Origin of the sequence: Providencia sp. PROV141 (assembly GCF_028481645.1) — a bacterium.
GTDB classification, from domain to species: domain Bacteria; phylum Pseudomonadota; class Gammaproteobacteria; order Enterobacterales; family Enterobacteriaceae; genus Providencia; species Providencia rettgeri.
Map to the genome: position 1 here is coordinate 173,014 of NZ_JAMPPR010000025.1, position 55,699 is coordinate 228,712.

Genomic DNA, 55,699 nt, shown 5'->3' on the forward strand with positions numbered 1-55,699 from the left:
TCACAAACCAAAGAAAAATTGGTCTCTTCCGAAGTGAAAACTGCGGTTGAAACGATGATGAACGAAAAACTAGTTGAATATTTACTGGAAAACCCGAACGACGCAAAAATCGTTGTGGGTAAAATCATTGATGCCGCGCGCGCACGTGAAGCGGCACGTAAAGCTCGCGAAATGACTCGTCGTAAAGGCGCATTAGATTTAGCTGGCTTGCCAGGTAAACTGGCTGACTGCCAAGAACGTGACCCTGCGCTATCTGAACTGTACCTTGTGGAAGGGGACTCCGCGGGCGGCTCTGCAAAACAAGGCCGTAACCGTAAGAACCAAGCCATTTTGCCACTAAAAGGTAAAATTCTAAACGTAGAAAAAGCGCGTTTCGATAAAATGCTGTCTTCACAAGAAGTAGCAACCCTGATTACGGCTTTAGGCTGTGGTATTGGTCGAGATGAATACAACCCTGACAAACTGCGTTATCACAGTATCATTATCATGACGGATGCTGACGTCGATGGTTCGCACATTCGTACGTTACTATTGACCTTCTTCTATCGCCAAATGCCTGAAATCGTTGAACGTGGTCATATCTTTATTGCTCAACCACCACTGTATAAAGTGAAACGTGGTAAACAAGAGCAGTACATTAAAGATGACGATGCGATGGACGATTACCTGATTTCTATCGCCCTTGATGGCGCGGAACTGCATTTAAGTGCCGAAGCCCCAGCCATGAAAGGTGAAGAACTCGAAAAACTGGTTGTCGAATATAATGCCGCACATCGTATTATTCGTCGCCTTGAGCGCCTTTACCCTCAAGCCCTACTTAATAGCCTGGTTTATCAGTCAACCTTGACTGAAGATGATTTAAAAACCAGTGAAAAAGTAGAGGAATGGGCTAAAACGCTGGTTAAGCGCTTAGAAGATAACGAACAATTCGGTAGCACTTATAGCTATACGATTAACGAAAACCGTGAACGTCAGTTATTCGAGCCAACGATCCGCATTCGCACCCATGGTGTTGATACCGACTATAACCTCGATTTTGACTTTGTTCATGGCAGCGAATACCGCCGTATCACTCATTTAGGCGACTTAATCAGCGGCTTAATTGAAGAAGGTGCTTATATCAAGCGCGGTGAACGTCGCCAAGATATCAGTAATTTTGAAGAAGCTCTGGCTTGGTTAACACGTGAGTCTCGTCGTGGCCTATACGTACAGCGTTATAAAGGTCTTGGTGAAATGAACCCAGAACAACTTTGGGAAACCACCATGAACCCAGAAACGCGTCGTATGATGCGTGTAACGGTGAAAGATGCGATTGCGACAGACTTACTATTCACCACGTTAATGGGTGATGCTGTTGAGCCACGTCGCGCATTTATCGAAGAAAATGCCTTAAAAGCAGCGAATATTGATATCTAATTATTCAGCTAACTAAATAGTGTTTAATAACCCCATCCGAAAGTTTGGGGTTATTTTTTTGATTTTTTCTATAATTATTATCTTATTTTCACGATTTAATTAAACCAATAATAAAAAAACAAAAAAACTAAACCAATCAATACAAAATCACTTTACAAAGAATAAAACAATTAAAAATAACCCTTAACGCTTTAATTAATAATGATTTTTTATTTTCATAACTGTCATAAAAAATAAATATATTATAAATAAACTCCGCAAAATGAAATTTTTACCAATAGCATCGGCGGAATTATAATGAGAAAAACTTTTATTTCAGCATCAATGACTTTATTGCCATTCATATTCATGAATACTCTAACAGCAAAAACTAATATTTTAGAATTAGAGAAAAATATTATTGATACAAGAGGTGCGTGGCTTGAAGATATTAAAAATAATATTATTAATAATACACCTAAAGAAGGCAGCGAAGTTGCTGAGCAAGATAGGCTTATTAGTAACGAATACATCAATATCACTGGTGAGCGGGAAAGTTTAGCACTCGCAGATAAGTCCCAGAACTCAGGTTATTTATTTAACAGTTATCAAACAATACTGTTTGGCGAACATGATATTAATCTAAGAGACCATAACCAATATAAAGAAATCAGCTTATTACATGATACAAGTACTCGTGCCTATGATGAAAAAAAACAGCGTACTAGATCAATTGATTTTATTCTAAAAGACCATTTTAAACGCGGTCGTCCTTACCAAGTATTGGATGACGAAGGTCACTATATTGCAGGCTATTCACAAATACAGGGCTCATCTTACCCTAGCGGTCATACGTGGAATGGTTTTAAGCAAGCTGCGGTATTGGCGATGATTTTTCCTGAAAAGGGCAGTGAAACGTTCAATCGAGCTATTGAATATGGTGAAAGCCGCGTGATTGTTGGCGCACACTTTGCCACTGATACAATCGCTTCTCGTGTAGGTAATTATTATTTATTGTCACAACTCCTATCCGATGAGAAAAATACCAAATTCATTGTTGATTCAGCAAAAAATATTCGTAATGATATTTCATCATCATGTTCAGATAATATACTAAATTGCCTAACAGCTTCTACTCCTATAACCAATGACCACATGGGTTATTATGGAAAAAAAGAAATACAAAATACATCAATGATCGAGCCTAAAAATATACCTAAAACAGCAGGTTATTTACTTCGATTACGTTTCCCTTACTTGAATAATACACAATGGAATCATATTTTAGCCAGTACCGCATACCCAAGCCAATCAATTGCAGGTTGGAATATCAAAGAAAATGATCCGAACTCCTATTGGGGATTAATTAACTTACCTGCGGCTTATCAGGGTCCCTCTTATTTATATGAAAACTTTATCATTAATCAAGATACTAATGACTTTGATATTGCCAATTTTGGAAAGTTAGATGAATGGAAAAATAATATTCAAGGGACTGGAAAGTTAACGAAACAAGGCCAAGGGACATTAGTATTGTCAGGTAATAATACCTTTGCTGGCTTCACAGTAAATCAAGGCCATTTAGTCTTAACCGGTGAAAATAAATATTCGCAAAAATCCGATATTAATGGCGGAACAGTTACCCTTAAAAAGCACTTAAACTCCGCAGTTGATATCCAAAAAGGGATATTGGTTCTAGATGGCGGAAAAATCGGTGCTTCTGTTAATATTAACCACCACGGCTTACTAACGGGTAATGGAAGCATTCGACAATTAACCGCCAACCAAGGTGCCGTCGTTGCACCCGGCCACTCAATTGGCACAATTAACATTGTTGATTCTGTGACTTTTACTCCAGGCAGCCATTATGTGGTTGAAATCAATCCAGCAGGTCAAAACGATAAGGTCATCAGCCAAGGCTCAGCCTCATTAAAAGGCGGTACCGTCAGTGTCACTCTTGAAAATCAAAATAACCCGCTCTCTAAGCAAGATATCAACCGCTTATTTAATACACAATATACAATATTAAGTGCTCAAAAAGGGGTTGATGGCCAATTTGATGCCGTTGTGCCTAATTACCAGTTTATTGGAACGACACTAAATTACGCCCCCAAAGAGGTCACTCTTAAAATAGGGCGTAATAACACGGCATTTTCTAGTGCAGCAGCAACGCAAAACCAAATCGCCGTGGCTAAGGCGATTGAAACGCTTCCTACGTACCATACGCTTTATGACCGTACATTGAAAAGCCAAACAAAACAACAAGCCCGAGCAATATTTCATGATGTCACTGGGCAAATATATGCAGACGTATTATCCAACCAAATAAATAATAGCCGTCAGATTAAAGAATCACTCCTTGAACAAGCTCGCTTGTCTGAGTCATGGAGTAGCGAAAACAAAGGCAATGTGTGGGTCAAAATGCTCTATGATTGGGATAAAACAACTGGCGATAACAATGCCACTGGGTATCAATCATCAAATTATGGTCTATTGCTTGGGGCAAATCGACGTTTTATTAACGACAAAATGACTTTCGGTATCGCCGCAGGCTTTAGCCAAAGTGACTTATCTAGCCATCTTGGCCATGGCAATAGTAATAACTACCATGCAGCCATTTATGGTAGCGCTTTATGGCAGCCGCTTGCGGTTCGTGCAGGGCTTAGTCACACTTCACACCTCATTCATACTGAACGTTCGATCAGTAATGGTACGAGTCACTCTGCAAGCTATTACACCAATACCCATCAGGCATTTATGGAGCTGGCCTATCCAATCAACTCAAATTGGATGAATATTGAGCCATTTACCAATCTCACTTATATCAGCGCGATGAACCATGCAATTAATGAAAATATCAGCAGCACATCACTGCAGGCGCGTAAACAACGCATCAATACAACGCTTTCAACTGTTGGATTACGTCTTGATAATCAATGGAAACTAGGTAAAACATCAAATATTGGTTTGCATGGTGAGCTTAACTGGCAATATCAATATGGGAATTTGAATAGAGGTATAAAAATGAATTTTTCCGATACCACGAGCTCATTTATGACACAAAGTGTTCCTACATCACGCCATGGAATGGCATTAAAAGTCGGTACCGATGTCAATATAAAAGAAAATGCTAAGCTATCAATTAATTATAATAAATTTTTATCAAAAAATTATAGTGATAACAATATTGATGCCAAAATTGCGGTAACTTTCTAAATCAATATCTCACCTCCCCTCGCAAGTTGTGAGGGGCAGGTCATGACTAAACATCACGAGATTTTACAGTTTTTTACGCCATTATTTTGATTACCTTACCTTTTTTTATGTTATAAACGAATAACATCTTAAGTTAATTAGATGTTAACTTATTATTTTTAATTGCCTCTATAACCTCAGGTAAGGTCAAAAATACGTAAAATAACACTATGATACGCCAAATTATTATTTTAATTTATGCATTATTGATATCTATCACCCCTGTATTTTTCAGTGGAGATGTTAGCATTATTGCTGATATTGCCATCGTAATTTCAGGAGCGCTGATAATACTGTTATGTGCGGGCATTTATCGTTTTTTGCTTGGCAAAATTTTCACGGTGTTTGTTTCACTCCTATGGGCTCTCAATTTATCTGTTTCATTTTTCTTTTATCAAAAACACGATATCCGCTTTTCTTCTTCGATTGCAGAAACTTTTATCAATACCAATAGCAGTGAAACGGTAGGAATGCTTTCCTATAACATTGGTTATGTTATATTTTATCTGTTTGTTTTTTCAGCTTATTTAGTCTGTATTCATCAATGCGCAAAATACATGAATCGCCGTATCACAGCGATAAGCATGGCGCTACTTTGTGGCTATCTATTAGCCATTCCAGCCTATTATGCATCATTACTTAGCAAGCCAGATAGCGTGTTATTGATCACAGAAAAATACTTCTTAAATACCCCCTTCTACAATGCTGCGGCTTTAGTAAAAAATTTATATGAAAACCGGGGAATAAAAAAAATATCATCACAAAAGGTTGCTTTTAATTACCAGAAAAAAACCTCTGATACTGAAATCTATGTACTTGTCATCGGTGAATCATTACGCCGTGACCATATGAGCTTTTACGGCTATCAATATGATACAACGCCTAATTTAAATCAGCGAAAATCACAAATATTGGCGTTTCAACAAGCGTATTCTCCGGCACCGGTGACTATCTTGTCGGTTCCTATTTCACTGTCTAATATTCGCTTTGAGCAAATGCAGGATAAATCACACTATTCAGACAATATCATTTCATTAGCCAATCATGCGGGCTTTAAAACCTACTGGATCAGCAACCAAGGCAAAACCAATAAACGTACCAGTATTATTTCTGCTATTGCCTCTATGTCGCAAAAGAAAGCGTGGAACGAATTTGTCGGCTATGATGAAGAGCTGCAAGATGACTTCAATAACGCTATCAATGACCCCACTGATAAGAAAAAACTCATTGTTTTACATACATATGGTAGCCATGAACCTGCCTGTAACCGCTTTCCTGAAGCTGAACTAAAAACATTTAGTGGCCAAGAAGATGACGATTGCTACGACAGTTCAATTGCTTATACCGATAAATTTATCGAAAACCTTATGCAGCAACTCGAAAGTAAGCCTGCGACTTTGATGTACTATTCAGATCACGCATTGCAACGCTTAGACAGTGATAACAATATTCACTACCATCATGGTGTTAACAACCCAAGAAAAGAAGCCTATGAAATCCCCTTGCTGATTTGGTACAGCCAAAGTGCGAGTAAACCAAGTATCAACCCAGAAAATTTGCAGTCCCCCTATTCTACAGCGAATAATTATTGGCTAATCAGTGATTGGCTTAATATACAACAAGGCGCACAGCAAGCTTGCTTATCGCCTTTACGTAAATGTTATCAATCCAATAAAAACATTCAGGTAATTGATGGCAATCGAAACATTTTATCTATTAGTCAATTACCTTCAGAAACCATAGACCCACAATAAAACTCGATATTTTGCCAATATTTGCTCATAGTTAATCAATATGAATCCAGCTTACTTATCGAGTCGAGGTCTTAATGTTTGATTTAGTTTTTTTACGTGAATTACTGGTGTCTAGTGTTCACGTACTCCAGTTACTTTTAGAAGCTATTTCAGTCATCTGCGTGGTAATTGGGCTAGTAAAAACCCTGATCGTCTGGGTGCACACCCAGAAATCACGTAAGGCTCGTTATTGTTTTGGTGATTGGTTAGCAACTGCATTAGAGTTCCAGCTCGCTGCTGATATTTTAGCAACGACCGTCGACCCAGATTTAGATAGCCTTATCAAATTAGGTATCATTGCCGTGATCCGTACCTTCTTAAACTACTTCTTAGCAAAAGAGTTAGAACATCAGCCTCCGCAGAATGACCCCGCTCGTCATTAATTTAGGCACAAAAAAACCTGTACATTTTAGTGTGCAGGTTAATATAAAATTACTGATTACAGTTCAGAAACTATAGCAAAATACGTAACATACGACGAAGCGGCTCAGCGGCGCCCCACAGTAATTGGTCACCAACAGTAAAGGCAGATAAATATTCAGGGCCCATATTCAGTTTACGTAAGCGACCAACAGGGGTGCTAAGCGTACCTGTGACTGCCGCAGGTGTTAACTCACGCATAGTGATTTCACGGTCATTAGGAACCACTTTCACCCAATCATTATGCGAGGCAAGCAATTGCTCAACTTCATTCAACGGAATATCTTTTTTCAGCTTCAATGTGAAAGCTTGGCTATGACAGCGCAACGCACCAATACGTACACATAAACCATCAACAGGAATAATATTATTCCCTGTCGCAAGAATTTTGTTAGTTTCTGCTTGGCCTTTCCACTCTTCGCGGCTTTGGCCGTTTTCTAATGCTTTATCAATCCATGGGATCAGGCTACCCGCTAATGGTACGCCGAATGCATCCGTTGGCATTGTGCCACTACGAGTGAAGTCTGTAACTTTTTTCTCGATATCTAAAATAGCAGAAGCCGGGTCTTGGAGTTCTTTAGCAACTTGTGTGTGCAAAGACCCCATTTGTGCCAGAAGCTCACGCATATTACGTGCCCCAGCCCCTGATGCCGCTTGATACGTTGCCACAGATGCCCATTCCACTAAATTATTAGTGAACAGCCCACCTAAAGACATTAACATTAAACTTACCGTACAATTTCCACCGACAAAGGTCTTAATGCCTTTATTTAAACCGTCTTGGATATGTTGGTTGTTCACGGGATCAAGAATAATAATCGCATCATCTTTCATACGTAATGAAGACGCCGCATCAATCCAATAGCCATTCCAACCTGATTCACGAAGTTTAGGATAAACTTCGTTGGTGTAATCGCCACCTTGGCAGCTAATAATGATATCCAATGCCTTTAGCGCATCAATATCAAAAGCATCCTGTAAAACACCACGATGGCCACCATAAACAGGGGCTTCTTCCCCCTGTTGTGATGTAGTAAAGAAAACGGGATGGATCGCATCAAAATCACGTTCTTCTACCATTCTTTGCATCAATACTGAGCCGACCATTCCTCGCCAGCCAACAAATCCGACATTTTTCATTTTTACTCACCCTGTTCGTTTAAATTTCAACCAAAAAATTTCCAGTTCCGACTTTACAACATGGATACTGTCATTTTTATCATTCACCCAAATTGAAACTAGAAATTTTTCGGATGTATCTTGCGTTATATCATTCGAGTTGCAGGTAAGTGACAAGTGAAGAGAATCCGATGAGCATACATGTGTATGTGATTCGTCAGTCTGAGCGTAGTCAACACCCATGCAACTTGAAGGATGATAAGTATAAACTTGACAAAATATGCACCAGTGCGCAAGTGAATTTCATCACTAATAATAAGAAGATTAGTAATCATGCTAATAATCGAAGAAATCAATGGATAAAAAACAAATAAAAAAAGCCACGGCAGAGAGCAATAATCTGCAATGGCTAAGCAAATAAAATATAAAGCGATACAGGAAAAATTTTATAATTATGTGTGAATTAAATAACTAGCGTTTTTTCTTACAGCCTTGCACCGCTTTAAAGCGCGGGTTTGTTTTGCATATCACATACACTCGGCCACGGCGGCGAACAACTTGGCAATCTGGATGACGGGTTTTTGCCGTTTTTAATGAACTCAGTACTTTCATCTTTATTTACCCTCTGGCTGTAAAAACCGACCAAAACGCTTCTGGAACTGTGCCGTTTTACCTTCCTGAGAAATCATTTTCTGTTTACCGGTATAAAACGGATGTGACTGAGAAGAAACATCAAGCGTGACATATGGAAATATCTCACCTTCATATTCAATTGTTTTTTCAGTCTTTATTGTTGATCCTACTTTGAAATAGGCATCTGCACTTGTGTCATGAAAAACCACGGTACGGTATTGTGGATGGATCCCCTGTTTCATAATAACCACCTAAATGTAATGTTATAATATAACAATAACGCATTTTAAATAGTGGTGCAATTATTTTTTATTCAAGAATATTTAAGACGAAAAGCAATGAAAAAATTTCACATAAAAAATAAATACCAAAACAGTAATTTATCCTCCAATGAACTTTTGTATAATTAGATTAGTAGATTCCATCATTTATTATTTATCAAATAGATACATTATCTTTTTAATAAATAAACCATTAGGGGAAGATGAAAATGTATTACGGCTTTGACATGGGTGGGACAAAAATTGAACTTGCCGTCTTTGACAACGAACTAAATCAGGTCTGGCAAAAACGTGTCCCCACACCTAAAGATGATTACCAAACGCTCTTAAATACGTTTCTCAAACTCACGCGCGAAGCAGATGAAAAATTTAACTGCCAAGGAAAAGTGGGTGTTGGTGTTCCGGGTATCGTAAACCATGCTGAAGGAACCGTTTTTACAACCAACGTCCCTACCGCACAATATAAACCTTTAATTTATGATCTTGCTAATATATTGCAGCGTCCAGTGAAAGTGGAAAATGATGCCAATTGCTTTGCATTATCAGAAGCTTGGGACCCAGATTTTAAACGCTATCCAACTGTACTTGGCTTAATTTTAGGGACTGGTGTAGGCGGTGGGTTCATTATAAATGGTAAGGTTTTATCCGGTAAAAATGGAATTGCAGGGGAAATAGGCCACATGAACCTCAGCGTTCGTGGAGCCAAATTGTTAGGAGAAAACGTCCCTGAAATAACTTGTGGATGTGGCCAAACTGCTTGCTTTGAGACTTACCTATCAGGCCCAGGCTTTGAGCGTATTTACTCCTCATTCACCAATGAAAAACGTTCAGCTATCGAAATTATCGAGCAATATAAACAAGGCGATATTCAAGCAAAAGAACATGTTAACCGCTATATGTCATTACTTGCGATGTTTATGGGGCAAATTGTCACTGTTTTTGACCCTGATTTAGTGGTGATTGGCGGAGGATTATCGCAGTTTGAAGAGATCTATAAACAACTACCAGAAGTGCTTCCACAATATCTCTATGGCATAGCGACATTACCTGCAATCGAAAAAGCACGTTATGGTGACTCTGGAGGCGCAAGAGGTGCCGCATTCCTCAACTTAATAGACTAATCTTACTTTTTTGCGCTTCATAACGGTTTTCATCCATGAAGCGCGAATTTATCACTTTAATCTTATTTTTTTCCCCATTTTGTACTTTAAACACGCTTATTATAGTTGAGAATGATTATCATCAACTTAGTTATTAATGGTAAAATCCTATCTCATTAATGTCTTACTGTTATCGATAACACTTTAGGAATAACTTCATCAAATAAGGCTGGATAAACAACCAGTACTATAAGAGACTTCAAAAAATTAAAAGTGCTTATAGACTAGTCTGATACTGCTATTAATTAAAAAAGATATTATTAAATTAAATTATTTTATGGTGATAAATTAAACAAACGTTCCTTTTTACGAAAGCTCAATAATCCATTAATAATAAAGAGAAAACCCTATGAGTTTGTTTTTCCATAACAGTTTGATGTTCCCGACAATTATCTTTAGTGGTTTGCTAATCATTGTTTTATTTTATTGGTTATGTGCCGCTTTTGGCTTATTGGATATCGACGTATTTAATCTTGATACCGAATTTGATGCCGGTATTGATGCAACGGGTTTTGCTGGCTGGTTAACCAAGCTTGGCTTAACCGGAATCCCTGTCACCATTATTGTCACGTTATTTACTCTTTTTGGTTGGATAATCAGTTATTTCAGCGTACATGTCTTCATTCGCTTCATTGATACTGATTTATTACGCTATCTCGTTAGCTTCGCCGTTTTTGCGATCACCCTATTTATCTCTCTTCATTTAACCGCTTTGTGCTTAAAACCTGTGCGCAAAAAATTGGTGAGTCTCAATAAACCCAAAACAGTACAGCAGCTTATCGGCAAATACGCCACTGTACGTTCGGGAACAGTAAGTGAACAAAATGGTGAGGCGCTATTAGAAGATGGTGGAGCTGGGTTAATTTTACAAATACGAGCCCCGTCCTCCGAACAGTTAAAACGCGGTGATCATGTTGTCATCATTAGCTATGACGCAGCATCGCACAGTTATCAAGTTGTCAGTGAAAATGAATTTCGCCACGGATAACTTCTTTTTTTTAAAATAAATATCTTGCTTGCATAATCGAAATGACGTCATCGTCAGAACCAATGGAGAATCAATATGGACTTGGCTGCACTAATGCCCTTTTTAACAATTATCGGGGGGATCATCCTAGTTATTTTAGGGTTCTTTGGGTTATTCAAAGCCTTCTATATCAAAGTTCCACAAGGTACTGCTTTGATTGTCAATGACATGTCATCACAGCCTAAAGTGCATTTTACAGGGGCATTAGTTTACCCTGTCATCTACAAAAAAGAATTCATGCGCATTTCATTGTTAACACTTGAAGTTGACCGTCGAGGTAAAGATGGCTTGATTTGCCACGATAACTTACGTGCTGATATCACGGTTGCTTTCTATTTGCGTGTAAACGAAACGACGGAAGATGTCCTAAAAGTTGCAAAAGCTATCGGTGTTGACCGAGCATCAGACCATCAAGCAGTCAGTGCTTTATTCAGCGCAAAGTTCTCTGAAGCCTTAAAAACAGTAGGTAAACAACTGGATTTAGCAACCTTATTTGAAAACCGACAAGATTTCCGTGATCGCATTGTTGATGTGATAGGAAAAGATCTTAACGGTTATGCACTTGAAGATGTGGCGATTGACTACCTAGAACAAACACCAAAATCAGCCTTAGACCCAAATAATATCTTTGACTCCGAAGGTATTCGTAAAATTACTGAAATTACAGCGATTCACAATATTGAAACCAACCAAAAAGAACGTGACCAAGAGCTGGCTATTCAAAAGAAAAATGTTGAAACCCGTGAGGCTAGCTTGGCTTTAGAACGCCAACAAGCCGATGCTGAAGCACGCCAAAAACGTGAAATAGATAATATTCGCGCACGCGAACAAGCTGAAACCTTACGTGTTCAAGAAGAAGAGCGCCTAAAATCAGAACAAGCTCGAATCCAAACTCAGCAAGAAATTGAAATTCGTGAAGAAAACCGCATGCGCGAAGTTGAAGTCGCCCAACAAAACCGTACTCGAGCTGTAGCCATCGAAGAAGAACGAGTGAGCCGCGCACGTGAGCTCGAAATTGTTGCCCGTGAAAGAGAAGTTGAATTACAGCGTATAGAAAAAGAAAAAGCCCTCGAAGAAGAACGCAAAAATATCTCCAATGTTATACGTGAACGTGTAGCCGTCGAAAAAACCGTGGCACAAGAAGAAGAACGAATCAAAGAAGTTCGTGAAATATCTGAAGCTGAACGCATGCGCCAAGTCACCGTGATTAACGCACAAGCAGAAGCCGAAGAATCATTAGTTCGCCAAGTGAAAAAAGCCGAAGCGGATGAGGCCAGTGCTAAGCACCGTGCAGAAGAAATAAGCACCATGGCACAAGCAGAGTTAGAAGCATCGGCAAAACAAGCTGAAGCCAAAAAACGCTTAGCTGAAGGAGTTGAAGCCGAACACGCGGCATTAGGTTTAGCAGAAGCTCGAGTTCGCCAAGCTACCGCAGAGGCAGAAGAAAAAGAAGGGCTTGTTCTTGCCAATATTACGGCTGAGAAACTGTTAGCAGAAGCTCGTGGGCTGAAAGAAAAAGGCTTAACAGAAGCTCAAGTAATGGAAGCTAAAGCCAAAGCAGAACAACAACAAGGGTTTGCTGAAGCAAAAATCCTTGAAGAAAAATTAGCAGCCCAAGCTCGCGGTGAAGAACAACAAGCCAATGCCAAAGAAAAACTAGGCTTGGCTGATGCGAAAGTACTGGAAGAAAAACTGGCAGCACAAGCTCGAGGGGAAGGCCAATTAGGTTCAGCACAAGCAGAGGTTATCCGCCAACGCCTGAAAGCTGAAGCTGATGGTTTAACTGACAAATTTAAATCAATGGATCACCTCAGTGATACCGCTCGTTCTCACGAAGAGTTCCGTATGCGCCTTGAGAAAGAGTTCGAGCAAGCTATGGCATCTATTGATGCTAATAAAGAGATTGCCCGAGAGCAAGCTGATGTATTGGCTGCAGCACTTAGCAAAACTAACATTGAAATTGTGGGCGGTGATGGTAGCTTCTTCAATACTTTCTCTAAGGCACTAAGCCTCGGCAAAGCCGTTGATGGTTTTATGGATAAAAGCAGTTTTGCAAAAGAAAATGTAGAAAAACTCATTAATCGTAACAAAGAAGACAAAAAAGTTGATATTGCCGCATTATTGAAAAATCCTGAAGTTCAAGATCTTATAAACGGTTTTATGGCAGCTAAAGGGGATAATCAGCCAGCAAAAACTGTCATATCAAAACCGATTCCACCAACGGATGGCCAACTGTAAACCTTTAGCACATTGGGGTAGTGAACCTACCCCTTATTGTTTTTCATTTTTATTGTCTTAGTTAAGGGAATTCGCTGCGCAATGTCAGATATTCAGGATACGGATCGCGAACAAGAAATACTCGATAGTGCCGTTGCAGAAGGTGGTGCTTATGAAATATTACGCAAACGCCTGACCGACCAAGGGCAACAACTTCATCAAAAAGCTGCACAACTCAATGAAATGCGGTTAGATGAATTCGGCCAAAGCCAAATGGATATAATTGGCCGCATTCGCATTCGTACTGAAAATAATTGCCAAGCAAGGGATATTGTCCGTGTAGGCGAATGGCTTTTATTTGGCTATAACGTCTTCCTCGGCCTGAAAAAAGAAACACACCTCGAAGATGTGTTTTCACTATATCGGTTAATTGAAAACGACGATGAATTTGATGTTGAAGCTGTCCCTTATGAAGATACTTTCTTAAGCGATAATCGCTTTGTTCAAGACTTCACTGAACTCTATACCTATTATAAGAACACACAGTTACTGCAACTTGTTGAACGGGAAGGCAAACTTCTTGCTAGTTTTCAAATTGGCGATCGCATCACGGATGTGCGTGTTTTTCGTTGGTCAATCTCCAGTGACAAGCGCAAAATTGAGTATATTGATAACCGGGGTGAACGCGATATTGCCCTCCCACCAGCCTATGACTTTGAATGGCAAAAAACCACACGAGAAGACACAGTTAATGGTCGATACCCTCACATCAATATTCTTGACACTGTATTCATTGAAACTATCGGCGGTGATCTAACCATAAAGTGTGAAAATAATACTGAAGATGGTTTAGGGATTTACCGAGAAGCAGTTCTTGATAAAAACCAATCACTAGACGACGCACAAATTGAATATGCACAAACCGGCAGCTTAATTATCCTAAAAGTATTACCTTATCGGGAAGAAACTTGGCGTTACTTAGTTTACAACACGCTATCTCAATCAGTACAACGCATTGATGCCATCGGGCAAGCTTGTATCCAATTACCAGAAGACCACGGTATTATTTTTCCTGGTGGTTACTACTTACAAAATGGTGACTATAAAACATTTGAACAACCTATGGATGGAATGCGTTTTCGCCGTTTGCGTCGTTCTCCGAATGGAGAGGATGTTCTATATGTTTTCTATTCGCCAAATCAAGGGCGCATAGCCCTATTCAATTATAATTTAATTGAACGAACACTATCAATTCCACTCATTGGCCATGGCTACGCCATGCTTGAAGATGGAAAAATGGTGCTATTTGAAGGTGAAGGCGCAGAAGCGACTCGCGTTCACCCCATGCAAGTTTGGCAAACCCCATTTTACTCAGAAGAATTTGCCGACCAACAACCGACTCGTAGTGGTTTTTTAGGGCGTATAGGCAATGCAGATTTAGTTCGTGGTATTTCTGAAATATTGCATGTTTCCAAAGAAATAGAAGGTAGCCAAATTTCTATTGCTCGCTATGAACAACTCAGCCAGCAAGCAAAAAATTTACTGGATCTTTATTACTGGTTCAGTGATGAGCAATGCCTTGGTATTGGCAAATTGCTCAAAGAAATCACCCAAACCAGTGAACTCGTTCTTGATGAATACGAAAAAGTCGAAAGCATACGGCAGCAATCTGCCAAATCAATGAATGAAGCCATTAGCCGCCAAAAATCACTGATTTCACTTACGTTGCCTGAAAGCTGGGCCGATATTCAACAATTTGTTGATGGCTTAAATGCCCTAAGTGCTCAACGCGGGCACTTGATTTCACTACGTGAATTTCGCTATATGGATTTAAAAAAGCTTAGCGAAATGGAAGCTGAAATAGAGAAAAATCAACAATATGTCTCACAAGAAACCGCTGTTTTCCTTGCTAGTGATAAAGCTTTACACCCCTTTAAAACACAGTTAACTGTTTTCGAAGAACAAATAGAAAAAGCCCAAAACAGTGCCCAGCTAGACATTCCCATGAAAGATATGGAAAAAATGTCTGCTGACTTAGATATGCTTTCAAACCTAATGGCTTCACTGAGTTTCAATGATGTCACACAACAAACTCATATTATTGATGCTATTTCGCAAATCTATGCTCAGCTGAACCAATCCCGAGCCCGCTTACAACAAAAACGAAAATCACAAAGCAGTGTGGAAACTGTCGCACAATTTGGTGCTCAATTCCGGCTATTCAGCCAAGGCATTACCAATGCACTGTCTCTTGCTACTGACCCAGAACGTTGTGATGATCAGCTATCAAGATTACTCGTTCAGTTAGAAGAGCTCGAAAGCCAATTTAGCAATCATGATGAATTTCTTGATGATATCTTGGCTAAGCGGGAAGAATTACTCGAAACCTTTGAATCTCATAAACAAGTTCTTATTGATGACCGCCAACGACGTGCACAAAATTTAGTCATTGCAGCCGATCGTCTACTAGACAGCCTGCAACGACGAACAACTCGTTTACAGTCTCAAGATGAACTCAATGCCTTCTTTGCTTCTGACCCTCTCGCAATTAAAACGCGTGAAATAATTGAAAAATTAAGGGAAATTAACGATAACGTTAAAGCTGATGATATTGACGCACGCCTAAAATCCTCTCGAGACCAAGCCATTCGAGTTTTACGCGATAAAACAGATATTTTTGAAGATGGTGGGAATGTCATTAAACTCGGGCGCCACCGATTCAGTGTCAATACCCAAGAGCTAGACCTCACCATTTTACCGAAAAATGAACAACTATGGGTTTATCTCACAGGAACTGATTTCCAAGAACCAATAGAAAATGAACAACTATCACAGCTCAAACCTTATTGGAGCGCTTCATTAGAATCTGAATCTGATACGGTTTATCGTGCCGAATACCTTGCTTATTCAATTATCTATGCCGCAACAAAACGCCAAGAAGGGCTAGATTTTGGCATACTAAAAAATGCGTTAACATCAACGGAAAAACTTGAAAAGATTGTCCGTGATTTTGCAAGTCCACGCTATAAAGAAGGTTATGAAAAAGGTATTCATGACCACGATGCTGTTGCTTTACTCAAAAAACTACTGCCAATCGGTGAAAGTGCTGATCTATTACGATATAGCCCAACAGCCCGCGCTATTGCAGCTATTTATTGGCAACAAGTTCAAAATGACGATTTTCCTGCACTATGGCCTGAACGTGCAAGAACAGCCATGAATATTCATCAATTATTCCATAATGACAATGCATTACTTGACCTACAAGCTGAAATCGAAGCTGGAATTAGCTTGTTTTTACAAGATAATCCCATTCAATGCCAAGCCTATGAGCAAACTCAGGCCGCTGAATACCTTAGTTTTATACTAGCAAGAACCCCGATAGAACTCGTCTATAGCAAATACGCGAGGGAGTTAGTTTTAGCACTCCAAAGTCGCTTAGAAGAAGCTCATATGTGGGTTGATTTTAATCGCTCACAACAGAATTTAGGGACTCGTTACGGCCAGCGCTGGTCATTAGTTCAAAACTGGTTACAAGGGCTGTGCTCAACCCCTGAATTTGCTCATCTAGTTCCATACATACCGGGTGCTATTGCCATTATTATCTTAGATAAAGTAGCTTCAGCACGCTTTAGTGAAGCTGATCTTTACTTTAAAGTTAACGGGTTACTCGGCGAACACCCGACCATTGAAAACCAAACTCTATCATTGAGCTTAGATAACTACTTCAGTCGGATGCGTGGACAACGGAAACGTTTTATTCCTGAATTTCGTCAATATCAATCCCTGCGCCAACAGATTGTTAATGAAGAACGTAGCCGTTTAAAACTGCATGAATATAAAGCAAAGCCATTAAGCTCTTTTGTGCGTAACAAGCTAATAAACGACGTCTATTTGCCTATCATTGGCGATAACATGGCGAAGCAAATTGGCGCTTTAGGGGAAGGTAAACGCACAGATCTCATGGGGCTGCTATTAATGATTTCGCCGCCCGGATACGGTAAAACCACCTTAATGGAATATGCCGCTGACCGTTTAGGGCTCATTTTTATGAAGATCAATGGTCCTGCACTTGGCCATGATGTACTCTCTCTTGACCCTGAACAAGCACCTAATGCAACAGCAAGACAAGAATTAGAAAAACTCAATCTCGCCTTAGAAATGGGTAATAATGTCATGTTATACATCGATGATATTCAACACACCCATCCTGAGTTTTTGCAAAAATTTATATCCTTATGTGATGGGACAAGGCGCATTGAAGGCGTTTGGAAAGGTAAAACCAAAACATATGACATGCGGGGTAAAAAATTCTGCGTCGTGATGGCGGGTAACCCCTATACCGAGTCAGGGGAAGTTTTCCGAATTCCTGACATGCTTGCAAACCGTGCCGATATTTATAACCTTGGTGAAGTATTAGGGGGTATGGATGAAGCATTTGCTCTTAGCTATATCGAAAACAGCCTGACATCAAACCCAGTATTAGCCCCTCTCGCATTACGAGACCTGAACGACCTGTACTTATTTGTCGATAAATCAATGGGGAAATCAGTCTCTACCAACACCTTAAGTTACCCATACTCTGATGCGGAAATTAATGAAATTACTTCAGTAATCAGTAAATTAATCAAATTACGGAATGTTGTATTGAAAGTAAACCAACACTATATCGCCAGCGCAGCGCAATCCGATAAATACCGAACAGAACCCGTATTTCGCTTGCAAGGTAGCTACCGTAATATGAATAAACTCAGCGAAAAAGTCTCTTCTGTTATGAATGATGATGAACTTGAAAGAGTACTAGATGACCACTACCTAGGTGAAGCACAGCTGCTCACAACGGGCGCAGAAGAAAACTTACTCAAACTGGCTGAGTTACGAGGAACACTTACCGAAAAAGATGCAGCACGTTGGCAGCAAATAAAGAAAGACTTTATGCGTAATAAGGCTCTTGGTGGAGATAATGCAGATATTGGTGATCGCGTTGTTGGCCAGCTAGCGTCGCTTGTTGAAAGTGTACAAGCACTGGGTAACCACTAGTGAACTATTTACAAGGGTATCCTCGCATTAAGCTATTAGCCTGCATTGTTGCAATTTTTATTGTCATGCAGCTTATTAATAGCTTAATGGTAGGAGGATTAACTTCATTCGGAATTATACCTCGCACTACAGCTGGGCTCATCGGTATATTCTTCTCCCCATTTATCCATGGCAATTGGGGGCACTTATTCAGTAATTTACCCCCATTTATTATACTAAGTGCTCTATTATTACACCGTACTATTAAGGCCTATTTGCTTGCATCACTATTTATTATCGTTATTGGGGGTTTTGCTGTTTGGTTGTTAGGTCGTAATGCTATTCATATAGGTGCCAGTGGTTGGGTTTTTGGGTTATGGGGCTTACTCATCGCCCAAGGTTTTTTCCGTCGAAACTGGGTTGATATAGCTATCGCCCTATTGGTACTCTTTTATTTTGGCACAATGGCCAGCGGCTTGTTACCTACTCACTTATACATCTCAACAGAGTCTCATATAGCTGGGGCTATTGCTGGGGTTATCTATGCATGGCTAAGTCATCATTACCATCAAAAAAACAGCAATCACTCACCTTAAAATAGTACCCAAGACCATTATGACTCATTTTTTGTAATTTATTTAAATTTATGTATCCTTTTCTGTGATCGTGATTCACATATTAACAATTAACCATAAATTAACCATTCATTAACAATACAACAATGCTAGTCTCAAAAAATAATAACAACATGAGACTCAATAAATGAAAAAACACCTCATCTCTACCGCTATTGTTTTAAGTTTAAGTTCACTATCACTCCCATCATTTTCTCAGTCAATTCAAATTAAAATTGAACGAGATAACTATGGTATTCCTCACATCTATGCGAATGATACTTATAGCCTTTTCTATGGGTATGGCTATGCTGTGGCACAAGACCGATTATTCCAAATGGAAATGGCTAAACGCAGTACTCAAGGAACAGTTTCCGAAGTATTAGGTAAAGATTACATTTCTTTTGATAAAGAAATCAGAAATAACTATTGGCCTGATTCCATCCACCAACAAATCACACAACTGTCCCCTCAAGAACAAGATATTTTGCAGGGTTATGCGGATGGCATGAATGCATGGATTAAACAAATTAATGCTAAACCAGATGACTTAATGCCTAAACAGTTCATTGATTATGGTTTTTTACCATCCCAATGGACGAGTTTTGATGTTGCGATGATAATGGTCGGTACAATGGCAAACCGCTTTTCAGATATGAATAGTGAAATTGATAATCTAGCATTACTCACTGCGCTTAAAGATAAGTATGGTGAACAAATGGGAGTGGCGTTTTTTAACCAAATTAATTGGCTTAATAACCCCAACGCACCGACAACAATCTCATCAGAAGAATTCACCTATTCCAATTCACAAAAAACAAAAAATATAGCGCAATTGAATCAAATTAGTGGTTACCGACTTACTGCTCCCATGTTTGAACGCACGGCAAAAGATGCAACAGGAAAATTAATAGCGCTTTCTTCCAAGGAAAATAATGCGTTAATCGCTAAACAATATGAACAAAGCGGTGCTAATGGCCTCGCAGGGTACCCAACCACCAGTAATGTTTGGCTTGTTGGAAAAACAAAAGCGTCTGGCGCAAAAGCCATTTTACTTAATGGTCCACAGTTTGGTTGGTTTAACCCTGCCTATACATACGGTATAGGGTTACATGGAGCCGGGTTTAATATTGTTGGAAATACACCGTTTGCTTATCCTGCTATTTTATTCGGTCATAATGGGCAAATTTCTTGGGGTTCTACAGCTGGTTTTGGTGACGGCGTTGATATTTTTGCAGAACAGATTTCACCTGAAGATCCAAATAGCTACTTCCACCAAGGGCAGTGGAAACAAATGCTATCGCGCCAAGAGACATTAAATGTGAAAGGTGAAAAACCCATTACTTTTGAAGTATACCGCACTGTGCATGGTAATGTGGTCAAGCGTGATAATACCACTCACACCGCATACAGCAAAGCTCGCGCATGGGATGGCAAAGAGCTGACATCCTTAATGGCTTGGGTAAAACAAGGGCAGGCGCAAAACTGGCAGCAATGGCTAGACCAAGCACAAAACCAAGCACTGACGATTAATTGGTATTATGCGGATAAAGACGGAAATATTGGTTATGCTCATACCGGGCACTACCCTGAACGCCAAGCTAACCATGACCCCCGTTTACCCGTATCAGGTACGGGAGAATGGGACTGGAAAGGGATGCAGCCCTTTGCAAATAATCCTAAAGTTTATAATCCCAAATCCGGTTACATCGCCAACTGGAATAACTCTCCAGCTAAAAATTACCCCGCTAGCGACTTATTTGCCTTCTTATGGGGAAGTGCAGATAGAGTGACAGAAATCGATAACCGCATTGAAGCCTATGATAAGTTAACAGCTGATGATATGTGGACGATTTTACAGCAAACTAGCCGTGTCGACCTCAATCATCGCTTGTTTACCCCATTTTTAACTCAAGTAACACAAGGTTTGCCGTCAAATGACAATACCGTCAAATTAGTCTCCTTGCTCCAACAGTGGGATGGTATAAACCAGTTATCAGGTGATGGAAAACACTATGTTCATCCAGGGTCTGCAATCCTCGATATTTGGTTAAAAGAAATGCTTAAAGCCACCCTAGGCCAAACGATCCCTGCACCGTTTGATAAATGGTATCTAGCAAGTGGTTATGAAACGACACAAGAAGGCCCTACTGGGTCGTTAAATATCAGTACAGGCGCAAAATTACTGTATGAATCTCTCTTAGAAGATAAATCGCCAATACCACAGCCTATTGATTTATTTTCAGGGCAATCACGAAATGATGTAATTAAAAAAGCACTGAATGCGACCTACCAAAAAATGAGAGTAAAATACGGTGATAACCCAGCTAATTGGCAAACACCCGCCACAGCATTAACCTTCCGTGAAAATAATTTCTTTGGTGTGCCACAAGCCTTACCTCAAGAAAATTTCCATCAAAATGAATACCATAATCGGGGAACTGAAAACGACCTAATTGTGTTTACCGAAAAAGGGGTGGGTGCATGGGACATTGTTGCGCCAGGGCAAAGTGGCTTTATTTCCCCACAAGGAAAACCTTCACCTCACTACCAAGACCAACTCTCGTTATATCAGCAATTTGGTAAGAAACCGTTATGGCTTGATAACGAAGAGCTAGCACCACATATAGAGTCAACTGAAACATTGATGATCGAGAGATAATACTATTACTAAACTAAATACCAAGGTGTCTTGGTATTTAGTTATTAACTTTTACACGATAGACACAACGCCCTGCGCCATTTAATAAGTACTGTTCACGCTCAATGCTAGCATCATCACCCACAATATCACTGAACAACGCCAATTCCGAACGACAAAAATTTTGGCAAGCGGTGGCTGCGGCACAAATTGGACAATGGTTTTCGATAAACAACCAACTGTCATCATCTTGTTCAACCTTCGCCATATACCCTTCTTCGCTACGCACTTCAGCCAACGCCTCAAGCCGCTCAGCTAACGGTAAATTTTTACAACGAGCAAAATATTTTTCTCGGCTTTCTGTTTCCCTTTGGATAATCAGTTTTTCTAGACCTTCATCACCAAAAATAGTCCGAACAGAATCAATCAATTGAAGAGCAAGTTGCGCGTGAGTATCCGGAAAACGTTGATGCCCTAGTTCTGTTAACACCCAATTTTGCCGAGGGCGCCCAGCCCCTGTTTGCGATAAGCACTGCGCACCCTCAACTAACCCCAACGAAGTCAGTTTTTGAATGTGTTGCCTTGCTGCTTCCCCTGTCATATTTAAATCATTTGCGATCACTGCGGTAGAAATAGGCCCTTTCGTTTTGATACAAAAAAGAACCTTATCCACGGCCTGTGTTAGATTTAAATTATCAAAGTAATTACTTGCATTAATCATTATGCGACTCTATTATCCAAGCTATTACTTGTATAATACCTCTTTTTTCACCATTCCGTCTAGCGGGTCTCTCTATGAGCAATGAAACATCAACCGTACCTCAAGCCAAGTGGGCTGATTTACTTAGTGGCGCCAATGCATTACTCACTATTGCCTTAACTGGCGGTGTTGCACTACATGCTATTAATATTTATATCGTAACAACCATATTGCCCAGTGTCGTTAACGATATTGGCGGTCTTGAGTATTACGCATGGAATACCACTTTATTTGTGGCAACATCCATTGTCGGTTCTGCCCTTTCTAGTAAAGTATTAGACAGTTTTGGGCCTAAATTTTCTTATTTATTTGCGCTTATTCTATTTTCTTTAGGGTCTATTTGGTGCGCAGCTTCCCCATCAATGTTGGTATTACTAGGCGGGAGGGCATTACAAGGACTTGGTGGCGGTATTTTATTTGCTCTTAGCTATGCATTAATTCGCATTGTTTTTACCGAAAACTTATGGTCTCGAGCCATGGGTGTTGTTTCAGGTATGTGGGGAATAGCAACACTCTGTGGCCCAGCAATTGGTGGTATTTTTGCTGAAAGTGGCCACTGGCGTTGGGCATTTTGGGCTTTATTGCCTGTCGCGGTTTTTCTAGCACTTATTGTCATCAATCAACTCCCTAAAAAACAAACTCAAGCACCAAAAACCAGTAAAATTCCATTCTTAGCGATTTCTCTGTTAGTGATATCCGTTCTTGCTATCTCAATTGGAAGTTTGTCTGATAGTTTATTCATGAACCTTATTGGTTTGTTAATTGGCCTAGCCATACTGCTGACAATTGCCTTACTCGATGGTAAAAATGACAAACGTTTATTACCAACAGGAGCCTATTCGCTCAAGAATCCCCTTGGCGTCATATTTTTAACCATGTGTTTATTAGTTGGTGGCATGACAACCGAAATTTATGTCCCTTATTTCTTACAAACCATCCATCTGTTTTCTCCGCTCACTGCGGGTTATTTAACCGCAATAATGGCAGCGGGCTGGACCGTTGGGGCACTCTTTAGCGCCAATAAAACAGGGGCTATTGTTATCCGAATTATTCGAACAGGCCCGGTCATCATATTTATTTCTTTAATTGTACTTGCTGTTCTAACGCATAATCAACAGCTTATCGAATCATGGCCATTATTCGTTATTTATCTCATCGCCATGGCTGGGGTTGGTCTAGGAATTGGCGTGTGTTGGCCTCATCTCGTACTACGTGTTTTTAAGAATGCGCCAGAGGGTGAGGAAAATCTCGCATCATCTTCAATTATTACCATTCAATTGTATGCAACCGCGCTATCTGCCGCCTTAGTGGGAGTCGTCGTCAATAATAGCGGGTTAATTAGCCCCGGAGGGATCGCGGGAGCACAGCAAGCTTCAATCTGGTTATTTGCTCTATTTGCAATTAGTCCATTACTCGCAACCGTATTAATCCGCAAAATAAGATAAAAAAGTATAAGGGAGCCAAAGCTCCCTTCAGACTGCTGACAAACATATTATGTTTAGCAGCAAGTCTAATTGGTTTTGAAAATAAACTAGTTTAGTTCGTTAATGCCTTTTTAGAGCGTAAAAAATAAGGCAGAACAATAATACTGATCAGCAAGACAAAAATAGTTGCCACCATCACCCCTAAGAAGGCATGATCAAAGGCAATATTGGCCTGATTTATCAACGCAGATGCATTATTTGCTGGTAGTGATTCAGAAACTAATAAGGCCTCATCAATACTATCATAAACTTTATCACTGACTGTTAAGCCTTCAGGTAATGAGAGTTTCAAAGTATAAATTGCACTCATTAGTCCCCCCATAAAGGTTACACCTAAGACACTGCCAATTTCATAAGCAATTTCTTCAATTGATGCTGCCATGCCTGCTTTTTCATCAGGAGCATTTAACATCACTGTCGTTGATGCCGTCGTGAATATCGCACCAAGGCCAAACCCAATAAGAAAGAGGAATGAAAGTAACAAAATACCTGTCGAAGTTTGGTACACCATCGTTAAACCAACGACACCAATTAACGTACAAGTAAACCCGAAAACAGTGAGTTTGATCTCACCAAATTTATGAAGGTACATACCTGCCAATGGTGCAGCTATCACCGAAGCCAATGGAATTGGAATGATATATAAAGCCGCTTCAAATGGCGTATAACCCAAAACCAGCTGTAAACGTTGGCTTAGTAATAATTCAACACCAACGATAACCACGATAGATAACACAGCCATCATCAGCCCTGCATTAAATTTAGGATGCTTTAATAGCGTAAAATCAATCAGTGGGGATATTGATTTAATTTGTCGATTTCTAAATACCACCAAAAAGAAAGCCCCAATAACGCCTGAAACCCATACAGCAGGCCAGTCTGTATAAGGTTTTCCGAGCTCCTTCAACGCATAAATAACGCCAATTAAGCCAATTAAAACTAAAATAGAACCGAAAATGTCGATTTTTTTGTCGCTGTTACCACCACATTTAGGGATCAAGTAACACGCAAACGGAATAACCAATAAGACGACTGGGACATTAATTAAAAAAACAGAGCCCCACCAAAAGTGGTTAAGTAAGATACCGCCGATCAACGGGCCAATTGCCGCACCACCAGATGCAACCGCAGACCATATTCCAATAGCTAATGCCCTTTCTTTTGGGTCTAAAAAAACATGCCTGACAATAGCAAGGGTGGCAGGCATACTTACTGCTGCACCAACAGCTAAAAAGCCACGAGACAAAATCAAACTTGTTGCGGTTGATGAAAAAGCAGCACACAACGAGGCTAAACCAAATAACGGTAGCCCCAATAAAAACATTTGCTTGTGGCCGACTTTATCACTTAGCATCCCTGCTGCAGGTAATAACCCAGCAACCACCAGTGGGTAAGCGTTCATTATCCACAGTTTTTCAGATGACGTAGCGCCTAAATCATGGGTTAATTTAGGTAACGCGGTATATAGTACAGTGACATCAATAACGATAAGAAACAGTACACTTGAAACTAATAGAAGCACTATCCAGCGCTTATAATCGGTTAACATAAAATTCTCTCAATGAGTTTATTTGATCATGATTTTTGTGCTGATCGTGCTACAATATAAATCCATACGTACGTATTGAAAAGAGGTTTTTCTAAATGGGACGTCAACGAACAATCGATAGAGAAAAATTGCTTGATGCAGCTGAAGACATTGTATTACAACAAGGTGCTACCGCTCTCACTATCGATGCAGTCGCCAAAGCGATGGGGGTCTCCAAAGGCGGTGTTCAGTACTGTTTTGGCAATAAAGATGCCTTAATTGATGCGATGTTTGAGCGTTGGGGCCAGTCTTATGATGAAATTTTTAATCAAGTCACACTGCAAGACAACTCTCCTGAAGGGCAAATTTTTGCTCATATGCAAGCTACCCACCAGCACGATAAAGTTGCAATGGCAAAAGGCGCTTCCTTAATGGCATCCTTATTACAAACCCCTGAATACCTAGAAAGTACGCGTACTTGGTATCGTGAACGGCTTGCGAGACTAGATACTTCAACAGAGAAAGGCAAACAAGCAAGAATTGTTTTTCTAGCAACTGAAGGCGCTTTTATGCTGCGCTATATGGGATTCATGGAAATTGATGATAATGAGTGGCAATCTATATTTGGTGATTTGGAAAATTTATTAAAGGGTTAGCCTTAGTCTCTTTTTTTGATATAGATAATGACTCCACTCCAATAAACTAATAATAAACCAAATGGAGATCATTAAAAATGAACATAGATAGATTAAAATACTTTATAGAAACAAATAATAACAATAGTATTAATAATAATAATAATAAAAAGTCATTCAGCTACAATATAAAAGAAAAACCCATCAACACTAACTGTGTCTCTTTATTAAAGATGAAATTTGAAAAGATAGATACAAACACAAAAAATTTAAAACATATACATACAAATAAAGCACAAAACCTCATAAAAAAAGAATCATTAGAATACGACATTAGCGCATTTAAAAATGATTTAATGAAAAAAAACCTTTATTTTATTTATAGTTCACCAAACTCAAAAAAAATAGAGTTAATACACAATCATAATGAAAACAAAATAAATAGTGAAAATGCAATTTTTATCAATATGTTTGATTTATTAAAAAATGAACCGGATGGTTCCATATATAAAATAAATAATTATATCATAAAAATAGCCAATAAAAACAAAAAACTAACAATAAATGATAATCGATTTACTCACAACATCACCTTAAAAAATGGGAAAGACATATTAATAGAAAGATATAATGAAAAAAGTAAATTTTCATTTTAATAAAGAATAACCCGGCAAAAACAGATTGTCGGGTTATTCTTATTATAAATATATTACGGATTTATTTTCCCAATGTATTTATATGTTGAATTTAAATAAAAAATACTAAATATAATAATTAAGGTGGATTTATGAATAAATAATAATATTTAGTTTTATCATTCTTGGTACTGATATTATTTTAAAATTATCTAGTATGAAAAATGTGTTTTACGTTCCTATGCAGCAAGATTAGGTGATTGAATCATTAAGACATAAAATTATGTGTTAGTGATTCAAGAAAATCCCCTTATCATCGTCAATTATAATTTGTTTTAATGATTTATGAATACCGCCATCATCTGTTTGCAAGATAAACACAAATAAAACCTGACAAAGTACTGATTGAGGGCAATGACGAGGCCGATATTTTGAATAGGGAGACCATCCATTAGCTAGATACCTTTCATGCATTCGCTTCATTGCATCAACAACAGAGTTCGCAGCTTGTCCTTTGTTGATTTTAGTCGATTTTTTTTGATGATACACAAAAGCATCAGTAACCGTTTTAGATATAATATAGAAAACTTGCCCAACAGATAAGTTTTCTAATAAATAGGTGATGTTTTTTGTTGTTTTTTCACCAATCAGAAAAGATGTGAAATTATATTCATCCATTTCATAATTTAAATAAAAAAAACACTCAAATAGATTATTTTTCTTACATAACTCAATTAGTGATTTTGTATTTTCTTGTAAATAATAGATATTAGCTAATTTTAGCTCTAGTAGGTCAATAATCGTAGATAAACTATTAGTTTCTTTAATAATAACTTCCCAGCACATAAATATATTATTAAAATAAATATAATCTTCACTAACACTTATATATTTTAAATTAGTAACTGGACTTACTGCAATCACACCTGCAGTATAAAGTTGTTCTATGATTAACAGGTCAAACTTATAATTCGGTGTTAATTTTTCATACCTCTGATTATCAAGGCTATCTAAATACATTAGATTTTCATCAGCACAACACCGTATAAGTGCAAGTAAAAAAACACTATTTTCAAAAGAAAGATCATTGATACTTAAAGCATTCTCTTTTTTTAAAAATAATAGATTATCAATATATTCAATTTTTTCTTGCCTTTCTTTTTCATTCTCTATACGAATACAATCAACACAAATATGTTCAAGATTACTTAAATGTGAAAAATGGCTTCTATCTCGTAAATATTCTATTTCACCACATGCCACACATTTTAGCTTTAAACAATAAGCTTTGCAGCTTTTAGCCACAATAGCTTTTATTTCTTTAGATTTTAATTGTGTTTTTTCTTCTATCTTAATCATTGAATATAAAAAACGGCCATTTTCTGCAACCTGCCAATATAGTTGGCATACAAATTCATATTCCTTATCAATAATATCAATAAATATAATTTCCATACGTTTATTTCCTTGTTTTTTATTATGTTATATTAAAAAAAACAAAAAATAGAAATTATATTTTGAAAAAAAATAAAAAGGCTCATTACGGTTAAATAATGAGCCCTTTATTAATCAAATTATTGATTACTCAACCGTCACCGACTTCGCCAAGTTACGTGGTTGGTCTACGTCTGTACCTTTAATCAATGCAACGTGATAAGACAACAGTTGCAGAGGAACAGTGTAGAAAATAGGTGCGATGAGCTCTTCAACATGAGGCAGCGAAACAATTTTCATATTTTCACTAGCTTCAAAGCCCGCATCTTGGTCAGCAAACACATACAGCAAACCACCACGCGCACGAACTTCCTCAATATTTGATTTCAGTTTTTCTAACAATTCATTGTTAGGTGCCACGATGATAACAGGCATATCGGCATCAATTAACGCTAATGGGCCGTGCTTTAATTCACCAGCGGCATACGCTTCCGCGTGTATATATGAAATCTCTTTTAATTTCAGAGCCCCTTCAACGGCAATAGGGAACTGATCACCGCGGCCTAAGAACAACGCGTGGTGTTTATCAGAGAAATCTTCTGCCAATGCTTCAATGACTTTATCTTGCGATAACATGCTTTCAATACGCGCAGGCAATGCATGCAGAGCGTGAGAAATATTTTCTTCGAGCTCCGGATTAGCACCTTTCAAACGGCCCATATACGCCACTAGCATTAGTAAAACAGTTAACTGTGTGGTAAACGCTTTGGTTGATGCCACACCAATTTCAGCCCCTGCTTTGGTCATCAGGGCAAACTCAGATTCACGTACCAGTGAAGAACCCGCAACGTTACACACCGCTAAAGAAGTCAAATAGCCTAACTCTTTCGATAAACGCAATGCTGCCAGTGTATCTGCAGTTTCACCTGATTGAGACAGCGTTATCATTAAGCTGTTTTTACGGTGCGCAGGGTTACGGTAGCGATACTCTGAAGCGATTTCCACATCACATGGAATACCCGCTAAAGACTCAAACCAATAACGCGCTACCATGCCAGCATTGTAAGATGTCCCGCAAGCTACGATTTGGATATGTTCAACTTGAGATAAAATTTCACTCGCACGAGGGCCTAATTCGCTCAGATCAATGCCATTATCTTTGCTAAAACGCCCTTCAAGGGTGTTTTTAATCGCCATCGGCTGTTCATAAATCTCTTTTTGCATGTAATGGCGGTAAACGCCTTTATCGCCCGCATCATATTGAACGTTTGATTCAATTTGCTCACGATCGACAGCTTCACCACTTTTATCAAAGATACGAACAGTACGACGAGTGACTTCGGCAACATCCCCTTCTTCAAGGTAAATAAAGCGACGAGTCACAGGCAACAATGCTAATTGGTCTGATGCTAAGAAGTTTTCACCCACACCTAAACCAATAACCAATGGGCTACCAGAACGTGCGGCGACTAATAATTCAGGAATACGGCTATCCATAATTACCGTACCATAAGCACCGCGTAATTGTGGAATAACACGTTGAACCACTTCCACCAGCGTGCCGCCCTTTTGTTGTTCATGGTGAACAAGATGAGCAATCACTTCGGTGTCAGTTTCTGAACTAAAGACATAACCGAGCTTTTTCAGTTCATCTTTCAGTTCTAAATAGTTTTCAATAATGCCGTTATGAACAACCGCAATATAACCAGAGGTATGTGGGTGAGCATTACGTTCACTTGGAATACCATGAGTCGCCCAACGGGTATGTGCAATCCCCGTTCCACCCGATACTGGGTTTTTCTCCGCTTCTTCCGCTAACATTTGCACTTTGCCGACTTCACGTAAGCGTTGCAAATGACCTTCGTGATCAACCACAGCCATACCCGCTGAGTCATAACCACGGTATTCAAGACGACGAAGACCTTCTAACAGAATTTCTGCAATATCACGTTGTGCAACAGCACCTACAATTCCACACATATTTTTTTGATTCCTAGACAAAAGGTTTCTTTCTTGAGAAACCTTTATTTGTCGCAACCTAATTGTTGTACAGTTTTCACTGCTCCCCAGCCTTGTAGAAAATGGGGATATTATTTTTATATTGCTACCTTAGGTAGCTATTTTAATTTTCGCGATTAATTCGCATTTATAATAGGAGAGATATTGCTACCTCTCCTCAATATTTACTTATTTTTTCTTAACTGGACGTTGCCAGTTTTTAATATGCATTTGCTTTACACGGCTGACAACGAGTTCGTCTTCATTCACGTCACGAGTTACCGTCGTGCCAGCACCAATTGTTGCACCTTTTGCTACAGAAACTGGCGCGACTAATTGAGTGTCTGAGCCTACAAATACATCATCACCAATAATGGTTTTGTGTTTATTTGCGCCATCATAATTACAAGTGATAGTACCTGCGCCAATATTCACGTTATCGCCAATTTGGGCATCCCCAAGGTAACTTAAATGGCCCGCTTTAGAGCCTAAACCTAAAGAGGCATTTTTCATTTCTACAAAGTTACCCACATGTGCTTTGGCTGCTAATTTAGCACCTGGACGTAAACGTGCAAAAGGACCAACCGTACATTCTGATGACAATTCAGAGTTTTCTATGACTGAATACGGGCTAATCACTGAGTTATCACCGATTACACAGTCTTTCAAAATACAGCCAGATTGAATATGTACGTTATTCCCTAATGTGACATTGCCTTCAATAATCACGTTAGTATCAATAATAATATCGCGACCATGAGTTAGATTTCCGCGCAGATCAAAACGTGCAGGGTCAATTAACATTACTCCTGCTAATAACAATTTTTCCGCTTGTTCTTTCTGATAAACTCTTTCTAACGCAGCCAGTTGTAGGCGGTTATTCACGCCTTCCATCTCACTTAAATGTTTAGGATGAACGGTTGCAATTTTATTACCTTCTTTATGTGCTAATGCAATAATATCAGTAATATAATATTCGCCTTGTGCATTAGCGTTGTTTAGCTGTGCCAACCAACGTTTAAAATCTTTACCGCTGGCAACCATGATCCCAGTGTTAATCTCTTGGATTTTACGTTGCTCTTCAGTCGCATCTTTTTGCTCGATAATACCGACAACTTCATTATTTTCACGAATGATACGGCCATACCCTGTTGGGTTATCTAAAATAACCGTCAGTAAGCCAATACCACCTTCTGGCTTCACGTCAATTAAGCGATCTAGGGTATCTTTAGCAATTAACGGTACATCGCCATATAGCATGACAATATTTTCATCGTCTTGGAAGCTTGGCGCGGCTTGTTGCATCGCATGGCCAGTGCCGAGCTGCTCGGCCTGCAATACCCAATTGAGGTTTTGCTCACCTAGTTTTTCTTTCAGTAAATCACCGCCATGTCCGTATACCAGATGAATATCTGATGCACCAATGGATTTTGCTGTATCTATAACATGCTGAACCATTGGTTTGCCTGCAAGCAAATGCAAAACTTTAGGTAGCTCTGAATACATCCGTGTGCCTTTACCGGCAGCTAAAATCACGACACTTTTTCTTTGCACAGTCATTTTTCCTGAAACTCCAACTTAGGGATGAAAGTAAACCTATTTCCTTTATAAATTACTACATATTTCGCTCAAATAAAAAAGCCAGTTAGACTTAACCAACTGGCTTTTTTTACTATACCGCTATCATTACATTAGCTTTTTAGTTAACTCGATGACTCGAAGTTTCGCTATTGCTTTTGCAAGTTCTGCTGATGCCTGAGCATAATCAACATCGCCGTGAGCTTTACGGACGTGTTCTTCCGCTTTGCGTTTAGACTCCACTGCACGAGCTTCGTCTAAATCTTTACCACGGATCGCTGTATCAGCGAGTACGATAACACCATTTGGTTGTACTTCTAAAATACCGCCGGAGAGGTAAATTAGCTCTTCTTCACCAAACTGTTTGGTAATACGTACCATGCCCGGTTTTATGGCAGTCAGCAGCGGGGTATGCTGCGGGTAAATCCCCAGCTCACCTTCACTACCTGTCACCTGAATTTTCTGTACCATGCCTTCAAACATTTGTTTTTCAGCACTCACTACAGTCAGGTGGTATGTCATTGCAGCTACCATATCAACCTCCTGTCAGCTGGATTAAAGCTTTTTCGCTTTTTCCACAGCTTCTTCAATGGTACCAACCATATAGAACGCTTGTTCTGGCAGGTGGTCGTAATCACCGTTCAGGATCCCACTGAAGCCACGGATAGTGTCTTTCAGAGAAACGAACTTACCTGGTGAACCGGTAAATACTTCAGCAACGAAGAATGGTTGAGACAGGAAGCGCTGGATCTTACGAGCACGAGCAACAACCAGTTTGTCTTCTTCAGACAGTTCATCCATACCCAGAATTGCAATGATATCTTTCAGTTCTTGGTAACGTTGCAGAATAGACTGAACGCCACGAGCAACATCATAGTGCTCTTGACCAACAACCAGCGGGTCAAGCTGACGGCTAGTAGAATCCAGAGGGTCAACCGCAGGGTAAATACCCAGTGATGCGATTTGACGGCTCAGAACGACTGTTGCGTCTAAGTGAGCAAAGGTAGTTGCTGGTGATGGGTCAGTTAAGTCATCCGCAGGAACGTAAACCGCTTGAACAGAAGTGATAGAACCCGTTTGAGTTGAGGTAATACGTTCTTGCAGAACACCCATCTCTTCCGCCAGCGTTGGCTGATAACCTACCGCTGAAGGCATACGACCTAACAGTGCTGATACTTCAGTACCTGCCAGTGTATAACGGTAGATGTTGTCAACGAACAGCAGTACGTCACGACCTTCGTCACGGAATTTTTCAGCCATAGTCAGACCAGTCAACGCAACGCGCAGACGGTTTCCTGGTGGCTCATTCATCTGGCCATAAACCAGTGATACTTTATCCAGAACGTTTGAGTCGGTCATTTCATGATAGAAGTCGTTCCCTTCACGAGTACGCTCACCAACACCTGCGAATACTGAGTAACCTGAGTGCTCAATCGCGATGTTACGGATCAGTTCCATCATGTTTACTGTTTTACCAACACCCGCACCACCGAACAGACCAACTTTACCACCTTTCGCGAATGGACAGATTAAGTCCATTACTTTGATACCGGTTTCCAGCAGTTCTGTTGAGTTAGCTAGTTCTTCATAGCTAGGTGCAGCACGGTGAATTGACCAGCGCTCTTCTTCGCCGATATCACCTTTCATATCAATAGGCTGACCCAGAACGTTCATGATACGTCCTAAAGTTGCTTTACCTACTGGTACTTCAATTGGGTGCTCTAAGTTTACAACTTCTAAACCACGGCTCAGGCCATCTGATGTACCCATTGCGATACAACGGACAACACCTCCGCCTAACTGTTGCTGAACTTCCAGCACCAGTTTTTCTTTACCGTTAACAACCTCAAGAGCGTCGTACACTTTTGGTACGTCATCTTGAGGGAACTCGACGTCCACAACGGCGCCGATTACCTGGATAATCTTTCCAGTAGCCATCTTGAATCCTCTACGTAATTCGTAAACCTAGCTGTTAAACCGCGGAAGCGCCCGAAACAATTTCGGTAAGCTCCTGAGTAATGCTGGCCTGACGAGCTTTGTTGTAAACCAACTGCAACTCTTTGATCAGGTTTCCACCATTATCAGTAGCGGCTTTCATCGCTACCATTCGTGCGGCCTGCTCACTAGCCAGGTTTTCAACGACGCCCTGATAAACCTGCGACTCGATATAACGACGTAGCAGGGTATCCAGCAACGCCTTAGGATCGGGTTCGTAAATGTAATCCCAAGACTTCTTCTTCAGTGTTTCATCATTGCTTGCAGGCAATGGTAACAATTGAAGAATAGTTGGCTCCTGAGACATTGTATTGATGAACTTATTCGTCACCACATACAGTTTATCCAAACGCCCTTCATCATAGGCTTGTAGCATTGTGTTAACTGGACCAATCAAGTCCGAAAGCGTTGGGTTATCCCCCATTCCAGTAACTTGTGTCACGACATTGCCGCCCACAGAACCGAAGAATGATACCGCTTTAGAACCGATTAAAGCCAAGTCAACCTGAACGTTTTTCTCAGACCATGACTTCATATCTGCTAATAGTTTTTTGAACAGGTTAATGTTCAAGCCACCACACAGACCGCGGTCTGTTGAAACAACCAGATACCCGACACGTTTAACTTCACGCTCTTCGAGATATGGATGTTTATATTCCAGATTACCTAACGCTAGGTGACCAATCACACTGCGCATGGTTTCTGCATAAGGACGGCTGGCCGCCATGCGTTCCTGCGTTTTACGCATTTTGGACGCAGCGACCATTTCCATCGCTTTAGTGATCTTTTGTGTATTTTGTACACTTCCGATCTTGGAACGTATCTCTTTTGCGCCGGCCATTTCTGCTTCTCCTTATTAACCAGACGGCCCTAGGAACTGGGCCGAATAGTATTACCAGGACTGAGTTGCTTTAAATGATTCGAGCAGTTTTTTCAACTTGCCTTCGATATCATCGTTATAGCTACCAGCCGGGCCAATTTCGTTCATAAGGTCAGCATGCTCGCGCTGTGCAAAAGAAACTAAAGCAGCTTCAAACGCACCAATTTTCGCTAACTCAACATCATCCAAGAACCCACGTTCTGCCGCGAACAGAGACAGTGCCTGCTCTGCTACTGACATTGGTGCGTACTGTTTCTGTTTCAGCAGTTCAGTTACTTTCTGACCATGACTTAACTGTTTACGAGTCGCGTCATCGAGGTCGGAAGCAAACTGAGCAAACGCTGCCAGTTCACGATACTGAGCAAGTGCGGTACGGATACCACCAGACAGTTTCTTGATAATTTTAGTCTGAGCAGCACCACCAACACGAGATACTGAAATACCTGGGTTAACCGCTGGACGAATACCAGAGTTAAACAGGTTAGATTCCAGGAAGATCTGACCATCTGTAATCGAAATTACGTTTGTTGGTACGAATGCAGAAACGTCACCAGCTTGGGTTTCAATGATAGGCAGAGCTGTCAATGAACCTGTTTTGCCTTTAACTTCACCTTTAGTAAAATTTTCTACGTATTCAGCGTTAACGCGAGCAGCACGCTCAAGTAAACGTGAGTGCAGATAGAAAACGTCACCTGGGTAAGCTTCACGTCCTGGTGGACGACGCAGCAACAGTGAGATTTGACGGTATGCAACAGCCTGTTTAGACAGGTCATCGTATACGATCAGAGCATCTTCACCGCGGTCACGGAAATATTCACCCATCGCACAACCAGCATATGGCGCTAAGTATTGCAGAGCAGCTGATTCAGATGCTGTAGCAACAACAACGATAGTGTTTTGCAGTGCGCCGTGCTCTTCCAGTTTACGAACTACGTTAGAAACGGTAGATGCTTTCTGGCCGATAGCCACGTACACACATTTGATGCCTGAGTCGCGTTGGTTGATGATTGCATCGATAGCCAAAGCAGTTTTACCTGTTTGACGGTCACCGATAACAAGCTCACGCTGACCACGACCGATTGGGATCATGGCATCGACTGATTTATAACCAGTTTGAACTGGTTGATCAACGGATTGACGGTCGATAACACCTGGCGCAATAACTTCTACAGGAGAGAAGCCATCGTTATCAACAGGACCTTTACCATCAATTGGTTGACCCAGTGTATTCACAACACGTCCTAGCAGGCCACGGCCTACTGGAACTTCAAGAATACGGCCAGTACATTTAACTTTCATGCCTTCTGCCAAGTCGGCATAAGGACCCATAACGACCGCACCAACAGAGTCACGCTCTAAGTTCAGTGCGATAGCGTAACGGTTGCCAGGCAGCGCGATCATTTCACCCTGCATGACTTCGGCTAAACCGTGAATACGAATAATACCGTCATTAACGGATACAATCGTACCTTCATTGTGAGCTTCACTCACAACATCGAACTGAGCAATACGCTGTTTGATCAGTTCGCTGATTTCGGTGGAATTCAGTTGCATATGCTCCAGTCCCCTTAAGACTGCAAGACGTCAGTTAAACGCTCTAAGCGACCGCGGATACTCCCGTCAATAACGAGGTCTCCAGCACGAATGATCACTCCAGCAATAACAGACTTATCAATTTTGCAATTCAGCTTAACTTTGCGTGACAGACGTTTTTCCATCGCTGCAGAAATTTTAGCTGACTGCTGTTCACTCAGTTCGTTAGCAGAAATCACATCAACTTCAATGGTTGATTCCAGAGAGTCGCGCAATTGGATAAACTGCGTCAACACTTCTGGCAGCGTCGTTAAACGCCCGTTATCTGCCATAACACGAATCAGATTCTGAACATGCTCGTCAATTTCATCTCCACAAACAGAGATAAACGTTTTAGCTAATGTTTCTGGTGCAATAGAACCAGAAAGCAGCTCCCCAACCTGTTCATTGCGCGTCACCTCAGCGGTGAAGGCTAGCATTTCCTGCCATTTAGCAACAGCTTGGTTTTCCACAGCAAAGTCAAAAGCTGCTTTGGCGTAGGGGCGAGCTACAGTAGCAATTTCAGACATGCCCCTCCCTCCTTACAGTTCAGCGACTAGTTTATCAACGATGTCGCTGTTAGCAGCTTCATCCACGGAACGTTCGATAATCTTCTCGGCACCTGCGATAGCAAGCATCGCAACCTGTTTACGTAACTCTTCACGTGCACGTTTGCGCTCAGCATCAATTTCAGCTTGCGCTTGCGCGACGATTTTTGCACGTTCTGCTTCTGCTTCTGCTTTTGCTTCATCAATCATTTGAACGCGTTGTTTATTCGCTTGTTCAATGATGACTTGAGCTTCAGCTTTCGCTTTTTTCAGTCGGTCGGTTGCGTCGGTTTGCGCCAGTTCCAGGTTCTTTTTAGCACGTTCTGCGGAAGATAAACCGTCAGCAATTTCTTTTTGACGTTTTTCAATGGCCGCCATAATCGGTGGCCATACATACTTCATACAGAACCAAACAAACAGGACAAACGCGATAGCCTGGCCGAGGATTGTTGCATTTAGATTCACAGACAATACCTCATATTCATTAGTGAATTAATGTTCTTACAGTGTTCCGTAACGTTAATTAGGCAACAGCGAACATTACATACAAGCCCAGACCAACAGCAATCATCGGAATAGCATCGACCAGACCCATTACGATAAAGAACTGTGTACGCAGCAGAGGAATTAAATCTGGCTGACGAGCAGCACCTTCTAAAAATTTACCACCTAGGATGCCGATACCGATCGCAGCACCGATCGCCGCTAAGCCCATCATCACAGCGGCAGCCATGTACAGCAGATCCATACTCAGGTTTTCCATGACAGTCTCCAGTTTGTTTCAGTTAATACAATTATTGATAAAATTAAATTAGTGTTCTTCAGATGCCATCGACAGATAGACAACCGTCAGAACCATAAAAATAAAGGCTTGTAGCGTAATAATCAGTATGTGGAAGATAGCCCAAGGTAGGCTTAACAACCACTGTGACCACCACGGTAGCAGAGCCGCGATAAGAATAAAGATCAATTCACCTGCATACATGTTACCAAACAGTCGCAGACCGAGTGATACAGGTTTTGACAGCAGGCTTACCCCTTCAAGAATCAAGTTGACTGGAATGAAGACAGGATGGTTAAAAGGCTGCATTGTGAGCTCTTTTGTAAATCCGCCAATTCCTTTCATTTTGATGCTGTAGAAGAGGATTAGGATAAACACACCAATAGCCATCGATAATGTGACACTAACATCTGCGGTTGGTACTGCACGTAATGCAGGTAACCCGAGATAATGCTCAGCAATATACGGAAGGAAATCAATTGGGAGTAAATCCATTAGGTTCATTAAGAATACCCAGACGAACACCGTTAATGCTAAAGGAGCAATAACTTTGCTCTTGCCGTGATACATATCACGGACTGAGTTATCAACGAAACCAATGATCAGTTCTATTGCAGTCTGTAACTTACCGGGTACGCCACTAGTCGCATTAACTGCAACTCTTCTAAATAGCCACAGGAACAGAGCCCCGAGAACTACCGAGAAAAAAAGCGAGTCAATGTTCAACGTCCAAAATGTTGGACTAGCGTGGGGATCGACCAACTTAAAGGTACTCAGGTCCAACTGAAGGTTTCTCAGATGGTGGCCTATGTAATCCTCTGTAGTCATCACTTCTCCTGATGCAGACATGATGCCTCTTACCCTTTTGTAGTTTAAAAATACTTACCGTTTAAAAACGGCTGGTGCAACAATCTGAACAATTAGCACCGCTAAATAGGTCAAACCCAGTGGTGTTAATGACGCTTTGAACACACCGAAAGCAACAACTAAGACAGCGATAGTTGTAACAACCTTTAGCCCTGCTCCTAATGCTAAGAACCAGGCAATGCGGACAGGTTCATCCTCTCCTTTTGCTTTCTGAAATTGTGCTAGCAGCATAAATACGATATTTGGTAACCAGCATGCTAACCCACCAGCAAGAGCAGAGGCCCCCCATTCTATACTATTTGCACAGAAAGCCCCACTGAGGATCACTAAAGTTATAAACTGAACAGACAACTGCTTTGCAGCGTGTTTGTTGTCATAAAGGGATACAGACATAACTTTTTGTTTACTCCCAGCTCTTCTCAGCCTCAGAAACGCTAAGTGTTGTATAAAACTGCCTTTGCGTAAATGTGTCAAGAGACAAAAACGTGCAAATTATACGGGCAGGCGAAATGAATTCAATCAGTAAGTAGCGAAAAGGTGAATAAATATTTAATTTTTTCGAGTTGGCGCAGAATTGTCGCTGTAATAATTAATAAATAGTTAATGAATTGCTGCATATATTCACATTAATGTGATAAATATCACATTTAGCTTTATTCTCTTTATTTATTCTTTCAACTTTACTGACAACAAAAAATAGATTTAATCTGTAAATCAAACAATTAAAGAAGCAGATTTTTAAGTTAAATTTAAAAGTGATAAATCAAATATTTTACTATTAACTATTTATCTAGCTAAATCGATTAAGTAAAAATTGCCAATTTCCTTATATTTTTTCTTTCAACACCTTATTTTTGAAACTTATTCGTTATTTCCATGTAAATAACACGTGAAATATAAATATTTATTCTTTAGCTAAAAACAAGAATAGCCGGTGCTTTGTAACACACCGACTATCGCTCTAAAAGACAAAATATTTTGACAGAAAGCAACTTTATTTTATAGAAACTTTAACCAAATGGCGCTGTTCATCAAGTTCAGGCACTTCAAGCTCTGTGATAGATTCAATCACAAAACCTTCTGGTAGCGCTATTTCATCATCACGAATGACGCCTTTAAGCGCATAAAAACGCCCATCAGATGACGGTAAATGATGGCACCAACTCAGCATATCGTTCAATGAAGCAAATGCGCGGCTAATCACCCCATCAAAACCATTTTCAACCGGGTACTCTTCAACACGTGATTGAACAGGTTCGATATTCGTTAGCCCTAGTTCATGTTGAACCTGTTTTAAAAAGCGTATGCGCTTTCCTAAGCTGTCCAGTAAAACAAAATGGGAATCTGGCCGAACAATAGCTAAAGGAACGCCAGGTAAACCTGGTCCTGTTCCTACATCAATAAATTTTGTTCCGTTGAGTTGACCGTTCACCACTATGCTGTCCATGATATGACGGATCAACATCTGTTGTGGGTCACGTACCGAAGTCAGGTTATAGGCTTTGTTCCATTTAGCTAATAACCCAACATAGTCAACTAACTGCTGTTTTTGCTTTTCCGTTAAATCGATATCGGTTTTTACTAGCAATTGATTAAGTTTTGATAATAAATCCATGTTAAGCGCTCCGGCGTAGCATGCCTTGTTTCTTCAGCCAAACAAGTAAGATAGAGATTGCCGCAGGCGTGATCCCTGAAATTCGTGATGCTTGACCAATAGATGTCGGTTTATGGTCGTTCAGTTTAGCCATCACTTCGTTCGACAACCCTTTAACTTGTTTGTAATCGAGGTCTACAGGCAACAAGGTATTTTCATTACGCAGTTGTCTTTCGATTTCTTCTTTTTGGCGAGCGATATAACCTTCGTATTTAACTTGGATTTCCACTTGATCCGCAGCTTGAGGATCGTCAATCCCTGGGGCAAACAGGTTGAGCGAGGTTAGCATTTGATACGTCATTTCTGGACGACGCAGTAAATCTTCCCCATTTGCTTCTTTCGATAATGGAACGGTTAAAATTCCATCTATCTCAGTATGGTTGTCTGATTTAGGATGAACCCAAATATCTTTTAAGCGTTGACGTTCTTTTTCAATCAGTTCAACTTTTTTATTAAAGTGAGCCCAACGTACGTCATCAACTAAGCCTAACTCTCGGCCTTTTTCAGTGAGTCGTAAATCGGCATTGTCTTCACGAAGCATCAAACGGTATTCCGCACGTGAAGTAAACATACGGTAAGGTTCTTTTGTCCCTAAAGTACAAAGGTCATCAACGAGAACGCCGATATAAGCTTGGTCACGACGAGGAAACCAACCGTCTAAACCAAAGGCATGTTGTGCAGCATTAAGGCCCGCTAATAGCCCTTGAGCCCCGGCTTCTTCATAACCTGTTGTACCGTTTATTTGGCCAGCAAAGAATAAACCATCAATAAATTTACTCTCAAGCGTTTGTTTTAGATCTCTAGGGTCAAAGAAATCGTACTCGATAGCATAACCAGGGCGAATGATCCTTGCATTTTCCATTCCTTTCATGGAATGAACAATTTGCATTTGAACATCAAATGGTAAGCTGGTGGATATCCCGTTAGGATAAATTTCATTGCTGGTTAAGCCTTCTGGCTCTAAGAAGATCTGATGTGAGTCTTTATCTGCAAAACGCATGACTTTATCTTCGATCGAAGGGCAATAACGTGGGCCGATCCCTTCAATAACCCCTGCATACATAGGGCTACGATCCAAGTTATTTCTGATCACATCATGGGTTTTTTCATTGGTATAGGTGATATGACAAGGCATCTGTTGTGGATGTTGATCTTGTGAACCTAAAAATGAAAAAACGGGCATTGGGTCATCACCTAGCTGTTGAGCTAACTGACTGAAATCAATAGTTCTTGCATCAATACGTGGTGGTGTTCCTGTTTTTAAACGATTAACACGTAAAGGCAATTCTCTCAAACGTTGAGAGAGTGAAATCGAAGGAGGATCCCCTGCACGACCGCCACTGTAATTTTCTAAACCAATATGAATTTTGCCATCAAGGAAAGTACCAACGGTTAATACCACGGCTTTGGCTTTAAATTTTAAGCCCATGCGGGTAATTGCCCCAGTAACTCGATTGTTTTCAACAAGCAAGTCTTCTACGGGTTGTTGGAAAATCATTAAATTAGGCTGATTTTCTAAAGCCATTCTGACAGCTTGGCGATATAGAACACGGTCAGCTTGTGCTCGGGTTGCACGAACAGCAGGCCCCTTGCTGGCATTTAATGTTCTAAATTGAATACCTGCTTTGTCTGTAGCTATGGCCATTAGACCACCTAGGGCATCAATTTCTCTAACCAGATGTCCCTTACCGATCCCACCGATGGCTGGGTTGCAAGACATCTGGCCCAATGTATCAATATTGTGAGTCAGTAATAGGGTTTGACGCCCCATACGTGCAGCTGCCATTGCTGCTTCAGTACCGGCATGACCACCACCAATTACGATGACGTCAAATTGCTCTGGATAAAACATGTGTGGACCTTAAACGTTAGAAAATGCGGATTGTGCATTTGAGGAGAGAATTCTACTCAAGTTTGAGGAAGAGACCAAGCTTTAGGTTTCTCCCTTATATAATATAAAGATCTTTTTATTTAAAGATCTCTTTATTAGATCTTTTATTAGGATCACTGGTTTCTGTGGATAAGTGGATTTTCACTTTAAAGATCATAAAACTGTAAAGGATCATATACTGTGAATGATCCGTGATCCATTTGCGTATAAGCTGGGATCAAAATGGCTACTTATACACAGGCCTTGGGAGCCTAAAAACTTATACTCTGGATAACTACGGGTTAATACCGGGATATTCCCTGAGTTATCCACAGCTGACTGCTGGTATTTTAATCAAATCAGAGTTCGGTTGCCCAAATTTTAACCCATTCCCCAGCGGGATCTTCCGGTATTTCGTGTTGTTGGACATCAATTTCCAAACATTCACCGATCCTTTTAGCCCCTTGTTTGATTAATAAAGCATCTATTTTGTGGATCGCTCCACAGAAAGTGTCATATTCAGAGCTACCGATCCCAACAGAGCCAAATTGGACTTGGCTTAGATCAGGGGCGTTTTCTTCTATTGAATCAAAAAGAGGTTGAATATTTTCAGGTAGATCACCTGCACCATGTGTTGAGCTCACCACCAGCCATATACCTTCAAGTGTTAAGTCATCAAGCTCTGGGCCATGTTGAATTTCAGTTTCATGACCGAGTTCTTCTAAAATCTCTGCCATGTGCTCGGCAACATACTCCGCACTGCCCATTGTACTGCCACTTATTAAGGTTACTTTTGTCATGGTGATTCTCTTTCACAATAATAGGCCGCTATTGTACGCTGTGAATGAGCTGGGATCTACCTGTGGATAATGTGGTTATATCATTTTTTTTCTACGGGTTGATTGTTCGTAAGATCGGGTTTTGTAAGGAGATCAGTGTTTCTGTGGATTGTATCTCATCAATGGTCTGAATTTTGTTGATAAGTACGTCTTGTAAAGAATCGATAGAACGGCACATTACTTTAATAAAAATGCTGTATTGCCCTGTTGTGTAGTACACCTCGACAACTTCTTCTAAGGCATCTAATTTTTTTAGTGCGGTTGGGTAATCTTTTGCACTTTTTAAAATAATGCCAATAAAGCAACAAACATCAAAACCTAATTGTTTTGGGTTTATATCAATACGTGTGCCTTTAATAATTCCTGCTTGCTTCATTTTTTCGACTCGGACATGAATTGTTCCGGGGCTAACAGCGAATTTTTTTGCTAATTCAGCATACGGTATGCGCGCATTTCCCATTAATTCGTGAAGTATGTCACGATCGAGATTATCGATTTGATAATTTTCCGGCATTATTTCATCTCCATTTTAACGATTCATCATTTTTATACCTGTTTTTTTATTCAAAATAAACAGTAAAGGCTTTTTTTAATGGTGGATATTGAATTTATACCTCATTTTGTTGCTTAATCTATACATCAGCTAACACAGCTAACAAATTATGGGAATAAATTATGGACAAGTCATTTATCGAACATCAGCAACAAATTAGTTTTGTGAAATCGTATTTCTCACGTTTACTTGAAAAAGAATTAGGGTTAATTGAAGTTCAAGGGCCAATCCTAAGCCGTTTAGGGGATGGTACTCAAGACAACTTATCGGGCAGTGAAAAAGCCGTTCAAGTAAAAGTGAAATCAATTCCAGGTGCAACCTTTGAAGTGGTTCATTCTTTGGCTAAATGGAAACGTAAAACATTAGGGCGTTTCGGTTTTAGTAAAGGCCAAGGTCTATACACGCATATGAAAGCGTTGCGTCCGGACGAGGATCGCTTAACCCCAATCCACTCCGTCTATGTTGATCAGTGGGATTGGGAAAAAGTGATGGCAGATGAGGAACGTACACTTCCTTATCTGAAGCAGACAGTGGGTAAAATCTATAAGGCAATAAAAGAAACAGAAGCTGCCGTAAGTAAAGAGTTTGGGTTGGCACCGTTCCTGCCAGACCAAATCCACTTTATTCACAGTGAAGAGTTGTTACAGCGCTATCCTGATTTAGATGCGAAAGGGCGTGAACGTGCAATCGCGAAAGAATTAGGCGCAGTATTCTTAATTGGTATCGGTGGTAAGCTATCTAGTGGTGAATCACATGATGTTCGTGCGCCAGACTACGACGACTGGACAACAAAAAATGAAGACGGTTTTTGTGGTTTGAACGGCGACATCATTGTGTGGAACCCTGTTTTACAGGACGCATTTGAGCTTTCTTCAATGGGAATTCGCGTAAGTCCGGAGTGTTTGACCCGTCAATTAAAGTTAACTGACGATGAAAAACGTATGGAATTAGAATGGCACCAAGCGTTAGTCAAAGGCGAAATGCCACAAACTATCGGTGGTGGCATTGGCCAGTCGCGCTTAGTCATGTTACTTCTTCAACGCCAACACATTGGCCAAGTGCAATGTGGTGTATGGGGTGCTGAAATGCAAGAATCCGTTGAAGGTATGCTGTAGTTAGCGACTAAAGCGGCGTAACAACCTGCTTTTTAACCCAGTATCAAAACGCCAAATATGGTCAAAGATTTTCATGATGCTGGGTTTCCCATAATTTGACACAGATACCGCATGGAAGCGGTATTTACCTTTCTTTTGCATGGTTTTTATTTTTTGAATCAACTCATCAGGTAAACGCTGAGCAACAAAATCAGAAATCACCACGGCATCTGCATCTATCCACTGCTTTGATTCCAATTTTATTGCTGTTTCTTGCAAACAAGCCGCAAGATCAGTCCCACCTTTAAATGTTTGATGTAAAAATCGAATACATTGCTCTAGACCATCAATAGAAAGTAAATCGTAATGCACAATTTCTGTGGAAAATAACATTACATGACATGAACGGTTATCCGCTAGCGCAATTTTCATTAATGCGAGGCAAAAAGCTTTTGCACAGCGTTCATTTAAACCGCCCATCGAACCTGAGGTATCAATACATACAACAAATGGACCTCTCGGTTGTTCTTCATCATGGTGATGTGTTATTGGGCGAAGAACTTTCCTTTCTTGCCAGCTATCTCCTTGTAATCGATAAGTTAGAAGCTGTTTTTCAAGTAATTTTCGATAGAACTCAAATTCAATATCTTCAAGACCTAACATAGCGAGTTCTGCAGGTAATAAGCGTAAAATATCGTCACTTTGATTTAAGCCATTAACTTGCTCAGGAACAGTTTCAGGTACTTTTTCCATGATAGTCATCGGTTCTAGCACCACGCTATCATCAGGGATTGCTTGTGCAGTTTGGCTACGGCCTAATAATTGGGCTATTTTTTCTAATTCAGGTTGCTGACGTAAAAATTCACTGTATCGGCTTAATAATTGGTCATTATAAGCTGAAGTCATGTTTACACCTTTGGTTAAATCCCACAACCGGCCAGCAGCATGTTCATTTTCACCTAAGATATCCTCTAAATTGCCACTTAGTGCTAATCGGCGCTGTAGTTCCGCCAGCAATTGTTCTTTTTCTTGTTCTAACATTTCTTTATGTAGAGTCGTCACTTGTAAAATTAAACTGACTCGCCATTTTTGTACAAACAGTGATTGCCTTGCACTGCGATTTTCTATTTTCCCACTCTGTAACTGATGTGCCTCACGGTAAAAAGGGGAATCCAGTTGGTGAAGTTTTGCTATGACACTCGGTAATTGGATAAAAAAAGCATCGGTTGAAATGCCAAGAGATTGACGATAGAGCTCAAATTCTTCCGAAAGTTGAGCAGGAACGAGCGCATCTTGCATACGCTGTTTGAGATCTTTTTTCCAACCAGATAAATCTTTTAGTAACGCTTTTTTTAATCTAGGGTGTTTTTCAAAAAAGACCGCCAATTGAGGGGTTGCTAGCAAAGATATAATTATCTCCTCGATTAATTGACCTTCATTAACCGAAAGCAGCATTTCTAGTGTGGCTAAACTCATCATCGTTATTCAGCCACTTTACCTGTGATTTGGTTACGTAATTGGCTTAGTTTTTCCGTGAGTTTCATGAAGCTTTGTTCAATATCTGCAAGCCAGTGTGATTCAATAAATAAGTTGGGCTGCTGTTTTTCAAACTGATAGCGTGCGGCTTGAACTTCTTCTTGAATTTTATCTAGTTTGTCTAGCCATTCTTGGTTATTTGTATTTGGCACGAGTGATGAGGCTTTATCTTGAATATATAAAGTAGATGATTGATGACTTACATCTAATAACTGTATTTGGTTTAAATTATTTACCTCAGCGGCAATGTCTTGTGCAAAACCAATCCCATTTAGGTGAGCGGATAGTGTCGTTCCTTTATTTAAGAACGTTATCAGTGATTTTTTATCAGTAGTTACAAAAGTCACTTTCATATTATGTAGTTGCAGTGGACGATGTAAAAACAGGGTAATTCGACCGTCACTGATATTTTCGGGCAGTACATATGACGCTTTACGAGCAAACATCGCATTGTTTTTATTGACTTTAAATGCGTCTTGGTTGTTTTGGTCTTGGGTCGATGACATCCATTGCTGATAAATCTGCTCTATTTCTCGATTCAACTTTCTCTGCTGCCAGCCATCATCTTGTAATAATGACTGTAATAGTTGCGGTAAAGTCTTCATCGATTGCATGTCATGCCAGAGGCAATCTTTTAATAACACAAGATCTAGAGGAGATACGCTGTTGCGACCATTAAAGAAAGCACTTGCTTGTAATAGGTAAACTGCTTTTTTCCAGCGCCTATCGGAAACATAAAGTTGTTTATCTGTAGCATCTAATTGTTGGCGTAATTGATAAATAAGTTCAAAACAGTGATCGGGTAGCGTAATTTTGGGAATTTCTTGTTGCCATTGTTGGTACTCTTCATCGCTAATTTTTAAATGTTCTGGCATTTGAGATTCATTCAGCGATGATTTTCCTGTTAATAGTGCGCGAAAATTTTGTTTTTCTTGCACTTTATCCAGCCAAATACGTACTAGCATTCTGTCGAATAGCGCCTCAAGGCTATTATCTGCATCAGGTAACTCATTTGATGCTGTGACTAATAACCGCATCGGGATGGATTTTTCTTCATCACCATTACGGAACTTGCGCTCATTTACCGCGGTTAATAAAGTATTTAAGATGGCAGGGCCTGCTTTCCATATCTCATCAAGGAATACGACTTCAGCGTCAGGTAAATAACCTTTGGTTAAACGTTCATATCGCCCTTCATCTTTTAGCGCTTGTATTGAAAGCGGGCCAAATATTTCTTCAGGTGTTGAAAATCGCGTCATTAAGTACTCAAAAGCATTTGCCTGACGAAAAGCATATTTCATTCTTCGTGCAATCAAGCTTTTGGCAATACCCGGAGGGCCTAATAGAAATACGCTTTCGCCGCTTAATGTGGCTAATAAGCACAAACGAATAGCCTGCTGGCGTTCATATAAACCGCTTTCAAGGTAATTGCTTAATTGGGCAATTCGTTCAGCAAGCTGCATTATTCATTCCTTTTATTAATAGAGGCGTTGATATCAAAACTATCAATTTCTTTTATTACATACTGCGACCTATTTTTCCATTTTTCTTTGATATGCCCCAATAAATAAGAAAAAACGATTCAGCTACAAGTGATTCAATAAGTTATTGTTTTTAAGCTTTTCTAATGGGAACGAAACGTTTCGATACTGATCACAAATATCAACTATCAATATTGAGTTGTGATTTATCTTTACTATGATTACATGAGCGAAACGTTTCGCTTACTAGAATGGCGGTGAAAAATGAAAAAGGGTGTTTTACTTAATGCCAACGTTACCTCTGTAATTGCCAAGTTAGGTCATACGGACCAAATAACGCTTGCTGATGCCGGTTTGCCTATTTCTCAAGGAACGGAGCGCATTGATTTAGCGATTACACAAGGTTTACCCGATTTCATGTCAGTTTTAAGTGTCATTACTCAAGAGATGCAAGTCGAAAAAGCCATTCTAGCGGAGGAAATCAGTACCATTAACCCTCAAATGGAAGACGCTATTTTAGCTCACTTACAACAGTTAGAAGTCACCCAAAATAATACGATTGAAATTATTTATTGCAGCCATGAACGTTTTAAACAGCTGACTCATGACAGTAAAGCGGTGATCCGCACTGGAGAATGTTCACCGTTCGCTAACATTATTCTTTGTTCTGGTGTGACTTTCTGAGGTGATTATGCAACCTTTATTAGAACTTATCGGGATCGATAAATCATTTCCAGGGGTAAAAGCCCTCAATGGGGCGACATTAAATGTCTACCCAGGAAAAGTCATGGCGCTGGTAGGGGAAAATGGGGCTGGCAAATCAACCATGATGAAAGTGCTGACGGGTATTTATAAAAAAGATGCCGGTCAAATCCGCTATTTAGGTAAAGAAGTCGCATTCAACGGCCCTAAAAGCTCCCAAGAAGCAGGAATAGGGATTATCCACCAAGAACTTAACTTGATACCTGAATTAACCATCGCAGAGAATATTTTTCTTGGTCGAGAGTATGTTAATGCATTTGGCAAAATTGACTGGAAAAAAATGTTCAGTGAGTCAGACAAACTGCTTAAACGGCTTAACCTTTATTATGATAGCCATCAAACTATTGCAGAGCTTTCTATTGGCGAACAACAAATGGTGGAAATCGCTAAAGTCCTGAGCTTTCAATCACAAGTCATTATTATGGATGAACCCACAGATGCGTTAACCGACACGGAAACAGAATCCTTATTTAGAGTTATCGAAGACTTAAAAGCTCAAGGTTGCGGTATTGTTTATATTTCCCATCGTTTAAAAGAAATTTTTGAAATTTGCGACGATGTAACGGTGTTTCGCGATGGCCAGTTTATTGGTGAGAAACCCGTGAGCGAATTAGAAGAAGAAAAACTCATTGAAATGATGGTTGGTCGTAAACTTGAAGACCAGTATCCAAGAGTTGATGTGCCTGAAGGGAGTATCCGTCTGCAATTACAAAATATATCTGGCCCCGGTGTTACTGATGCGAGCTTTACCTTGAAAGCGGGGGAAATCTTAGGGGTTTCTGGCTTGATGGGGGCTGGGCGTACTGAACTGATGAAAATCATTTATGGTGCAGCAGCAAAGAAAACAGGGGTTATCACTCTTGATGGTAAAGAAATCACACTAAAAACGCCTCAAGACGGCTTAGCTAACGGTATTGTCTATATTTCTGAAGATCGTAAACGTGATGGATTAGTATTAGGTATGTCAGTGAAAGAAAATATGTCATTGACAGCATTACGTTATTTTAGCCGCGCTGGTGGCAGCCTCAAACATGGGGAAGAACAGCAAACTGTGAGTGATTTCATTCGCTTATTTAATATTAAAACCCCTTCTATGGATCAAATTATTGGCAATCTTTCCGGTGGTAATCAGCAAAAAGTGGCCATTGCACGTGGGTTAATGACAAGGCCAAAAGTATTGATCCTTGATGAGCCAACGCGAGGTGTTGACGTTGGTGCTAAAAAAGAAATTTATCAACTAATTAATCAATTTAAGAAAGAAGGGCTGAGTATCATTTTAGTTTCTTCAGAAATGCCTGAAGTAATAGGAATGAGTGACCGTATTTTTGTTATGCACGAAGGTCATATCAGCGGCGAATTTTCTGCTAAAGACGCGACTCAGGAAGCCTTAATGGCTGCCGCAGTGGGTAAAAATTACGGCTCAGTTAAGGAGTTATCAGCATGAGTTCAACTACCGCATCATCAAAACGCTGGTTCAGCAAAGCATGGCTGATGGAGCAAAAATCATTAATCGCACTATTAGTTTTGATTGCCATTGTATCAACATTAAGCCCGAATTTTTTTACGGTTAATAACCTATTCAATATCTTACAACAAACCTCCGTTAATGCCATTATGGCCGTTGGAATGACATTAGTTATCTTAACGTCAGGAATTGACCTCTCAGTTGGGTCCTTATTAGCCTTAACGGGCGCAGTTGCTGCCTCAATGGTTAGTGCTGACGTGAATGCGTTAGTGGCTGTTGCGGGGGCGTTGGCGTTAGGTGCCGCAATTGGCGCATGTACAGGCGTGATTGTTGCAAAAGGAAAAGTCCAAGCTTTTATTGCGACTTTAGTCATGATGCTACTACTGCGCGGCGTGACACGAGTTTACACAGATGGCAGCCCTATCAATACAGGGTTTAGTGATAACGCCGACTTGTTTGGTTGGTTTGGTATTGGACGCCCATTTGGTATTCCTACCCCTGTATGGTTGATGATCATCGTTTTTGCTGCAGCGTGGTATATGTTGCACCATACTCGCCTTGGTCGTTACATCTACGCACTTGGTGGGAATGAAGCGGCTACCCGTCTTTCTGGTATAAATGTCGATCGCATTAAAATAGCGGTTTATGCCTTATGTGGACTGCTAGCGGCATTGGCGAGTGTCATTGAAGTTGCACGTTTATCATCGGCTCAGCCAATGGCAGGTAATGGGTATGAACTTGATGCTATCGCTGCGGTTGTACTTGGTGGTACCAGCCTTGCTGGTGGTAAGGGGCGTATCGTCGGAACATTGATTGGTGCGCTTATCCTTGGTTTCTTAAACAATGGATTAAACTTATTAGGAATTTCGTCAAACTACCAGATGATTGTTAAAGCTGTCGTCATCTTACTTGCTGTACTTGTTGATAATAAAAAGTAACCCTACAGGAAAATTATTATGAAACTGAACAAACTAGCAACGTTATTATCGGCAGTTGCACTGAGTGCAACTGTTAGTGTCAATGCGATGGCGAAAGATAGCATTGCACTCGTAATTTCTACATTGAATAACCCATTCTTTGTGACGATGAAAGACAGCGCACAAAAAGAAGCGGATAAACTAGGTTATGAGCTGATTGTTTTAGATTCTCAAGACAACCCAGCCAAAGAGTTAGCAAACGTACAAGATTTAACCGTTCGCGGTACAAAATTAATGTTAATTAACCCAACAGATTCAGATGCGGTGGGTAACTCAATATTAATGGCGAATAAAGCGAATATACCCGTAATTACTTTGGATAGAGCGGCTAACAAAGGTGAAGTTGTCAGCCATGTAGCTTCTGATAACCGCATGGGCGGGAAGATGGCCGCTGACTACATTGCACAAAAAACAGGCAGTGAGGCTAAAGTTATTCAATTAGAAGGCATTTCAGGCACATCAGCCGCACGTGAGCGCGGTGAAGGTTTTAACACCGGTGCGAAAGAGCACAAATTCAATTTACTGGCGAGCCAACCGGCTGATTTCGATAGAACAAAAGGCTTGAACGTAATGCAGAACTTGTTAACGGCACATCCAGCTGTTCAAGCGGTATTTGCACAAAATGATGAAATGGCATTAGGGGCATTAAGAGCTCTGCAAACTGCAGGCCGTACCGATGTTCTAGTTGTCGGTTTTGATGGAACAAATGATGGTATCAAAGCCGTTGAAGGCGGAAAATTAGGTGCAACTATTGCACAGCGCCCAGACCAAATTGGGATTGTTGGTGTACAGATTGCAGATAAAGTCTTAAAAGGCGAAAAAGTAGATTCAACGGTTCCGGTTGAATTGGAATTAGTGGTAAAACAATAAGATAAAAACCGCTGCGGTATACTGCGGCGGTTTATTTTAGTTTGCAATTCATTGGGTCATCAAAAAAGGAAATAAACGTTATGGGTACAGCAAAGCTGGTGGTTCTCGGTAGTATCAATGCTGATCATATATTAAATGTTAAGCATTTCCCTCAACCGGGTGAAACAGTTAGGGGTGATCATTACCAAGTTGCGTTTGGTGGAAAAGGTGCTAACCAAGCTGTTGCTGCTGGTCGCAGTGGTGCTGACATAACATTTATTGCCTGTGTTGGTGATGACGATATTGGGGCGAGTATAAAAAAACAGTTATCTCTCGATAACATTAAAACCGAATGTATTGATGCCATTGAAGGTGAAACGACAGGTGTCGCCCTCATTTATGTGAATCAACAAGGGGAAAATACGATTGGTATCAATGCAGGTGCAAATGCGCAACTTACCAAGGAAAGGTTAGGCGATTATCAGCAAAAAATTGTGGAAGCGAGTGCGGTATTGATGCAATTGGAATCTCCCATTGAAACAGTACAAATGGCGGCTGAAATAGCGAAGAAAAACAATACAATAGTCATTTTGAACCCAGCGCCAGCTCAATCCTTACCTGATTCATTATTATCATTAGTGGATATCATCACACCAAATGAAACAGAAGCTGAACATTTAACAGGCATTGCGGTTAATGATAATCAAGGTGCTCAGGATGCGGCTGAAGCCTTACACCAAAAAGGGATTAGTAAAGTGATGATAACACTCGGTTCTCGAGGTGTTTGGTATAGTGAAAAAGGTGTAGAAGGTAAAATAATTTCTGCATTTCGCGTAAAAGCAGTGGATACTATTGCCGCAGGTGATACATTCAATGGGGCTTACGTTACTGCACTGCTGGAAGGTAAGGCTGACGAAGAAGCGATTATTTTTGCCCATGCGGCAGCAGCGATAGCGGTGACTCGCCCTGGAGCTCAACCCTCTGTTCCATGGCGTAAAGAAATTGACCAGTTTTTGACTCAACAGGATTAACTTGTGGCAACAATGAAAGATGTGGCACGCCTTGCGGGGGTGTCGACATCCACCGTCTCTCACGTTATTAATCAAAATCGCTATGTCAGCGAGAGCATTACCGTACGCGTTAAAAATGCGATTGAAGAGTTAAATTATGCCCCTTCTGCGCTGGCGCGTAGTTTAAAAATGAATCGTACGAATACGATTGGGATGTTACTGACAACAAGTAATAACCCATTCTACGCTGAGGTAGTGCGGGGTGTAGAACGTAGTTGCTACGAACGCGGTTATAGTTTGATTTTGTGCAACACTGAAGGCGACCTTCAGCGAATGAATCATAGCTTAGAAACATTGCTACAAAAGCGTGTTGATGGGTTACTGATTATGTGCACTGAAGTACAGGGGCCATCAAAAAATGTTTTGGCTCGTTACCCCGCTGTGCCAACGGTTATGATGGATTGGTCTCCATTCGAGTCAGATGGAGACATTATTCAAGATAACTCTTTTCTTGGTGGGGAAATAGCCACTCGTTACCTTATTAAAGCAGGTTTCACCCGTATTGCATGTATTGCAGGGCCTCAAGATAAATCACCAGCAAGAGCGCGTCATCAAGGTTTTATTCAAGCCATGACTGATGGCGGCATTAATATTTATGATGATTATATCATTTTCAGTGATTTTGAATTTGCTGGTGGGTTTGAGTCAATGAATAAATTGCTTAGCTTACCTACCCCTCCCGAGGCTATTTTTGCAGGTAATGATGCGATGGCGGTGGGAGCTTATCAAGCGATATACCAAAAGGGCTTGAAAGTGCCCGATGATATTTCAATCATTGGTTATGATGATATCGATCTTTCGCCTTATATGATCCCACCACTTACAACAATTCATCAGCCAAAAGATAAGCTAGGCCAACAGGCTGTTGACCAACTTATTTATCGTATGGATAACCCAGAGGCAAAGGCAAGCGTTTTGGTTCTTACCCCTGAGCTAATTGAGCGCCAATCGGTTAAAAAATATTAATTCTTCGCTTTTTTGGTTTTATTTTTTATTAAATTATCACCGTCTGTCTTACTTAATAATAAGAAGACAAAAGCTGAGATAAGCGTAATGACACCAACGGTAATAAAAGTGTAGTGAAAATTATCGACCGTATTGCTATTAGGTTGCCCACCATAGAAGTTTAAGATTGCAGCACTGACTGCAATACCGAAGCTTATCGATAGTTGCTGAGTCACAGCTAACATACTATTTCCCGCACTTGCATTATTGTCTGTTAAATCAGCCAAGCAAATAGTATTCATTGCAGTGAACTGCACTGACATCACCATTCCTAAAATAAATAAAGGTACGATTAACAGGTAAATCGACATACTTGGTGATTGCAAGGAAAACTGTGCGATCATTAATCCAATAATTATGGTGATAACAAATAATGTATTACGGTAGCCGTATTTAGTCAGGATCCGAGTAACGCCCGACTTAGCAGTGATTGAACCAATTGCAAGTGGCGCCATCATCATTCCCGCCACAACGGCTTCATAACCAAAACCCACCTGCAACATTAATGGCATTAAAAATGGGATACTGCCTGTTCCCAAGCGTGTTGCGATATTACCGCTGATCCCAATAGAAAAAGTGCGTGTTTTAAATAGATTTAGTGGGATTATTGCATGCTTAACTCGCCTTGCGTGAAGAACATAAATAAATAAGAAGAGAAAACCCACTAAGACAATAATTGCAGGAACAGAGGCAGGGAGGGATTTATCACCAAATAAGTCTAAACTAACAGATAGCATGACTAAGCCAAAACCAAACAATAAGAATCCGAGCGTATCAAATTTACGTTTTGGCATTTTAAAGTCGGGCATATGTTTTAAGGCATAAAAAATACCTAAAACACCTATAGGAATATTAATAATAAATATCCAATGCCAAGTTGCATAGGTTACTAAGATACCGCCTAACAGAGGCCCCAATATTGGGCCAACTAAACCTGGAATAGTGACAAAATTTAATATTGGTAGTAACTCACTTCGAGGGTAAGCCCTTATTAAGGCTAAACGAGCCACTGGCATCATCATTGCCCCACCAATACCTTGAATAACCCTAGAGGTTACTAAGAAATTTAAGGATGGCGAAAGGGCACAAAGTAATGAACCAAGAGAAAATAAGGAAACCGCTAGAATAAATATACGTCTTGTACCAAATCTATCAGCAAACCAGCCGCTTACAGGAATTAATAGCGCAACAGTAAGCGTATAGCTAACTACAGCTGATTGCATTGCAAGCGGTGAGTGATCAAGGCTTCTTGCAATATCGGGTAAAGCCGTATTCAAAATGGTGGCATCGAGCGCTTGCATGAAAAAGGCCATTGCCGCAATCCATGGAAGGCCAGACATATTTTTTGCTGTTTTGAACATCAGTTACCTATACAAATAAATGAAAGCTTCAATGGGATATTGTTTTACTAGTCTTGCTTTTGGGTAGTTGTTAGTAAGTTATAGCAAAGGTCGAGTGCTATTGTACTTTTACCATGAATAATTGCATTGGCAAGTTGTTGATGAATTTCGACCTCTATAACCTCATTATTAGTAATGACATCAAAGTAACGCTGATAAATTGAACGGAATAAATTAGCAAAAGAAATTAGAAAAGGATTGGCACAAGCTTTATAAATAGTTAAATGGAAATGATAATCAACTTTTACCCAATGTGCTCTATCAAATTCTTTGGCGAGTAACTGCATTTCACTGGCTAATAGTTGTAATGACTGTTTTTGTTCTTTTGTTGCATGTATAGCAGCAAGGTAACAAGCTTGAGGTTCTATTGCGAGTCGAACGATTTTAAAGTGCTTCATTACAACAGATTGCTCTTCACTATTAGACCACCACGTTAAGAGATCTTGGTCTAAAAAATTCCAATTTGAAGGAGGCATAACACGGGTGCCTATTTTGGGGCGTGCTAATACCATGCCTTTTGCTGCTAATATTTTTATTGCTTCTCTTATAGCTGTTCGACTTGCTTGGAATTGTTCTGATAATTCTAATTCGCTAGGTAAAATAGAGTCTGGTAAATAGGTGCTGGTTAAAATCAACTGTCCAAGATTTTCTGCAATAATATAAGAGCGATTTTTTTGTGAGGCTGTTTGTTGCTTACTTAATTCCATAATTCATCTCAAAGCATAATTCTTAGATACATATATTACGTGAGTAGATGTACAATTGCTGCTGAAATAGTCAATCCACAGACCAAATTTAACTTATAAATGCCTTTTTGGCTAAAAAAAACACGAACAAAATAAAAACGCAAAAAAACACTTGCGAGAATTTTTTGA

General features: G+C 40.1%; 45 protein-coding genes (1 of these 45 cut by a window edge). 20 read left to right on the forward strand and 25 right to left on the reverse strand.

The annotated features are described in order from the left end of the window. The 4 genes from gyrB to PSF09_RS17505 form a co-directional block, all read left to right on the forward strand. Positions 1 to 1,416, forward strand: the 3' portion of a protein-coding gene (gyrB, locus tag PSF09_RS17490) for a DNA topoisomerase (ATP-hydrolyzing) subunit B (protein WP_210839148.1). The gene continues 999 nt to the left of window position 1, outside the view; only the last 1,416 of its 2,415 coding nucleotides appear in the window; the start codon falls outside the window, past its left edge; its stop codon occupies positions 1,414 to 1,416. A gap of 297 nt (positions 1,417 to 1,713) precedes the next feature. Next, on the forward strand, positions 1,714 to 4,611 hold the full coding sequence (locus PSF09_RS17495; RefSeq protein WP_272684250.1) for an autotransporter domain-containing protein: 2,898 nt from the start codon (positions 1,714 to 1,716) through the stop codon (positions 4,609 to 4,611). Positions 4,612 to 4,820: 209 nt separating this feature from the next. Beyond that, a complete protein-coding gene (locus PSF09_RS17500; RefSeq protein ID WP_272666393.1) occupies positions 4,821 to 6,404 on the forward strand; it encodes a phosphoethanolamine transferase in 1,584 nt (527 codons plus the stop codon). Between the two features lie 74 nt (positions 6,405 to 6,478). Next, positions 6,479 to 6,826, forward strand: a complete 348-nt coding sequence (locus tag PSF09_RS17505; RefSeq protein ID WP_272666394.1) for a DUF1622 domain-containing protein — start codon at positions 6,479 to 6,481, stop codon at positions 6,824 to 6,826. A gap of 70 nt (positions 6,827 to 6,896) precedes the next feature. Here PSF09_RS17505 and asd read toward each other — a convergent pair whose 3' ends face one another. The 3 genes from asd to PSF09_RS17520 all read right to left on the reverse strand — a co-directional run bounded on the left by asd (position 6,897) and on the right by PSF09_RS17520 (position 8,857). After that, on the reverse strand, positions 6,897 to 8,003 hold the full coding sequence (asd, locus tag PSF09_RS17510; RefSeq protein ID WP_272666395.1) for an aspartate-semialdehyde dehydrogenase: 1,107 nt from the start codon (positions 8,001 to 8,003) through the stop codon (positions 6,897 to 6,899). Between the two features lie 450 nt (positions 8,004 to 8,453). Beyond that, positions 8,454 to 8,594 (reverse strand): type B 50S ribosomal protein L36, encoded by a 141-nt coding sequence (gene ykgO / locus PSF09_RS17515; protein WP_004906789.1) that lies wholly within the window; start codon positions 8,592 to 8,594, stop codon positions 8,454 to 8,456. A 2-nt stretch (positions 8,595 to 8,596) separates the two neighbouring features. Then, the gene (locus PSF09_RS17520; RefSeq protein ID WP_272666396.1) at positions 8,597 to 8,857 is read right to left on the reverse strand and encodes a type B 50S ribosomal protein L31; all 261 of its coding nucleotides are present in this window, start codon (positions 8,855 to 8,857) and stop codon (positions 8,597 to 8,599) included. A gap of 248 nt (positions 8,858 to 9,105) precedes the next feature. Here PSF09_RS17520 and nagK point away from each other — a divergent pair, with 248 nt between their 5' ends. The 6 genes from nagK (at position 9,106) to PSF09_RS17550 (ending at position 21,595) form a co-directional block, all read left to right on the forward strand. Then, a complete protein-coding gene (nagK, locus tag PSF09_RS17525) occupies positions 9,106 to 10,017 on the forward strand; it encodes an N-acetylglucosamine kinase (RefSeq protein ID WP_210840535.1) in 912 nt (303 codons plus the stop codon). Between the two features lie 388 nt (positions 10,018 to 10,405). After that, positions 10,406 to 11,044, forward strand: coding sequence for an OB-fold-containig protein (locus PSF09_RS17530; RefSeq protein ID WP_272684251.1), 639 nt, complete (start codon positions 10,406 to 10,408; stop codon positions 11,042 to 11,044). 75 nt (positions 11,045 to 11,119) lie between these two features. Then, entirely contained in the window at positions 11,120 to 13,321 is a 2,202-nt protein-coding gene (locus PSF09_RS17535; RefSeq protein ID WP_272666397.1) for a hypothetical protein, read from the forward strand. An 81-nt stretch (positions 13,322 to 13,402) separates the two neighbouring features. Beyond that, positions 13,403 to 18,340 (forward strand): DNA repair ATPase, encoded by a 4,938-nt coding sequence (locus PSF09_RS17540; RefSeq protein ID WP_272666398.1) that lies wholly within the window; start codon positions 13,403 to 13,405, stop codon positions 18,338 to 18,340. Then, complete coding sequence (locus PSF09_RS17545; protein WP_371031640.1) at positions 18,340 to 18,915, forward strand: rhomboid family intramembrane serine protease; 576 nt, start codon at positions 18,340 to 18,342, stop codon at positions 18,913 to 18,915. Before PSF09_RS17540 ends, PSF09_RS17545 begins: the two co-directional genes overlap by 1 nt. Before the next feature lie 166 nt (positions 18,916 to 19,081). Next, positions 19,082 to 21,595 (forward strand): penicillin G acylase, encoded by a 2,514-nt coding sequence (locus PSF09_RS17550; RefSeq protein ID WP_272666399.1) that lies wholly within the window; start codon positions 19,082 to 19,084, stop codon positions 21,593 to 21,595. 37 nt (positions 21,596 to 21,632) lie between these two features. On the opposite strand, the gene PSF09_RS17555 is transcribed toward PSF09_RS17550, so the two are convergent. Next, positions 21,633 to 22,295, reverse strand: a complete 663-nt coding sequence (locus PSF09_RS17555; RefSeq protein ID WP_210835465.1) for a helix-turn-helix transcriptional regulator — start codon at positions 22,293 to 22,295, stop codon at positions 21,633 to 21,635. 74 nt (positions 22,296 to 22,369) lie between these two features. Between PSF09_RS17555 and PSF09_RS17560 the strand changes: the two genes are divergently transcribed. After that, entirely contained in the window at positions 22,370 to 23,779 is a 1,410-nt protein-coding gene (locus PSF09_RS17560) for an MFS transporter (RefSeq protein ID WP_272666400.1), read from the forward strand. Between the two features lie 91 nt (positions 23,780 to 23,870). Here PSF09_RS17560 and PSF09_RS17565 read toward each other — a convergent pair whose 3' ends face one another. After that, complete coding sequence (locus PSF09_RS17565; protein WP_272684252.1) at positions 23,871 to 25,367, reverse strand: MFS transporter; 1,497 nt, start codon at positions 25,365 to 25,367, stop codon at positions 23,871 to 23,873. A gap of 95 nt (positions 25,368 to 25,462) precedes the next feature. On the opposite strand from PSF09_RS17565, the gene PSF09_RS17570 reads away from it, so the two are divergent. After that, positions 25,463 to 26,002 (forward strand): TetR/AcrR family transcriptional regulator, encoded by a 540-nt coding sequence (locus tag PSF09_RS17570; protein ID WP_272666401.1) that lies wholly within the window; start codon positions 25,463 to 25,465, stop codon positions 26,000 to 26,002. A gap of 77 nt (positions 26,003 to 26,079) precedes the next feature. Next, the gene (locus PSF09_RS17575) at positions 26,080 to 26,637 is read left to right on the forward strand and encodes a hypothetical protein (RefSeq protein WP_272684253.1); all 558 of its coding nucleotides are present in this window, start codon (positions 26,080 to 26,082) and stop codon (positions 26,635 to 26,637) included. A gap of 267 nt (positions 26,638 to 26,904) precedes the next feature. Here PSF09_RS17575 and PSF09_RS17580 read toward each other — a convergent pair whose 3' ends face one another. The 16 genes from PSF09_RS17580 to asnC form a co-directional block, all read right to left on the reverse strand. After that, positions 26,905 to 28,071, reverse strand: a complete 1,167-nt coding sequence (locus PSF09_RS17580) for a hypothetical protein (protein ID WP_272666403.1) — start codon at positions 28,069 to 28,071, stop codon at positions 26,905 to 26,907. A 126-nt stretch (positions 28,072 to 28,197) separates the two neighbouring features. Then, positions 28,198 to 30,030 carry a glutamine--fructose-6-phosphate transaminase (isomerizing) gene (glmS, locus tag PSF09_RS17585; protein ID WP_272684254.1) on the reverse strand — a complete coding sequence of 611 codons (1,833 nt, stop codon included), beginning with the start codon at positions 30,028 to 30,030 and terminating at the stop codon, positions 28,198 to 28,200. A gap of 207 nt (positions 30,031 to 30,237) precedes the next feature. Continuing rightward, entirely contained in the window at positions 30,238 to 31,608 is a 1,371-nt protein-coding gene (gene glmU, locus PSF09_RS17590) for a bifunctional UDP-N-acetylglucosamine diphosphorylase/glucosamine-1-phosphate N-acetyltransferase GlmU (RefSeq protein ID WP_272684255.1), read from the reverse strand. 126 nt (positions 31,609 to 31,734) lie between these two features. Continuing rightward, positions 31,735 to 32,160, reverse strand: a complete 426-nt coding sequence (locus PSF09_RS17595; RefSeq protein ID WP_004906291.1) for a F0F1 ATP synthase subunit epsilon — start codon at positions 32,158 to 32,160, stop codon at positions 31,735 to 31,737. Between the two features lie 21 nt (positions 32,161 to 32,181). After that, positions 32,182 to 33,564 (reverse strand): F0F1 ATP synthase subunit beta, encoded by a 1,383-nt coding sequence (gene atpD, locus PSF09_RS17600; RefSeq protein WP_004906293.1) that lies wholly within the window; start codon positions 33,562 to 33,564, stop codon positions 32,182 to 32,184. Between the two features lie 34 nt (positions 33,565 to 33,598). Further along, a complete protein-coding gene (atpG, locus tag PSF09_RS17605; RefSeq protein WP_004906741.1) occupies positions 33,599 to 34,462 on the reverse strand; it encodes a F0F1 ATP synthase subunit gamma in 864 nt (287 codons plus the stop codon). Positions 34,463 to 34,513: 51 nt separating this feature from the next. After that, positions 34,514 to 36,055, reverse strand: coding sequence for a F0F1 ATP synthase subunit alpha (gene atpA / locus PSF09_RS17610; RefSeq protein WP_004906297.1), 1,542 nt, complete (start codon positions 36,053 to 36,055; stop codon positions 34,514 to 34,516). Between the two features lie 14 nt (positions 36,056 to 36,069). Further along, a complete protein-coding gene (atpH, locus tag PSF09_RS17615; protein WP_004906300.1) occupies positions 36,070 to 36,603 on the reverse strand; it encodes a F0F1 ATP synthase subunit delta in 534 nt (177 codons plus the stop codon). Between the two features lie 12 nt (positions 36,604 to 36,615). Further along, positions 36,616 to 37,086: a F0F1 ATP synthase subunit B gene (atpF, locus tag PSF09_RS17620; protein ID WP_004906301.1), complete on the reverse strand. Its 471-nt coding sequence runs from the start codon at positions 37,084 to 37,086 to the stop codon at positions 36,616 to 36,618. A gap of 58 nt (positions 37,087 to 37,144) precedes the next feature. Continuing rightward, positions 37,145 to 37,384: a F0F1 ATP synthase subunit C gene (gene atpE / locus PSF09_RS17625; RefSeq protein WP_004093904.1), complete on the reverse strand. Its 240-nt coding sequence runs from the start codon at positions 37,382 to 37,384 to the stop codon at positions 37,145 to 37,147. A 48-nt stretch (positions 37,385 to 37,432) separates the two neighbouring features. Then, the gene (gene atpB, locus PSF09_RS17630; protein ID WP_004906738.1) at positions 37,433 to 38,251 is read right to left on the reverse strand and encodes a F0F1 ATP synthase subunit A; all 819 of its coding nucleotides are present in this window, start codon (positions 38,249 to 38,251) and stop codon (positions 37,433 to 37,435) included. A 33-nt stretch (positions 38,252 to 38,284) separates the two neighbouring features. After that, positions 38,285 to 38,662 (reverse strand): F0F1 ATP synthase subunit I, encoded by a 378-nt coding sequence (gene atpI / locus PSF09_RS17635; RefSeq protein WP_004906317.1) that lies wholly within the window; start codon positions 38,660 to 38,662, stop codon positions 38,285 to 38,287. Between the two features lie 601 nt (positions 38,663 to 39,263). Beyond that, positions 39,264 to 39,884 carry a 16S rRNA (guanine(527)-N(7))-methyltransferase RsmG gene (gene rsmG / locus PSF09_RS17640; RefSeq protein WP_272666406.1) on the reverse strand — a complete coding sequence of 207 codons (621 nt, stop codon included), beginning with the start codon at positions 39,882 to 39,884 and terminating at the stop codon, positions 39,264 to 39,266. Between the two features lies 1 nt (position 39,885). After that, entirely contained in the window at positions 39,886 to 41,775 is a 1,890-nt protein-coding gene (gene mnmG / locus PSF09_RS17645; protein ID WP_117162961.1) for a tRNA uridine-5-carboxymethylaminomethyl(34) synthesis enzyme MnmG, read from the reverse strand. A 377-nt stretch (positions 41,776 to 42,152) separates the two neighbouring features. Further along, a complete protein-coding gene (mioC, locus tag PSF09_RS17650) occupies positions 42,153 to 42,593 on the reverse strand; it encodes an FMN-binding protein MioC (RefSeq protein ID WP_272666407.1) in 441 nt (146 codons plus the stop codon). A gap of 91 nt (positions 42,594 to 42,684) precedes the next feature. Beyond that, complete coding sequence (gene asnC / locus PSF09_RS17655; RefSeq protein WP_004906728.1) at positions 42,685 to 43,146, reverse strand: transcriptional regulator AsnC; 462 nt, start codon at positions 43,144 to 43,146, stop codon at positions 42,685 to 42,687. Between the two features lie 161 nt (positions 43,147 to 43,307). Here asnC and asnA point away from each other — a divergent pair, with 161 nt between their 5' ends. Then, positions 43,308 to 44,300 carry an aspartate--ammonia ligase gene (asnA, locus tag PSF09_RS17660; RefSeq protein WP_004906722.1) on the forward strand — a complete coding sequence of 331 codons (993 nt, stop codon included), beginning with the start codon at positions 43,308 to 43,310 and terminating at the stop codon, positions 44,298 to 44,300. Here the strand turns inward: asnA and viaA are convergent, their stop codons facing one another. Both viaA and ravA read right to left on the reverse strand, forming a co-directional pair. Continuing rightward, entirely contained in the window at positions 44,301 to 45,758 is a 1,458-nt protein-coding gene (gene viaA / locus PSF09_RS17665) for an ATPase RavA stimulator ViaA (protein ID WP_272684256.1), read from the reverse strand. It lies immediately after the preceding gene. A 2-nt stretch (positions 45,759 to 45,760) separates the two neighbouring features. Beyond that, positions 45,761 to 47,278, reverse strand: a complete 1,518-nt coding sequence (gene ravA / locus PSF09_RS17670) for an ATPase RavA (RefSeq protein ID WP_272684257.1) — start codon at positions 47,276 to 47,278, stop codon at positions 45,761 to 45,763. A gap of 282 nt (positions 47,279 to 47,560) precedes the next feature. Here ravA and rbsD point away from each other — a divergent pair, with 282 nt between their 5' ends. The 6 genes from rbsD (at position 47,561) to rbsR (ending at position 53,385) form a co-directional block, all read left to right on the forward strand. Next, positions 47,561 to 47,980 carry a D-ribose pyranase gene (gene rbsD / locus PSF09_RS17675; RefSeq protein ID WP_004906713.1) on the forward strand — a complete coding sequence of 140 codons (420 nt, stop codon included), beginning with the start codon at positions 47,561 to 47,563 and terminating at the stop codon, positions 47,978 to 47,980. A 7-nt stretch (positions 47,981 to 47,987) separates the two neighbouring features. Further along, complete coding sequence (gene rbsA / locus PSF09_RS17680; protein WP_272666410.1) at positions 47,988 to 49,502, forward strand: ribose ABC transporter ATP-binding protein RbsA; 1,515 nt, start codon at positions 47,988 to 47,990, stop codon at positions 49,500 to 49,502. After that, on the forward strand, positions 49,499 to 50,461 hold the full coding sequence (rbsC, locus tag PSF09_RS17685) for a ribose ABC transporter permease (protein ID WP_210835512.1): 963 nt from the start codon (positions 49,499 to 49,501) through the stop codon (positions 50,459 to 50,461). Before rbsA ends, rbsC begins: the two co-directional genes overlap by 4 nt. 18 nt (positions 50,462 to 50,479) lie before the next feature. Beyond that, the gene (rbsB, locus tag PSF09_RS17690) at positions 50,480 to 51,370 is read left to right on the forward strand and encodes a ribose ABC transporter substrate-binding protein RbsB (RefSeq protein WP_210835513.1); all 891 of its coding nucleotides are present in this window, start codon (positions 50,480 to 50,482) and stop codon (positions 51,368 to 51,370) included. A gap of 80 nt (positions 51,371 to 51,450) precedes the next feature. Continuing rightward, a complete protein-coding gene (gene rbsK, locus PSF09_RS17695) occupies positions 51,451 to 52,380 on the forward strand; it encodes a ribokinase (RefSeq protein WP_272666411.1) in 930 nt (309 codons plus the stop codon). A gap of 3 nt (positions 52,381 to 52,383) precedes the next feature. Next, a complete protein-coding gene (gene rbsR, locus PSF09_RS17700) occupies positions 52,384 to 53,385 on the forward strand; it encodes a ribose operon transcriptional repressor RbsR (RefSeq protein WP_210835517.1) in 1,002 nt (333 codons plus the stop codon). Here the strand turns inward: rbsR and mdtD are convergent. Together mdtD and PSF09_RS17710 are read right to left on the reverse strand one after the other, a co-directional pair. Next, entirely contained in the window at positions 53,382 to 54,785 is a 1,404-nt protein-coding gene (mdtD, locus tag PSF09_RS17705; protein ID WP_210835523.1) for a multidrug transporter subunit MdtD, read from the reverse strand. The two genes, rbsR and mdtD, sit on opposite strands and share 4 nt — an antisense overlap. A gap of 47 nt (positions 54,786 to 54,832) precedes the next feature. Continuing rightward, the gene (locus PSF09_RS17710; RefSeq protein WP_210835525.1) at positions 54,833 to 55,531 is read right to left on the reverse strand and encodes a FadR/GntR family transcriptional regulator; all 699 of its coding nucleotides are present in this window, start codon (positions 55,529 to 55,531) and stop codon (positions 54,833 to 54,835) included. Positions 55,532 to 55,699: the final 168 nt, after the last annotated feature.

Excerpts from the sequence above, each read along its gene's own strand:
- PSF09_RS17495 (WP_272684250.1), top strand. The coding sequence starts at position 1,714 with ATGAGAAAAACTTTTATTTCAGCATCAATGACTTTATTGCCATTCATA.
- PSF09_RS17500 (WP_272666393.1), top strand. The coding sequence starts at position 4,821 with ATGATACGCCAAATTATTATTTTAATTTATGCATTATTGATATCTATC.
- PSF09_RS17505 (WP_272666394.1), top strand. The coding sequence starts at position 6,479 with ATGTTTGATTTAGTTTTTTTACGTGAATTACTGGTGTCTAGTGTTCAC.
- asd (WP_272666395.1), bottom strand. The coding sequence starts at position 8,003 with ATGAAAAATGTCGGATTTGTTGGCTGGCGAGGAATGGTCGGCTCAGTA.
- ykgO (WP_004906789.1), bottom strand. The coding sequence starts at position 8,594 with ATGAAAGTACTGAGTTCATTAAAAACGGCAAAAACCCGTCATCCAGAT.
- PSF09_RS17520 (WP_272666396.1), bottom strand. The coding sequence starts at position 8,857 with ATGAAACAGGGGATCCATCCACAATACCGTACCGTGGTTTTTCATGAC.
- nagK (WP_210840535.1), top strand. The coding sequence starts at position 9,106 with ATGTATTACGGCTTTGACATGGGTGGGACAAAAATTGAACTTGCCGTC.
- PSF09_RS17530 (WP_272684251.1), top strand. The coding sequence starts at position 10,406 with ATGAGTTTGTTTTTCCATAACAGTTTGATGTTCCCGACAATTATCTTT.
- PSF09_RS17535 (WP_272666397.1), top strand. The coding sequence starts at position 11,120 with ATGGACTTGGCTGCACTAATGCCCTTTTTAACAATTATCGGGGGGATC.
- PSF09_RS17540 (WP_272666398.1), top strand. The coding sequence starts at position 13,403 with ATGTCAGATATTCAGGATACGGATCGCGAACAAGAAATACTCGATAGT.
- PSF09_RS17550 (WP_272666399.1), top strand. The coding sequence starts at position 19,082 with ATGAAAAAACACCTCATCTCTACCGCTATTGTTTTAAGTTTAAGTTCA.
- PSF09_RS17555 (WP_210835465.1), bottom strand. The coding sequence starts at position 22,295 with ATGATTAATGCAAGTAATTACTTTGATAATTTAAATCTAACACAGGCC.
- PSF09_RS17560 (WP_272666400.1), top strand. The coding sequence starts at position 22,370 with ATGAGCAATGAAACATCAACCGTACCTCAAGCCAAGTGGGCTGATTTA.
- PSF09_RS17565 (WP_272684252.1), bottom strand. The coding sequence starts at position 25,367 with ATGTTAACCGATTATAAGCGCTGGATAGTGCTTCTATTAGTTTCAAGT.
- PSF09_RS17570 (WP_272666401.1), top strand. The coding sequence starts at position 25,463 with ATGGGACGTCAACGAACAATCGATAGAGAAAAATTGCTTGATGCAGCT.
- PSF09_RS17575 (WP_272684253.1), top strand. The coding sequence starts at position 26,080 with ATGAACATAGATAGATTAAAATACTTTATAGAAACAAATAATAACAAT.
- PSF09_RS17580 (WP_272666403.1), bottom strand. The coding sequence starts at position 28,071 with ATGGAAATTATATTTATTGATATTATTGATAAGGAATATGAATTTGTA.
- glmS (WP_272684254.1), bottom strand. The coding sequence starts at position 30,030 with ATGTGTGGAATTGTAGGTGCTGTTGCACAACGTGATATTGCAGAAATT.
- glmU (WP_272684255.1), bottom strand. The coding sequence starts at position 31,608 with ATGACTGTGCAAAGAAAAAGTGTCGTGATTTTAGCTGCCGGTAAAGGC.
- PSF09_RS17595 (WP_004906291.1), bottom strand. The coding sequence starts at position 32,160 with ATGGTAGCTGCAATGACATACCACCTGACTGTAGTGAGTGCTGAAAAA.
- atpD (WP_004906293.1), bottom strand. The coding sequence starts at position 33,564 with ATGGCTACTGGAAAGATTATCCAGGTAATCGGCGCCGTTGTGGACGTC.
- atpG (WP_004906741.1), bottom strand. The coding sequence starts at position 34,462 with ATGGCCGGCGCAAAAGAGATACGTTCCAAGATCGGAAGTGTACAAAAT.
- atpA (WP_004906297.1), bottom strand. The coding sequence starts at position 36,055 with ATGCAACTGAATTCCACCGAAATCAGCGAACTGATCAAACAGCGTATT.
- atpH (WP_004906300.1), bottom strand. The coding sequence starts at position 36,603 with ATGTCTGAAATTGCTACTGTAGCTCGCCCCTACGCCAAAGCAGCTTTT.
- atpE (WP_004093904.1), bottom strand. The coding sequence starts at position 37,384 with ATGGAAAACCTGAGTATGGATCTGCTGTACATGGCTGCCGCTGTGATG.
- atpB (WP_004906738.1), bottom strand. The coding sequence starts at position 38,251 with ATGTCTGCATCAGGAGAAGTGATGACTACAGAGGATTACATAGGCCAC.
- atpI (WP_004906317.1), bottom strand. The coding sequence starts at position 38,662 with ATGTCTGTATCCCTTTATGACAACAAACACGCTGCAAAGCAGTTGTCT.
- rsmG (WP_272666406.1), bottom strand. The coding sequence starts at position 39,884 with ATGGATTTATTATCAAAACTTAATCAATTGCTAGTAAAAACCGATATC.
- mnmG (WP_117162961.1), bottom strand. The coding sequence starts at position 41,775 with ATGTTTTATCCAGAGCAATTTGACGTCATCGTAATTGGTGGTGGTCAT.
- mioC (WP_272666407.1), bottom strand. The coding sequence starts at position 42,593 with ATGACAAAAGTAACCTTAATAAGTGGCAGTACAATGGGCAGTGCGGAG.
- asnC (WP_004906728.1), bottom strand. The coding sequence starts at position 43,146 with ATGCCGGAAAATTATCAAATCGATAATCTCGATCGTGACATACTTCAC.
- asnA (WP_004906722.1), top strand. The coding sequence starts at position 43,308 with ATGGACAAGTCATTTATCGAACATCAGCAACAAATTAGTTTTGTGAAA.
- viaA (WP_272684256.1), bottom strand. The coding sequence starts at position 45,758 with ATGATGAGTTTAGCCACACTAGAAATGCTGCTTTCGGTTAATGAAGGT.
- ravA (WP_272684257.1), bottom strand. The coding sequence starts at position 47,278 with ATGCAGCTTGCTGAACGAATTGCCCAATTAAGCAATTACCTTGAAAGC.
- rbsD (WP_004906713.1), top strand. The coding sequence starts at position 47,561 with ATGAAAAAGGGTGTTTTACTTAATGCCAACGTTACCTCTGTAATTGCC.
- rbsA (WP_272666410.1), top strand. The coding sequence starts at position 47,988 with ATGCAACCTTTATTAGAACTTATCGGGATCGATAAATCATTTCCAGGG.
- rbsC (WP_210835512.1), top strand. The coding sequence starts at position 49,499 with ATGAGTTCAACTACCGCATCATCAAAACGCTGGTTCAGCAAAGCATGG.
- rbsB (WP_210835513.1), top strand. The coding sequence starts at position 50,480 with ATGAAACTGAACAAACTAGCAACGTTATTATCGGCAGTTGCACTGAGT.
- rbsK (WP_272666411.1), top strand. The coding sequence starts at position 51,451 with ATGGGTACAGCAAAGCTGGTGGTTCTCGGTAGTATCAATGCTGATCAT.
- mdtD (WP_210835523.1), bottom strand. The coding sequence starts at position 54,785 with ATGTTCAAAACAGCAAAAAATATGTCTGGCCTTCCATGGATTGCGGCA.
- PSF09_RS17710 (WP_210835525.1), bottom strand. The coding sequence starts at position 55,531 with ATGGAATTAAGTAAGCAACAAACAGCCTCACAAAAAAATCGCTCTTAT.